The 56,156-nt window shown below is 73.6% G+C and carries 51 protein-coding genes, 1 tRNA gene and 1 pseudogene (1 of these 53 running past the window's edge); 27 read left to right on the forward strand and 26 right to left on the reverse strand.

The window, feature by feature from the left end; all coding sequences use genetic code 11:
• Positions 1-157: 157 nt before the first annotated feature.
• The gene (locus AB0Q99_RS29595; protein ID WP_363576644.1) at positions 158-949 is read right to left on the reverse strand and encodes a VOC family protein; all 792 of its coding nucleotides are present in this window, start codon (positions 947-949) and stop codon (positions 158-160) included.
• Positions 950-1,157: 208 nt separating this feature from the next.
• Between AB0Q99_RS29595 and AB0Q99_RS29600 the strand changes: the two genes are divergently transcribed.
• The 3 genes from AB0Q99_RS29600 to AB0Q99_RS29610 all read left to right on the forward strand — a co-directional run bounded on the left by AB0Q99_RS29600 (position 1,158) and on the right by AB0Q99_RS29610 (position 6,196).
• A complete protein-coding gene (locus AB0Q99_RS29600) occupies positions 1,158-3,389 on the forward strand; it encodes an ATP-dependent RecD-like DNA helicase (RefSeq protein ID WP_363576645.1) in 2,232 nt (743 codons plus the stop codon).
• Positions 3,390-3,614: 225 nt separating this feature from the next.
• Positions 3,615-4,904 (forward strand): citrate synthase, encoded by a 1,290-nt coding sequence (locus AB0Q99_RS29605; RefSeq protein ID WP_363576646.1) that lies wholly within the window; start codon positions 3,615-3,617, stop codon positions 4,902-4,904.
• 572 nt (positions 4,905-5,476) lie between these two features.
• Entirely contained in the window at positions 5,477-6,196 is a 720-nt protein-coding gene (locus tag AB0Q99_RS29610) for an SDR family oxidoreductase (protein WP_363576647.1), read from the forward strand.
• A 76-nt stretch (positions 6,197-6,272) separates the two neighbouring features.
• Here AB0Q99_RS29610 and AB0Q99_RS29615 read toward each other — a convergent pair whose 3' ends face one another.
• The 4 genes from AB0Q99_RS29615 to dhaK all read right to left on the reverse strand — a co-directional run bounded on the left by AB0Q99_RS29615 (position 6,273) and on the right by dhaK (position 11,210).
• On the reverse strand, positions 6,273-8,546 hold the full coding sequence (locus AB0Q99_RS29615) for a heavy metal translocating P-type ATPase (protein WP_363576648.1): 2,274 nt from the start codon (positions 8,544-8,546) through the stop codon (positions 6,273-6,275).
• Between the two features lie 67 nt (positions 8,547-8,613).
• A complete protein-coding gene (locus AB0Q99_RS29620) occupies positions 8,614-8,832 on the reverse strand; it encodes a cation transporter (RefSeq protein ID WP_363576649.1) in 219 nt (72 codons plus the stop codon).
• Positions 8,833-9,488: 656 nt separating this feature from the next.
• A complete protein-coding gene (gene dhaL / locus AB0Q99_RS29625; RefSeq protein WP_363576650.1) occupies positions 9,489-10,202 on the reverse strand; it encodes a dihydroxyacetone kinase subunit DhaL in 714 nt (237 codons plus the stop codon).
• Positions 10,203-10,214: 12 nt separating this feature from the next.
• Positions 10,215-11,210, reverse strand: coding sequence for a dihydroxyacetone kinase subunit DhaK (gene dhaK / locus AB0Q99_RS29630; RefSeq protein WP_363576651.1), 996 nt, complete (start codon positions 11,208-11,210; stop codon positions 10,215-10,217).
• Positions 11,211-11,430: 220 nt separating this feature from the next.
• Between dhaK and dhaM the strand changes: the two genes are divergently transcribed.
• The gene (gene dhaM, locus AB0Q99_RS29635; RefSeq protein ID WP_363576652.1) at positions 11,431-11,823 is read left to right on the forward strand and encodes a dihydroxyacetone kinase phosphoryl donor subunit DhaM; all 393 of its coding nucleotides are present in this window, start codon (positions 11,431-11,433) and stop codon (positions 11,821-11,823) included.
• A gap of 28 nt (positions 11,824-11,851) precedes the next feature.
• Here dhaM and AB0Q99_RS29640 read toward each other — a convergent pair whose 3' ends face one another.
• Positions 11,852-13,564 (reverse strand): bifunctional 3'-5' exonuclease/DNA polymerase, encoded by a 1,713-nt coding sequence (locus AB0Q99_RS29640; RefSeq protein WP_363576653.1) that lies wholly within the window; start codon positions 13,562-13,564, stop codon positions 11,852-11,854.
• A gap of 154 nt (positions 13,565-13,718) precedes the next feature.
• Here AB0Q99_RS29640 and AB0Q99_RS29645 point away from each other — a divergent pair, with 154 nt between their 5' ends.
• Positions 13,719-15,743 carry a M3 family metallopeptidase gene (locus tag AB0Q99_RS29645; protein WP_363576654.1) on the forward strand — a complete coding sequence of 675 codons (2,025 nt, stop codon included), beginning with the start codon at positions 13,719-13,721 and terminating at the stop codon, positions 15,741-15,743.
• Positions 15,744-15,810: 67 nt separating this feature from the next.
• Here the strand turns inward: AB0Q99_RS29645 and AB0Q99_RS29650 are convergent, their stop codons facing one another.
• The gene (locus AB0Q99_RS29650; RefSeq protein WP_363576655.1) at positions 15,811-17,295 is read right to left on the reverse strand and encodes a cellulase family glycosylhydrolase; all 1,485 of its coding nucleotides are present in this window, start codon (positions 17,293-17,295) and stop codon (positions 15,811-15,813) included.
• 127 nt (positions 17,296-17,422) lie between these two features.
• Positions 17,423-18,049 (reverse strand): TetR family transcriptional regulator, encoded by a 627-nt coding sequence (locus AB0Q99_RS29655; protein WP_363576656.1) that lies wholly within the window; start codon positions 18,047-18,049, stop codon positions 17,423-17,425.
• Positions 18,050-18,193: 144 nt separating this feature from the next.
• On the opposite strand from AB0Q99_RS29655, the gene AB0Q99_RS29660 reads away from it, so the two are divergent.
• Positions 18,194-19,420: an acyl-CoA dehydrogenase family protein gene (locus tag AB0Q99_RS29660; protein WP_363576657.1), complete on the forward strand. Its 1,227-nt coding sequence runs from the start codon at positions 18,194-18,196 to the stop codon at positions 19,418-19,420.
• Between the two features lie 109 nt (positions 19,421-19,529).
• Here AB0Q99_RS29660 and AB0Q99_RS29665 read toward each other — a convergent pair whose 3' ends face one another.
• Both AB0Q99_RS29665 and AB0Q99_RS29670 read right to left on the reverse strand, forming a co-directional pair.
• A complete protein-coding gene (locus AB0Q99_RS29665) occupies positions 19,530-20,339 on the reverse strand; it encodes an enoyl-CoA hydratase/isomerase family protein (protein ID WP_363576658.1) in 810 nt (269 codons plus the stop codon).
• 132 nt (positions 20,340-20,471) lie between these two features.
• On the reverse strand, positions 20,472-21,020 hold the full coding sequence (locus AB0Q99_RS29670; protein ID WP_363576659.1) for a GNAT family protein: 549 nt from the start codon (positions 21,018-21,020) through the stop codon (positions 20,472-20,474).
• A 77-nt stretch (positions 21,021-21,097) separates the two neighbouring features.
• On the opposite strand from AB0Q99_RS29670, the gene AB0Q99_RS29675 reads away from it, so the two are divergent.
• Positions 21,098-21,718 (forward strand): TetR/AcrR family transcriptional regulator, encoded by a 621-nt coding sequence (locus AB0Q99_RS29675; RefSeq protein WP_363576660.1) that lies wholly within the window; start codon positions 21,098-21,100, stop codon positions 21,716-21,718.
• 295 nt (positions 21,719-22,013) lie between these two features.
• Here AB0Q99_RS29675 and AB0Q99_RS29680 read toward each other — a convergent pair.
• Positions 22,014-22,089: transfer RNA gene (locus AB0Q99_RS29680), tRNA-Arg, on the reverse strand.
• Between the two features lie 651 nt (positions 22,090-22,740).
• On the opposite strand from AB0Q99_RS29680, the gene AB0Q99_RS29685 reads away from it, so the two are divergent.
• The 5 genes from AB0Q99_RS29685 to AB0Q99_RS29705 all read left to right on the forward strand — a co-directional run bounded on the left by AB0Q99_RS29685 (position 22,741) and on the right by AB0Q99_RS29705 (position 28,520).
• Positions 22,741-23,361, forward strand: a complete 621-nt coding sequence (locus AB0Q99_RS29685) for a single-stranded DNA-binding protein (RefSeq protein WP_363576696.1) — start codon at positions 22,741-22,743, stop codon at positions 23,359-23,361.
• A gap of 354 nt (positions 23,362-23,715) precedes the next feature.
• The gene (locus AB0Q99_RS29690) at positions 23,716-25,155 is read left to right on the forward strand and encodes a Cys-Gln thioester bond-forming surface protein (RefSeq protein WP_363576661.1); all 1,440 of its coding nucleotides are present in this window, start codon (positions 23,716-23,718) and stop codon (positions 25,153-25,155) included.
• Positions 25,156-25,487: 332 nt separating this feature from the next.
• Positions 25,488-27,152 carry an energy-dependent translational throttle protein EttA gene (gene ettA, locus AB0Q99_RS29695; RefSeq protein ID WP_363576662.1) on the forward strand — a complete coding sequence of 555 codons (1,665 nt, stop codon included), beginning with the start codon at positions 25,488-25,490 and terminating at the stop codon, positions 27,150-27,152.
• Positions 27,153-27,280: 128 nt separating this feature from the next.
• Positions 27,281-27,775, forward strand: a complete 495-nt coding sequence (locus tag AB0Q99_RS29700) for a thioesterase family protein (RefSeq protein ID WP_363576663.1) — start codon at positions 27,281-27,283, stop codon at positions 27,773-27,775.
• A 52-nt stretch (positions 27,776-27,827) separates the two neighbouring features.
• Positions 27,828-28,520, forward strand: a complete 693-nt coding sequence (locus tag AB0Q99_RS29705) for a hypothetical protein (RefSeq protein ID WP_363576664.1) — start codon at positions 27,828-27,830, stop codon at positions 28,518-28,520.
• Positions 28,521-28,572: 52 nt separating this feature from the next.
• Here the strand turns inward: AB0Q99_RS29705 and AB0Q99_RS29710 are convergent, their stop codons facing one another.
• From AB0Q99_RS29710 to AB0Q99_RS29755, 10 genes are all read right to left on the reverse strand, one after another.
• Complete coding sequence (locus AB0Q99_RS29710) at positions 28,573-28,977, reverse strand: globin (RefSeq protein ID WP_363576665.1); 405 nt, start codon at positions 28,975-28,977, stop codon at positions 28,573-28,575.
• Positions 28,978-29,107: 130 nt separating this feature from the next.
• Positions 29,108-30,256, reverse strand: a complete 1,149-nt coding sequence (locus tag AB0Q99_RS29715; protein ID WP_363576666.1) for an ABC transporter permease — start codon at positions 30,254-30,256, stop codon at positions 29,108-29,110.
• Positions 30,253-31,170: an ABC transporter ATP-binding protein gene (locus tag AB0Q99_RS29720; RefSeq protein ID WP_363576667.1), complete on the reverse strand. Its 918-nt coding sequence runs from the start codon at positions 31,168-31,170 to the stop codon at positions 30,253-30,255. Before AB0Q99_RS29720 ends, AB0Q99_RS29715 begins: the two co-directional genes overlap by 4 nt.
• 157 nt (positions 31,171-31,327) lie before the next feature.
• Positions 31,328-32,491, reverse strand: a complete 1,164-nt coding sequence (locus AB0Q99_RS29725) for an FHA domain-containing protein (protein ID WP_363576668.1) — start codon at positions 32,489-32,491, stop codon at positions 31,328-31,330.
• Positions 32,492-32,564: 73 nt separating this feature from the next.
• Positions 32,565-33,929, reverse strand: a complete 1,365-nt coding sequence (locus AB0Q99_RS29730; RefSeq protein ID WP_363576669.1) for a VWA domain-containing protein — start codon at positions 33,927-33,929, stop codon at positions 32,565-32,567.
• Positions 33,930-34,077: 148 nt separating this feature from the next.
• A complete protein-coding gene (locus AB0Q99_RS29735; RefSeq protein WP_363576670.1) occupies positions 34,078-35,355 on the reverse strand; it encodes a PP2C family serine/threonine-protein phosphatase in 1,278 nt (425 codons plus the stop codon).
• 3 nt (positions 35,356-35,358) lie between these two features.
• Positions 35,359-37,956 (reverse strand): tetratricopeptide repeat protein, encoded by a 2,598-nt coding sequence (locus AB0Q99_RS29740; RefSeq protein WP_363576671.1) that lies wholly within the window; start codon positions 37,954-37,956, stop codon positions 35,359-35,361.
• Between the two features lie 5 nt (positions 37,957-37,961).
• Entirely contained in the window at positions 37,962-39,329 is a 1,368-nt protein-coding gene (locus AB0Q99_RS29745) for a hypothetical protein (protein WP_363576672.1), read from the reverse strand.
• 267 nt (positions 39,330-39,596) lie between these two features.
• Positions 39,597-40,568 (reverse strand): glutamate ABC transporter substrate-binding protein, encoded by a 972-nt coding sequence (locus tag AB0Q99_RS29750; RefSeq protein WP_363576673.1) that lies wholly within the window; start codon positions 40,566-40,568, stop codon positions 39,597-39,599.
• Between the two features lie 22 nt (positions 40,569-40,590).
• Positions 40,591-41,982 carry a hypothetical protein gene (locus AB0Q99_RS29755; protein WP_363576674.1) on the reverse strand — a complete coding sequence of 464 codons (1,392 nt, stop codon included), beginning with the start codon at positions 41,980-41,982 and terminating at the stop codon, positions 40,591-40,593.
• 522 nt (positions 41,983-42,504) lie between these two features.
• Here AB0Q99_RS29755 and AB0Q99_RS29760 point away from each other — a divergent pair.
• Entirely contained in the window at positions 42,505-43,080 is a 576-nt protein-coding gene (locus AB0Q99_RS29760; RefSeq protein WP_363576675.1) for a nucleosidase, read from the forward strand.
• Positions 43,081-43,184: 104 nt separating this feature from the next.
• Positions 43,185-43,730, forward strand: coding sequence for a DinB family protein (locus AB0Q99_RS29765; protein ID WP_363576676.1), 546 nt, complete (start codon positions 43,185-43,187; stop codon positions 43,728-43,730).
• 169 nt (positions 43,731-43,899) lie between these two features.
• On the opposite strand, the gene AB0Q99_RS29770 is transcribed toward AB0Q99_RS29765, so the two are convergent.
• Positions 43,900-44,496: a cysteine hydrolase family protein gene (locus tag AB0Q99_RS29770; RefSeq protein WP_363576677.1), complete on the reverse strand. Its 597-nt coding sequence runs from the start codon at positions 44,494-44,496 to the stop codon at positions 43,900-43,902.
• 84 nt (positions 44,497-44,580) lie between these two features.
• Between AB0Q99_RS29770 and AB0Q99_RS29775 the strand changes: the two genes are divergently transcribed.
• From AB0Q99_RS29775 to AB0Q99_RS29815, 9 genes and pseudogenes are all read left to right on the forward strand, one after another.
• Entirely contained in the window at positions 44,581-45,543 is a 963-nt protein-coding gene (locus AB0Q99_RS29775) for a helix-turn-helix domain-containing protein (RefSeq protein ID WP_363576678.1), read from the forward strand.
• A gap of 572 nt (positions 45,544-46,115) precedes the next feature.
• The gene (locus AB0Q99_RS29780; protein ID WP_363576679.1) at positions 46,116-46,550 is read left to right on the forward strand and encodes an Hsp20/alpha crystallin family protein; all 435 of its coding nucleotides are present in this window, start codon (positions 46,116-46,118) and stop codon (positions 46,548-46,550) included.
• Positions 46,551-46,680: 130 nt separating this feature from the next.
• Positions 46,681-46,974, forward strand: coding sequence for an STAS domain-containing protein (locus AB0Q99_RS29785; protein WP_363576680.1), 294 nt, complete (start codon positions 46,681-46,683; stop codon positions 46,972-46,974).
• A 13-nt stretch (positions 46,975-46,987) separates the two neighbouring features.
• Positions 46,988-47,116: pseudogene (locus tag AB0Q99_RS29790) on the forward strand (DUF2267 domain-containing protein); the annotation flags it as partial.
• Between the two features lie 49 nt (positions 47,117-47,165).
• On the forward strand, positions 47,166-47,564 hold the full coding sequence (locus tag AB0Q99_RS29795; RefSeq protein WP_363576681.1) for a DUF2267 domain-containing protein: 399 nt from the start codon (positions 47,166-47,168) through the stop codon (positions 47,562-47,564).
• Positions 47,565-47,685: 121 nt separating this feature from the next.
• Entirely contained in the window at positions 47,686-47,886 is a 201-nt protein-coding gene (locus AB0Q99_RS29800; RefSeq protein WP_363576682.1) for a CsbD family protein, read from the forward strand.
• 20 nt (positions 47,887-47,906) lie between these two features.
• Positions 47,907-48,077 (forward strand): hypothetical protein, encoded by a 171-nt coding sequence (locus tag AB0Q99_RS29805; RefSeq protein ID WP_363576683.1) that lies wholly within the window; start codon positions 47,907-47,909, stop codon positions 48,075-48,077.
• A 325-nt stretch (positions 48,078-48,402) separates the two neighbouring features.
• A complete protein-coding gene (locus tag AB0Q99_RS29810) occupies positions 48,403-48,867 on the forward strand; it encodes a TetR-like C-terminal domain-containing protein (protein WP_363576684.1) in 465 nt (154 codons plus the stop codon).
• A gap of 87 nt (positions 48,868-48,954) precedes the next feature.
• Positions 48,955-49,110, forward strand: coding sequence for a hypothetical protein (locus tag AB0Q99_RS29815; protein ID WP_363576685.1), 156 nt, complete (start codon positions 48,955-48,957; stop codon positions 49,108-49,110).
• A gap of 251 nt (positions 49,111-49,361) precedes the next feature.
• On the opposite strand, the gene AB0Q99_RS29820 is transcribed toward AB0Q99_RS29815, so the two are convergent.
• Both AB0Q99_RS29820 and AB0Q99_RS29825 read right to left on the reverse strand, forming a co-directional pair.
• Complete coding sequence (locus AB0Q99_RS29820) at positions 49,362-49,724, reverse strand: hypothetical protein (RefSeq protein WP_363576686.1); 363 nt, start codon at positions 49,722-49,724, stop codon at positions 49,362-49,364.
• Positions 49,725-49,904: 180 nt separating this feature from the next.
• Positions 49,905-50,132: a hypothetical protein gene (locus AB0Q99_RS29825; RefSeq protein WP_363576687.1), complete on the reverse strand. Its 228-nt coding sequence runs from the start codon at positions 50,130-50,132 to the stop codon at positions 49,905-49,907.
• A 483-nt stretch (positions 50,133-50,615) separates the two neighbouring features.
• Between AB0Q99_RS29825 and AB0Q99_RS29830 the strand changes: the two genes are divergently transcribed.
• The 3 genes from AB0Q99_RS29830 to AB0Q99_RS29840 all read left to right on the forward strand — a co-directional run bounded on the left by AB0Q99_RS29830 (position 50,616) and on the right by AB0Q99_RS29840 (position 53,255).
• Positions 50,616-50,819: a cold-shock protein gene (locus tag AB0Q99_RS29830; RefSeq protein WP_030918248.1), complete on the forward strand. Its 204-nt coding sequence runs from the start codon at positions 50,616-50,618 to the stop codon at positions 50,817-50,819.
• A 366-nt stretch (positions 50,820-51,185) separates the two neighbouring features.
• Positions 51,186-52,736, forward strand: coding sequence for a DEAD/DEAH box helicase (locus tag AB0Q99_RS29835; protein ID WP_363576688.1), 1,551 nt, complete (start codon positions 51,186-51,188; stop codon positions 52,734-52,736).
• Between the two features lie 138 nt (positions 52,737-52,874).
• Entirely contained in the window at positions 52,875-53,255 is a 381-nt protein-coding gene (locus AB0Q99_RS29840) for a CBS domain-containing protein (RefSeq protein WP_363576689.1), read from the forward strand.
• Positions 53,256-54,058: 803 nt separating this feature from the next.
• Here the strand turns inward: AB0Q99_RS29840 and AB0Q99_RS29845 are convergent.
• Positions 54,059-54,340 (reverse strand): MerR family transcriptional regulator, encoded by a 282-nt coding sequence (locus tag AB0Q99_RS29845; RefSeq protein WP_363576697.1) that lies wholly within the window; start codon positions 54,338-54,340, stop codon positions 54,059-54,061.
• A gap of 897 nt (positions 54,341-55,237) precedes the next feature.
• Here AB0Q99_RS29845 and AB0Q99_RS29850 point away from each other — a divergent pair.
• Positions 55,238-55,594 carry a PRC-barrel domain-containing protein gene (locus AB0Q99_RS29850; RefSeq protein ID WP_363576690.1) on the forward strand — a complete coding sequence of 119 codons (357 nt, stop codon included), beginning with the start codon at positions 55,238-55,240 and terminating at the stop codon, positions 55,592-55,594.
• Between the two features lie 77 nt (positions 55,595-55,671).
• On the opposite strand, the gene AB0Q99_RS29855 is transcribed toward AB0Q99_RS29850, so the two are convergent.
• Positions 55,672-56,156, reverse strand: the 3' portion of a protein-coding gene (locus AB0Q99_RS29855; RefSeq protein ID WP_363576691.1) for a type III effector protein. 202 nt of this gene lie beyond the right edge of the window; only the last 485 of its 687 coding nucleotides appear in the window; its start codon lies beyond the right edge, outside the window — the gene reads right to left on this strand; the stop codon is at positions 55,672-55,674.

The raw sequence follows: 56,156 nt of genomic DNA on the forward strand, positions 1-56,156 counted from the left end.
GCTAAGCCTTACAGCGCCGATGGTACTGCAGGGGGGACCCTGTGGGAGAGTAGGACGCCGCCGAACAATTCTTGAGAAGAACCCCCATCCGGATTTCGGATGGGGGTTCTTCGCGTTTCCGGGAAAAACGGGCGAACGGGATGGGGGTGAACCGGTGTCACTCTCCGGGCCCGGCGCTGGTGATGACGGCGAAGACCGCGCCGTGCGGGTCGGCCAGCTGGGCGAGGCGGCCGACGCCGTGGACGTCCGTGGCCGGGAGGCGGACGGTCGCGCCGAGGGTGCCGGCGATGGCGAGGCTGGCGTCCGCGTTGGGGACCTCGAAGTAGGGGAGCCAGTGCGAGGCGGTGCCGGCGGCGGTCTGCTCGGGGCTGAGCTGCACGATGCCGCCGTGGGCGTCGTCAGTGCCGCCGCCCGCCGGGGTGAGGACGGTGTAGAGCGAGTTCCCGACCGGGACGTCCTGCTCCTGCCAGCCGAAGACGGTGCGGTAGAAGGACTTGGCGAGTTCGGCGTCGACGCTGTGGCACTCGGCCCAGCAGAGGCTGCCTTCCTGGTCGACGAGGTCCAGGCCGCGGGTGTCGTGCGCCTGCCAGACGGCGAAGTCGGCGCCGGTGGGGTCGGTGTAGCCGGCCATCCGGCCCGAGGTGAAGACGTCGAAGGGGGTGAACCGGACGCGGCCGCCGGCCTCTTCGACCAGTTCGGTGGTGCGGTCGGCGTCGAGGGTGGCGAAGTAGAGGGTCCAGCCGGGCAGGGAGCCCTCCTCGGCGAGCGGGCCGAGGGCGGCGACGGTCCGGCCGTCGAGCTGGAAGAAGCCGTATCCGCCCGTCTCGGGGCCGGTCGAGTCGAAGGTCCAGCCGAACAGTGCGGTGTAGAAGTCCACGGAGGCCCGGGTGTCGGGGCTGCTCAGGTCGAGCCAGTCCGGGGAGCCGGGGTGGTAGGCGGTGTTGAGCATGTCGGCACTGCTCCTCGGACGGGGCCGGCCCGGGCGGGCGCGGTCGACGGTCCCCCTGCCTCCCTCCTCACAGCCTGGCACCTCGGCGGGGGCGCTGCACGGCAGGCTGCGGGCCCGGGTCCCGGAGGTGCGGGGCTGTGGGCTTGTCGGGGCCGGGCGGTACGGTGCGTAGCGGAATGATCCACCCGTACCGGTCGAAGGGGGCCCGGTGAGCAAGCAAGCGCCGTCGGGGCAGCAGCCGCTCCAGCTCGCGCAGGTCGAGGGCGTGTTGGAGCGGATCACCTACGCCAACGAGGAGACGGGCTACACAGTGGCCCGGGTGGACACCGGCCGGGGCGGGAACGACCTGCTGACCGTGGTGGGCGCGCTGCTGGGGGCGCAGGTCGGGGAGTCGCTGCGGTTGCACGGGCGGTGGGGCTCGCACCCGCAGTACGGGCGGCAGTTCACGGTGGAGAACTACACGACGGTGCTGCCGGCCACGATCCAGGGCATCCAGCGGTACCTGGGCTCGGGGCTGATCAAGGGCATCGGGCCGCGGTTCGCCGAGCGGATCGTGGAACGGTTCGGGGTGGACACCCTGGAGGTGATCGAGAGCGAGCCGGGCCGGCTGATCGAGGTGCCGGGGCTGGGGCCCAAGCGCACCAAGAAGATCGCGGCGGCCTGGGAGGAGCAGAAGGCCATCAAGGAGGTGATGGTCTTCCTCCAGGGGGTCGGGGTGTCGACCTCGCTGGCTGTGCGAATCTACAAACAGTACGGCGACGCTTCGATCGGGGTGGTGAAGAACGAGCCGTACCGGCTGGCCGGGGACGTCTGGGGCATCGGCTTCCTGACGGCGGACCGGATCGCCCAGGCGGTGGGGATCCCGCACGACAGTCCGGAGCGGGTGAAGGCCGGGCTGCAGTACGCCTTGTCGCAGAGCACCGACCAGGGGCACTGCTTCCTGCCGGAGGAGCGGCTGATCGCGGACGGCGTGAAGCTGCTGCAGGTGGACGTCGGGCTGGTGATCGACTGCCTGGCGGAGCTGGTGGCGACGGAGGGGGTGGTGCGCGAGCAGGTGCCGGGGGAGGGCGGCGAGCCGATCACCGCGGTGTACCTGGTGCCCTTCCACCGGGCGGAGATCTCGCTGACCAACCAGCTGCTGCGGCTGCTGCGTTCGGACGCGGACCGGATGCCCTGGTTCGCCGGGGTGGACTGGCGGGTGGCGCTGGACTGGCTGGCGAAGCGGACCGGGGCGGAGCTGGCGCCCGAGCAGGAGCAGTCGGTGCGGCTGGCACTGACCGAGCGGGTCGCGGTGCTGACGGGCGGTCCGGGCTGCGGCAAGTCGTTCACGGTGAAGTCGATCGTGACGCTGGCGCTGGCGAAGCGGGCCAAGGTGCTGCTGGCGGCGCCGACCGGCCGGGCGGCGAAGCGGCTGTCGGAGCTGACCGGGGTGGAGGCGTCCACGGTGCACCGGCTGCTGGAGCTGAAGCCGGGCGGGGACGCCGCGTACGACAGGGACCGGCCGCTGGACGCGGACCTGGTGGTGGTCGACGAGGCCTCGATGCTGGACCTGATCCTGGCGAACAAGCTGGTCAAGGCCGTGCCGCCGGGGGCGCACCTGCTGTTCGTGGGGGACGTGGACCAGCTGCCCTCGGTGGGTGCCGGGGAGGTGTTGCGGGACCTGCTGGCGGCCGGCGGGCCGATCCCGTCGGTGCGGCTGACCAGGATCTTCCGGCAGGCCCAGCAGTCGGGCGTGGTGACCAACGCGCACCGGATCAACGAGGGCAAGCCGCCCTTGACGGAGGGTCTGGCGGACTTCTTCCTGTTCGCGGAGGACGACGCGGAGCTGGCGGCCGGGCTCACGGTGGACGTGGTGGCGCGCCGGATCCCGCAGAAGTTCGGCTTCGACCCGCGCCGGGACGTCCAGGTGCTGGCCCCGATGCACCGCGGCCCGGCGGGCGCGGGGAACCTGAACACCCTGTTGCAGGGGGCGGTGACGCCGGCCCGGGAGGGTCTGGCCGAGCGCCGTTTCGGCGGCCGCACGTTCAGGGTGGGGGACAAGGTCACGCAGATCCGCAACAACTACGACAAGGGGCGGAACGGGGTCTTCAACGGCACAGTGGGAGTGGTGACCGCCCTCAGTGTGGACGACCAGCGGCTGACGGTGCTGACCGACGAGGACGAGGAGGTGGCCTACGACTTCGACGAACTGGACGAGCTGGCGCACGCGTACGCGGTGACGATCCACCGCTCGCAGGGGAGCGAGTACCCGGTGGTGGTGATTCCGGTCACCATGTCCGCTTGGACGATGCTCCAGCGGAACCTGCTCTACACCGCTGTGACCAGGGCACGGAAACTCGTGGTGCTGGTCGGGTCACGGAAGGCGATCGCGCAGGCCGTACGGGCCGTCAGCGCAGGTCGGAGGCATACCGCGCTCGATCACCGACTGGCTACTGGATGATTATCCAACAGGATGGTTGCCTCTAATGTTCTCTTGACGTGAAGAGATTTACGGCAGAGCCTAGGGTGGTGCCGATCTTGTCCGGTTCGTACCGGCTGCGGCGGCAGGTTTTGTAGGGGCGGGCCCTTTCGGGCCACCCCGGGTGCGCGACTGTCCTCCGGATGGGGGATGGTAGAGACAGTCAGGGCACCTTGGAAGAGGATTCATTTCGTCGGTGAGGAAGACGTGAGCGACAACTCGGTAGTACTGCGGTACCAGGACGGCGAGTACGAGTACCCCGTCGTCGAGAGCACTGCGGGCAACGCCGGCTTCGACATCTCGAAGCTGCTCCCGCAGACCGGCCTGGTCACCCTGGACAACGGCTTCGGTAACACCGCCGCGTACAAGTCCGCGATCACCTTCGTGGACGGCGACAACGGCATCCTGCGGTACCGCGGCTACCCGATCGAGCAGCTCGCCTCGCAGGGCGGCTTCATCGAGACCGCGTACCTCCTGATCAACGGTGAGCTGCCGAACGCGGACCAGCTGGCCGAGTTCAACCGCGAGATCACCCAGCACACCCTGCTGCACGAGGACGTCAAGCGCTTCTTCCAGGGCTTCCCGCGGGACGCCCACCCGATGGCGATGCTGTCCTCGGTCGTCGGCGCGCTGTCCACGTTCTACCCGGAGAGCCACAACCCGTTCGACGCGGCCCAGCGCCACCTGTCGACGGTCCGTCTGCTCGCCAAGCTGCCGACGATCGCCGCGTACGCGTACAAGAAGGCGATGGGCCAGCCCTTCGTCTACCCGCGCAACGACCTGAGCTACGTCGAGAACTTCCTGCGGATGACCTTCGCCGTCCCCGCCGAGGACTACGAGCTCAACCCGGTCATCGTCAACGCCCTGGACAAGCTGCTCATCCTGCACGCGGACCACGAGCAGAACTGCTCGACCTCCACCGTGCGCCTGGTCGGCTCCAGCCACGCCAACCTGTTCGCCTCGATCTCGGCCGGCATCTCGGCGCTGTGGGGCCCGCTGCACGGCGGCGCCAACCAGGCCGTGCTGGAGATGCTGGAGAGCATCCAGAAGGACGGCGGCGACGTCGACGCCTTCATCACGAAGGTGAAGAACAAGGAAGCCGGCGTCAAGCTGATGGGCTTCGGCCACCGGGTCTACAAGGCGTTCGACCCGCGCGCCGCCCAGGTCAAGCTGCTCGCGCACGAGGTCCTCGGCCAGCTCGGCAAGAGCGACGAGCTGCTGGACATCGCGCTCAAGCTGGAGGAGCACGCCCTCAAGGACGACTTCTTCGTCTCGCGCAAGCTGTACCCGAACGTGGACTTCTACACCGGCCTGATCTACCGCGCCATGGGCTTCCCGACCAGCATGTTCACCGTGCTGTTCGCCCTCGGCCGGCTGCCCGGGTGGATCGCCCACTGGCACGAGATGATCAACGACCCGACCAGCCGGATCGGCCGCCCGCGCCAGATCTACACCGGCACCGCGATCCGCGACTACGTCCCGCTCGACGGGCGCTGACGACGCGCGACGACGCCGACGCCGGGCACCGACCCGGACGGAAGCTGAAAGGGGCCCGGCCGCTGTTCGAGCGGCCGGGCCCCTTCGCGTCCCCGCACCGCACCCCCGGAGGGGTCCGCGCGGAGACGGAACCGTACGACGCACGACTCCGGGGTCGGCCGCAGCCGGGGACGGCCGCTCAAAGCGTCCCAGGCCCGCCAGAACCCCGGCGTCGTGCGCGAAGGCCGTCAGGACGACGACCGTTCCCGGGGCCCGCCGGAGCCCCGTCGGCGGCAGCCGATGGAAGCGCGGGGACACGATGCCGTTCAGCGTGCCCTCGCCCGTCGGAAAAACTGCCGCACTACCAACCTAAGACGTATCAGGGTGCGAGAAGTTACGCCCGGGGGGTGTGAGCTGCCTCTCGCCACGCTCCGTGTGCGCGTCGTACCCCGCCCATACCACACCTTCTCTCGCGCCGGACGTCACCCTCCCCGCAGTCACGGCAACCGAGCGTGATAGGAATCGTGGCATTCCGGTACGGACCGTCGCGCACACTCGCAGCGCGACGGCGGAACTGGGGAGGGAGTGCGCAGATGGCCAGGAACGTCGTCGTCACCGGCGGTGGCACGGGAATCGGGTACGAAGTCGCGCGGCGGTTCGCCGGGGCGGACGACCGCGTGGTGATCGTCGGCCGCCGCCGGGAGGTCCTGGAGAAGGCCGCGGCCGACCTCGGGCCGAACGTCACCCCGCTGGTGTGCGACCTCGCCGACCCGGACGCCGTGGAGGCCGCGCTGCGCCGACTGCCCGAGCGGATCGACGTCCTGGTCAACAACGCCGGCAGCCGGGAGACCGTCATCGGCGGCGGGCCGCACGCGTTGCTGGCCCGCTGGCGCGGCGACTTCGAGCGCAACGTGCTGACCGTGGTGCTGCTCACCGAGTCGGTCCGCGACCGGCTCCCCCCGGGCTCCGGCCGGGTGGTCACCATCAGCTCCATCGCCGCCCTGCGCGGGGCCGGCTCCTACGGTGCGGCGAAGGCCTCGCTGCACGCCTGGAACAACTTCCTGGCCGCCCAGTTGGGCACCTCCGGGATCACGGCCAACATCGTCGCGCCGGGGACGGTCAGCGGCACCGAGTTCTTCGGGCCGCGGCTGGACGAGGCCGAGGTCGCCCGGCGGGCGGCCCGCACCCTGCTCGGCCGGATCGGGGAGACCGGCGAGGTCGCGGCGGCGGTGCACTTCCTCGCCTCGCCCGAGGCCGGGTTCATCACCGGCGAGATCCTGCACTGCAACGGCGGCGAGCTGCTGGGACGTTGACGTACGGCGAGGGCCCGGACCGAGGCCGCGGCCTCGGTCCGGGCCCTCGCGGTTCCCAGCGCCGTTTCCCAGGGCTTCAGGCGGGTGCGAAGCGGCGCAGCCGCAGGCTGTTGGTGACCACGAAGACCGAGGAGAAGGCCATCGCGGCCCCGGCGATCATCGGGTTCAGCAGTCCGGCGGCGGCCAGCGGGATCGCCGCCACGTTGTAGCCGAAGGCCCAGCACAGGTTGCCCCGGATGGTGCCGAGGGTGCGGCGGGAGAGCCGGATGGCGTCGGCCGCCGAGCGCAGGTCGCCGCTGACCAGGGTGAGGTCGCCGGCCTCGATCGCGGCGTCGGTGCCGGTGCCCATCGCCAGGCCCAGGTCGGCCTGGGCGAGCGCGGCGGCGTCGTTGACGCCGTCGCCGACCATCGCCACGACCCTGCCCTCGGCCTGCAGCCGTCTGACGGTCTCGACCTTCTCCTCGGGGAGCACCCCGGCGATCACGTCCCGGGCGGGGATGCCGACCTCGGCCGCGACCGCCTCGGCGACCGGCCGGTTGTCCCCGGTCAGCAGCACCGGCCGCAGGCCCAGGTCGCGCAGCTTGCCGATCGCCTCGGCGCTGGTCGGCCTGACCGCGTCGGCGACCTCCAGGACCGCCCGCGCCTCGCCGTCCCAGCCGACCGCGATCGCGGTGCGGCCGGCCGCCTCGGCGACGGCCTCCGCGCGGGCCAGGGAAGGTGGCAGGCGCAGCGCCCGGTCGGCGAGCAGGGCGGCCCGCCCGACGACCACGGTGCGGCCCGCCACGACGCCCTCCACGCCCCGGCCGGCGACGCTGCGGAAGCCCTCGACCGGCGGCAGCTCGCCCGTCCGTGCGACGGCCGCGGCCGCGACGGCGGCGGCGACCGGGTGCTCGGAGGCGTGTTCGACGGCGCCGGCCAGGCGCAGCGCCTCGGCCTCGTCGACACCCTCGGCGGTGTGCACGGCGAGCAGGGTCATCCGGCCGGTGGTGACGGTGCCGGTCTTGTCCAGGACGACGGTGTCCACCGTGCGGGTGGTCTCCAGGACCTCCGGGCCCTTGATCAGGATCCCGAGTTGGGCGCCCCGGCCGGTGCCGACCAGCAGGGCGGTCGGGGTGGCCAGGCCGAGCGCGCACGGGCAGGCGATGATCAGGACGGCGACGGCGGCGGTGAAGGCCTCGGTGGGGCTGTCGGTGGCCAGCAGCCAGCCGACCAGGGTGGCCAGGGCGATCAGGATCACCACGGGGACGAAGACGGCGGAGATCCGGTCGGCCAGCCGCTGGGCGGCGGCCTTGCCGTTCTGGGCCTCCTCGACCAGCCCGGCCATCCGGGCCAGCCGGGTGTCCGCGCCGACCCGGGTGGCCTCGACCACCAGACGCCCGCCGGCGTTGACGGTCGCGCCGGTGACGTCGTCGCCGACGGCGACCTCGACCGGGACGGACTCGCCGGTGAGCATCGAGGCGTCCACGGCGGAGCTGCCCTCGACCACCACGCCGTCGGTGGCGATCTTCTCGCCGGGGCGGACCACGAAGCGCGTGCCGACGGTCAGCCGGTCCACCGGCAGGCGTACCTCGCGGCCGTCCCGCAGGACCGCGACGTCCTTCGCGCCGAGGTCGAGCAGGGCGCGCAGCGCGGCCCCGGCCCGGCGCTTGGCGCGGGCCTCCAGGTGGCGGCCGAGCAGGATCAGCACGGTGACGGCGGCGGCGGTCTCCAGGTACAGGGTGGAGGAGGCGTCCGTGTCGCCGACCGAGAGCGAGAAGTCGTGGTGCATGCCGGGCATGCCGGCGTGGCCCCAGAACAGCGCCCAGAACGACCAGCCGAAGGCGGCCAGGGTGCCGAGCGAGACCAGGGTGTCCATGGTGGCGGCGCCGTGCTTGAGGTTGGTCCAGGCGGCGCGGTGGAACGGCAGGCCGCCGTACACCACGACCGGGCCGGTGAGCGCGAAGGCCAGCCACTGCCAGTTGGCGAACTGGAGGGCCGGGACCATCGACAGCAGGACCACCGGGAGGCCGAGGACGGCGCTGTTCAGCAGCCGGTCGAGCAGCGGGTCGGCGGCGGGCTCCTCGGGCGCGGCGCCGGCGGGGCCGGCCGGTTCGGGGGCGGCGGGCGCCGGGGGCGGGGGGAGTTCGGCGGTGTAGCCGGTGCGTTCGACCGTGGCGATCAGCTCCGCCACCGTGACCCCGGGGCCGTAGTCGACCCGGGCCCTCTCGGTGGCGAAGTTGACGGTCGCCTCGACGCCGTCCAGCCGGTTGAGCTTCTTCTCGATCCGGGCCGCGCAGGAGGCGCAGGTCATCCCGCCGATCGACAGCTCGACCCGGTCCCGGGCCTCGACGTCCGGGGCGGACGTGCTCATGCGGATCAGCTCCTTGCTGGGGGCGTGCGGCGGGGCCGCTGGTCCGGCCCCGCCGTACCTCGGCGGTTCAGGCGCTGCGGCCGACCAGCTCGTAGCCGGCTTCGTCGACGGCGGCGCGGACCTGCTCCTCGTCCAACGGCGCGGCCGAGGAGACCGTCACGGTCCCGGCCTTGGCGTCGGCGGCGACCTCGGTGACACCGGCCAGGGCGGAGAGCTCCTCGCTGATCGCCTTCTCGCAGTGACCGCAGCTCATGCCGGACACGGTGTAGGTGATGGTGGTGGACATCGGGGGCCTCCGGGGGCTGGACGGCCCGGGCGTCGGCCCGGGATCGGACGCTGTCAACGGAGCCTGTCGACGGACTCTGCCGACGGCCCTGCCGACACCGTACCCCTCTGGGGTATCAGCCGGATCCGTGGGGTGCGGCACACCGGCGGGCGCGTCCCGGCCGTCGAACGTGGGCGCCCGGGGTCGGCGCGGTGGTCGGCGTGGTGGCCGGGAGGGGGTGGGCCGATGAGTGCGCGTCGTGATCGTCCCTACGCCCGGGGTGGTGGAGCTGCTGCAGTTCGAGCACGTGCCGCCGGTCCGGGTCGACGGCGAGGGGCGGGCGCACGTGCTGGAATCGCCGGACCCGTGGGTGCCGCTCGGCCTCGGCCGGCTGGCCGCGGGGGAACCGGCCGGCCGGGGGGCAGCCGTTCGGGCCGGACGACGTGCTGGTGCTCCGCTCGGACGGGGTGATCGAGGCGCGGCACCGGACGAGCGAGGAGTTCTACCCGCTGGCGGAGCGGGTGGGGGCGCTGGTGCGGACGGACGGCTGAGCGGCGGGACCGTCGGTTCCCCGCCGCTCCCCGCGACCGGTCGGGTCGTGGGGAGCAGGGGAGCAGGGGAGCAGGGGAGCAGGGGGGGGCAGCGGACGGGCGGTGCGTCCGGGCCGTGGGCGGGGCTCAGCCGGCGGTGGTGTCGGCGGTGGTGTCGGCGAGGGTGCGGAAGATGAGGGCGGTGGAGGTGGCGCCGGGGTCCTGGTGGCCGATGCTGCGTTCGCCGAGGTAGGAGGCGCGGCCCTTGCGGGCCTGGAGCGGGACGGTGTCGCGGGCGCCCTGTTCGGCGGCGTCGGCGGCCGCGGCCGCGGCTCCGGGGAGGGCGGCTCCGCCGGCGGCCGCGGCCCGGAAGGCGGCGACCGCCGGGGTCCAGGCGTCCACGATGGTCTTGTCGCCCGGTGCGGCCTTGCCCAGCAGGCGGATGGCGTCCAGCCCGGCGGAGAGCGCCTCGGCGACGGCGGCCGGGCCGGCGGGCTCGGGCAGGGCGGCGCCGATGGCGCGGAAGGCCTTGCCGTAGAGCGGGCCGGAGGCGCCGCCGACCTTGGAGATCAGCGTGGTGCCGGTCTTGGAGAGGACGGCGCCGGGGCCGAGCGGCCGGAGGCCGTCCAGCGCGGTGCGCACGGCCGTGAAGCCGCGCCGCAGGTTGCTGCCGTGGTCGCCGTCGCCGATCGCGGAGTCCAACTCGGTGAGCCGGGACTCCTCCTTCTCGACGGCCGCGGCGAGCGCGCGGATCCAGGCCTCGGCCAGCCGGGGGCCGAACAGTGCCGGGTCGGCCGACGCGGGGTCGGGCGAGGCCGGGTCGGACCGGGGAGCGTCGGACGGCGGGGTGTCGGGGTCCATGGTGAGTCCTCCTCAGGCCTGCTTGAGGGCGGGGGTGTCGACCGGGGCGTCCCAGAGGTCCAGCAGTTCGGCGTCGGCCTTGGTGAGGGTGAGCGAGAAGCCCGCCATGTCGAGGCTGGTGACGTAGTTGCCGACCAGGCTGCGGGCCACCGTGATGCCGTGCTCGGCGAGCCGGGCGGCGACCTCGCCGTAGACCACGTACAGCTCCAGCAGCGGGGTGGCGCCCAGGCCGTTGAGCAGGGCGATCACCTCGTCGCCCGCGGTCAGGTGGTGGTCGGTCAGGATGGTCTCGACCACCTCGGTGGCCAGCTCACGGGCCGGGCGGAGCTTCTCCCGGCGGCGGCCGGGCTCGCCGTGGATGCCGACGCCGACCTCGATCTCGTCCTCGGGCAGGTCGAAGCCGGGCCTGCCGGCGGCCGGGACGGTGGCGGCGGTGAGCGCGATCGCGAAGGAGCGGGAGGCGGCGTTGACCCGCTCGCCCAGCGCGACCACCTCGTCCAGCGGGGCGCCGCGCTCGGCCAGCGCGCCGGCGGTCTTCTCGACCAGGACGGTCGCGCCGGTGCCCCGGCGCCCGGCCGTCCAGGTGGAGTCCTCGACCGCGACGTCGTCGTTGACCAGGACCGTGCGGACCTCCAGACCCTCCTCGGCGGCGAGTTCGGCGGCGAGCTCGAAGTTCATCACGTCGCCGGTGTAGTTCTTCACGACGAAGACGACGCCGGCACCGTTCTCCACGGCCTGGGCGGCGGCCAGCATCTGGTCCGGGACGGGCGAGGTGAACACCTCGCCGGGGCAGGCGGCGTCGAGCATGCCGGGGCCGACGAAGCCGCCGTGCAGCGGCTCGTGGCCGGAGCCGCCGCCGGAGATCAGCGCGACCTTGGGCCCGGCCGGGCGGACGGCCCGGGAGATCACCCGGTTCGGGATGTCCACCGTCAGCTCCGGGTGGGCGGCGGCGACTCCGGCCAGGGCGTCCTCCAGGACGCTCTCCGGGGTGTTGATCAGCTTCTTCAACGCTCTTCGCTCCCTTGGTGACCTCGGTGACCCCGGTGACCCCGGTGGCCTCGGTGATCTCGGTGGGGGACACCACGGCCGCGGACGCCGGGCGGGCCGGTCGCGCGGGGCCGGCCCGGACCCGACGCTACGCCAGACGGGGGTGGTGGGCACGGGGTGCGACACGCGCGATTCCGGTCACTCTCCCGGAGTAGTGGGACCGGGCCGTAGGGTCGTCGGCATGAGCGGAAACGTGGGCATCGTCCTGGTCTCGCACAGCGCCCGGCTCGCGGAGGGGCTGCGCGAGCTGCTCGGCGAACTCGCCCCGGACGGCGTGCGGGTGGTGGTCGCGGGCGGGACGGAGGACGGCGGGCTCGGCACCAGCTACGAGCTGATCGCCGGGGCGATCGCGCAGGCGGACGACGGGGCGGGCGTGGTCGTGCTGCCGGACCTCGGCAGCTCGGTGCTCACCGCCGTCACGGTGCTGGAGGACGAGCCGCGGCCGGGCGTGCGGCTGGTGGACGCGCCGTTCGTGGAGGGCGCGGTGGCCGCCGCCGTCACCGCCTCGACCGGGGCGGGGCTGGCCGAGGTGGTCGCGGCGGCCGAGGACGCGCGGGGCTTCCGGAAGCTGTAGACGCGCGGGGGTCCGGAAGCCGTACGGGTCACTTGGCGTCGGCGTAGCAGTCCACCACCGCCGTGGTGAGCGGGAACCGCACCGGGGTGTCGCCGAACACCAGCCGGCGGGCCTCGTCGGCGGCCTCGGCGACGGCGGCGGCCACCGCGTCGGCGAGGTTGGCCGGGGTGTGCACCACCACCTCGTCGTGCTGGAAGAACACCAGGTGCGGGCGGTCCGCCGGGCCGGCCGCCGGGAGTTCGGCCAGCCGCCGGCGCAACGCCGCGAGCAGGGCGAGGGCCCAGTCGGCGGCGCTGGCCTGGATGACGAAGTTGCGGGTGAAGCGGCCGCGGGCGCGGGCCGTGCGGCCGCCGGCCTCGCCCGCCGTGTCGGCCTCGGTGAGGTCGAGGAAGTCGGCGGTGGCCGGCGGGCAGACCCGGCCGAGCCGGGAGGCGACCACGCCGCCGTCCTCGCCGGTGCGGGCGGCGGCCTCGACGTAGGCCATCGCGGCCGGGTAGCGCCGGCGCAGGGTGTTCAGCAGCGGGCCGATGTCGCCGCTGGTCTGCCCGTACATGGCGCCGAGCAGGCCGAGCTTGGCCTTCTCCCGGTCGCCGTGGAAGGCGGTGGCGGCGAGCGCCTCGTACAGGTCGCCGCCGGCCGCGGTGCGGGCCAGCCCGGCGTCCTGGGAGAGCGCGGCGAGCACCCGGGGCTCCAACTGGGCGGCGTCGGCGACCACCAGCAGCCAGCCCGGGTCGGCGACCACGGCCCGGCGCAGGATGCGCGGGATCTGCAGGGCGCCGCCGCCGCGGCTGGCCCAGCGGCCGGAGACCACGCCGCCGACGACGTACTCGGGCCGGAAGCGGCCGCCGCGGGCCCAGGCGTCCTGCCAGGCCCAGCCGTGCGCGACGTGGATCCGGGCCAGCTCCTTGTAGCGGACGAGCAGGTCGGCGGCCGGGTGGTCGATGCCCTTGAGCTCCCAGGAGCGGGTGGTGCCCAGCTGGATGCCCGCGTCGGCGAAGGCGCGCAGCACCTGGGTGTGCGAGTCGGGGTTGAACGGCTTGGCGCCGAGCGACCGCTGGAGTTCGGTGGCGAGCTCGGCGAGCAGCCGGGGCTGGGTGCCGGGGACGGTGGGGCGGGGGCCGAGCAGCTCGGTCAGCAGCCGGTCGTGGACGTCGGCGCGCCAGGGCAGGCCGTCGTACGCCATCTCGGCCGCCACCAGGGCGCCGGCCGACTCGGCGGCGACGAGCAGCCGGAACCGCTGCCGGGCGGCCGGGTCGGCGATCGCGGCGATCCGGCGCTGCTGCTCGGCGTGCACGGCGACCACGGCGGCCAGCGGGTCGGCGCCGGGCGGCAGTTGCAGCCGGTCGGGGGCGAACAGGGTGTCCTGGCCGTCGTCGGCGTCGGCCGGGCCGGGCTCGGGCAGGTCCGCCGGGACGGGCAGGCCGCGCAGCCGGGCCCAGGCGGCGCCGAGCGAGCGCGGCGCGCCGTACCGGCCCTCGTGCGTCAGCAGCAGCGCCTCGACCAGCCGCAGGTCGTGGCAGCGGGCGAGCCGGTCGGGCAGGCGGGCCAGCAGCGGGGCGTAGCCGGAGTCGGCGGCGGCCCAGACCCAGCGCGGGTGCCCGGCCGCCTCCCGGGCGGCGACCGCGGTGGCGAGGTCGCGGACGGCCTCGGGCGGGCCGAGCGGGGCGCCGGCGTCGTCCAGCGGCTGGATCCGGCCGCCGGGGCCGTGCGGGTCGGGCGCGAGGGCCGTCCTGGGTGCCACGGGGGCTGCTCCTCTCCGGCGCGCGGTCGGGCGTGCGGGTACGGGCACGGATGTGCGGGCTTGCGGGTGTCCTGCGCCGACGTTAGCGGGTGGCTACGACAACGGCTGGAGGGCCGTATGGGCAGGGTGGGTGACACCGCGTATGGTCGGCGAGATGACCGACAATCCGTTCTTCCGGCCCAGCCCGCTGGACTACGAGCTGCCCCCCTTCGCGGAGATCCGGGAGGAGCACTACCTGCCCGCCTACCGGCGTGGGACGGCCGAGCAGCTGGCCGAGATCGCGGCGATCACCGCCGACCGGAACCCGCCGACCTTCGAGAACACCCTGGTGGCCCTGGAGCGTTCCGGGGAGCTGCTGCGGCGGGTGGACGCGGTGTTCCGCAACCAGTCCTCCTCGGACACCAGCGACCGGCTGGACGAGGTGGAGGCCGAGGTCAGCCCGCTGCTCGCGGCCCACCACGACGCGATCCACCTGGACCGCGCGCTGTTCGCCCGGGTCGAGGCGCTGCACGGGACCCGCGCCGAGCTCGGTCTGGACCCGGAGTCGCTGCGGCTGTTGGAGCGCCGCTACACGGGCTTCGTGCGCTCAGGCGCCCGGCTGGGCGAGGCCGAGCAGGCCCGGCTGCGCGAGCTGAACGCCGAACTCGCCGCGCTGGGCACCACGTTCCAGCAGAACGTGAACGCCGCGAACCGCGCCGCCGCGCTGGTCCTGGACTCCGCCGAGGAGCTGGCCGGGCTGTCCGAGGGCGCGATCGCGGGGGCGGCGGAGAACGCCCGGGTGCTCGGTCACGAGGGCAAGTACGTGCTGAGCCTGAAGAACACCTCCACCCAGCCCGAGCTGTCCCAGCTCACCGACCGCTCGGTGCGCGAGCGGTTGCTCGCCGCCTCGCTCGGCCGGGGCATCGCGGAGAACGGTCCGATCGCGATCCGGATGGCGGGGCTGCGCGCCGAGCGGGCCGAGCTGCTGGGGCACCCGAGCCACGCCGCGTACGTGGTGGCGGACGAGACGGCCAGCACGGTCGAGGCGGTCTCCGCCCTGCTGGCCCGCCTGGTCGGGCCGGCCGTGGCCAACGCCCGGCGGGAGGCCGCCGAGCTGGCCGCGGCGGCGGCCGCGGACGGGATCGCGGAGATCGCCGCGCACGACTGGGCGTACTACTCGGAGAAGGTCCGGCAGAACTCCTTCCAGGTGGACGCGGCCGTGCTGCGCCCGTACTTCGAACTGGAGCGGGTGCTGCGCGACGGTGTCTTCTTCGCGGCGAACCTGGCCTACGGGCTGAGCTTCACCGAGCGGCCGGACCTGACGGCCCACCACCCGGACGCGCGGGTATTCGAGGTGTTCGAGGAGGACGGCACCGCGCTGGGCCTGTTCATCGGCGACTTCCACGCCCGGGCGTCCAAGCGCGGTGGCGCCTGGATGGACTCGCTGGTCGTCCAGTCCGGGCTGACCGGGCAGCGGCCGGTGGTGCTGAACAACCTCAACATCCCGCGCCCGGCGCCCGGCGAGCCGGTGCTGATGTCCTGGGACGAGGTGCGCACGCTCTTCCACGAGTTCGGGCACGCGCTGCACGGGCTGTTCTCGGACGTGCGGTACCCGCTGTTCTCGGGCACCTCGGTGCCGCGGGACTTCGTGGAGTTCCCGTCGCAGGTCAACGAGGCGTGGATGGTCCGGCCGGAGGTGCTGGCCAACTACGCGCGCCACCACGAGACCGGGGAGCCGCCGGCGGCCGGGCTGGTCGAGCGGATGACGGCGGCCGAGGGCTTCGGGCAGGGCTTCCGGACGGTGGAGTACCTGGCGGCCACGCTGCTGGACTGGGCCTGGCACACCGTGCCGAGGGGCGAGGAGATCGCGGACGCCGAGGAGTTCGAGGCGCGGGCGCTCGCGGCGGCCGGGATCGCGGTGGACGCCGTCCCGCCGCGCTACCGGACGGCGTACTTCCAGCACGTCTTCGCCGGCGGCTACAGCGCGGCGTACTACGCCTACATCTGGTCGGAGGTGCTGGACGCCGACACGGTGCAGTGGTTCGAGGGCAACGGGCGGCCGGTGCGGGAGAGCGGCGAGCTGTTCCGGCGGGAGCTGCTGGCGCGCGGGTTCAACCGGGACCCGCTGGAGTCCTTCCGCGCGGTGGTCGGCCGGGCGCCGGAGACCGGGCCGTTGCTGGCCCGCCGGGGGCTGCGGTAGTCGCCGGTGACCGCCCGGGGCCGTCCGGGGCCGCCGTCGCGGGCCGGTGAGCCCGCGCGGCGGGGGGTCAGCGCGTCGTGAGGGTGACCGTCACGGGGGTGCCCGGGCGGGCGTGCGGGAGCCGGATCCGGACGGTTCCCGGCCGTCCGGCCGCGGGCTGCTCGACCTCGACGCGGGCGCCGGCTGGGGAGACCGCGAGGTCCGCGCCGTGCGGGAACGCGGCGGGCGGCAGGACGAGTTCGCTCTCGTGCCCGGTGCCGTCGGCGGTCCAGCGGACGGTGCTGCCGGCGGCACCGCCGTCGGTGCGCACGCCGCTGCCGGCCACGGCGGCCGGGTACGGGCCGAAGGCGGGCTCGTCGCCGGGGGCGGGGTGTCCGGCCGGGTCGAGTGCGCAGTAGCCGCCGGTGCCCCGGCACCAGTACCACATCGTCCAGCCCTCGGCGAAGCCGTCCAGCGCGGCGACCTGCCGGCGGACCAGCTCGCGGTTGCCCGGCGTGCGGGAGTTCGGCGGTCCCCACTCGCCGACCAGGACGGGCAGGCGGTGGGCGGCCGGGTAGCCGGTGATCGCGGCGGTGTACTGCTCGACGAAGCCGTCGGACGGGTCCCAGTCGGCGCCGTTCTCGACGGCGGTGTCGTAGAAGTGCGGCGCGTAGCCGAGCCGCGGTGCGCCGGGGCGCGGGTCGGTGAAGCCGGGCAACCGCGTCGGCACGCCCTGGCCGACCAGGACCGTCGGCTCCACGAACAGCCAGGCGCGGGTGTCGGCCCGGCGCACGGCGGTGATCAGACGGCGGTACAGGTCGGCGAGCCGGCCCTGCTCCAGGGCGGCGGAGGCGGCGGCCAGCACCGCCGGGTCGCTCGGGTCGCCGTCCACCGGGCCGAACGGCTCGTTGAACAGGTCGTAGCCCAACAGCGAGCGGTGGCCGCGCAGTTCGCCGGCCAGCCGGGTGTAGAAGTCGGCCTGCCAGGCGCGCAGGTCGGGGTCGTCGTAGAGGTGGCGGAAGGCGGCCTGGACGGCGGGCTGGAAGTAGCCGGCGAACCAGTCGGCCGGGTCCGGGGTGAAGGGCAGGCCGTCGTCCCGGGTGGCCCAGACCGGGATGCCGTTGGTGCCGCCGCCGAACGCGGGCCCGTAGACGTCCTGGTGGAAGTCGACCAGGACGAGCAGGCCCAGGCGGTCGGCCCGGTCGAGGAGTTGCCGCAGGCGGTGCAGCTCGGCGGGGTCGAGGCGGCCGCGCCGGGGCTCCAGCCTGGTCCAGGAGACCGGCAGCCGGACCAGCGTGAAGCCCTGGGCGGCGATGGCGTCCAGGTCGGCGGCGGTGGCCTCGGCGTACTTGTCGAGGTTGAAGCCGCGCAGCTGGAGCCGGCGGCCCCGGGCGTCGGTGAGGGCGGTGCGGCCGTCCGGGGTGGTGGCCGTGCCGGTGGGGAAGCGGTCCCGGTGGTGTCCGCCGTCGGCCGGGGCCGGGGTGCCCGGGGCCGGGGCGCCGTGGGCCGGGGCGGCGGTCAGGACGGCGGTGGCGGCGAGCAGCAGGGCAACGGCGGTGCGGCGCAGGCGCATCGGGGACCTCGCACGGCGGGGGACGGGGGGCCCGATGATGCCCGGGGTGCCGCCCGCCGCACAAGGGTCGTGCGCGGAAGGGGAGTTCGGCCGAAGGGATCGGTCCGCGGCGGCCCGGTCGGGCGGGTCAGTCCGCGGCGGGCTCGGTCGGCGCGGTCGGGAGGACGGCGGTCGGCAGGTCCGCGGCGGCGGCCAGCCGCCCCCAGAGCAGGTCGGCCAGCGCCTGCACCATCCGGGTGCGCGAGCAGGGTTTGGTCTCCAGCCACCAGTCCCCGGCGGCCAGCACCATGCCGGTGATGCCCCGGCCCCAGGCCTCGGCGAGCAGGTCGCGGTCGGCGCCGAGGTCGACCTGGCTCTGCACGGCCCGGGTGATCTCCTCGGCGATCTGCCGGAGCGCGGGGGCGAGCGCGTTGCCGGCGCCGCTCGGGTCGCCCGGCGCGGGGTGGGTGAGCAGCCGGTAGACCTGGGGGCGGGCCTCGATCCCGGCGAGGTAGGTGTCCAGCACGTGCTCGACCCGGTCGCGGCGCTCCAGCGGTTCGGCGAGGGCGGCCCGGACGGCGGCCAGCAGACCGCCGGTGTGGCGCTCGGTGAGGGCCCTGATCAGGCCGTTCCGGTCGCCGAAGTGCCGGTAGAGGATCGGCTTGGTGATGCCGGCCTCGGCGGCGATGGCGTTCATGCTGGCGCTCGGCCCCTCGCGCTGGATGACCCGGTCGGCGGCGTTGAGCAGTTGCTCGCGGCGGGGCTCTCGGGACATGCGCTGCTCCTCGGAGTCGGGGGTCGGCTCGGCGTCGGCACCGGCACGGGCGTTGACACCGGTTACCAATCAGTAGCAGACTCCGACGATGTTACCCGAGGTAACACCCCGGCCGGTCGCACCCGTCTTTGGAGGCAAGCACCCATGAGCAGCACGTTCTCGCTGGACCCGGGCGCGGACCAGCTCGCCGTACGCGACTGGCTGCACGGCTTCGCCGCCGACGTGATGCGCCCGGCCGCGGCCGAGTGGGACGAGCGCGAGGAGACCCCCTGGCCGATCATCCAGGAGGCCGCCGAACTGGGCATCTACTCCCTGGACTTCTACGCCCAGCAGTACTTCGACCCCTCCGGCGTCGGCATCCCGATCGCGATGGAGGAGCTGTTCTGGGGCGACGCGGGCATCGGGCTGTCCATCGTCGGCACCACGCTGGCCGCCGTCGCGGTGCTGGCCAACGGCACCGACGAGCAGATCGGCACCTGGACCCCGCAGATGTTCGGCACCCCGGACGACCTCAAGGTGGCCGCCTTCTGCTCCTCCGAGCCGGACGCCGGCTCCGACGTCTCCGCGCTGCGCACCCGCGCCGTGTACGACGAGGCCAAGGACGAGTGGGTGCTCAACGGCACCAAGACCTGGGCCACCAACGGCGGGATCGCCGCCGTCCACGTCGTGGTCGCCACCGTCGACCCGGAGCTCGGCGCCAAGGGGCAGGCCTCCTTCGTCGTCCCGCCGGGCACGCCGGGGCTGAGCCAGGGCCAGAAGTTCAAGAAGCACGGCATCCGGGCCTCGCACACCGCCGAGGTGGTGCTGGACGGCGTCCGGGTGCCCGGCGGCTGCCTGCTCGGCGGCAAGGAGAAGCTGGACGAGCGGCTGGCCCGGGCCCGCGAGGGCGTCAAGCGCCCGGGCGGCAGGGGCAACGCGGCGATGGCCACCTTCGAGGCCTCCCGTCCGGCCGTCGGCGCGCAGGCGATCGGCATCGCCCGCGCCGCGTACGAGGTGGCGCTGGACTACGCGAGGACGCGCGAGCAGTTCGGCCGCCCGATCATCGACAACCAGGGCGTGGCCTTCCAGCTCGCCGACATGAGGACCCGGATCGACGCGGCCCGGCTGCTGGTGTGGCGGGCGTCCTGGATGGCGGCCACCCGGCAGCCGTTCACCGCCGCCGAGGGCTCGATGTCCAAGCTGTACGCGGGCGAGACCGCCAAGTACGTCACCGCGCAGGCGATGCAGATCCTCGGCGGCAACGGCTTCACCCGGGAGTACCCGGTGGAGCGGATGCACCGGGACAGCGCGATCTACTCGATCTTCGAGGGGACCAGTGAGATCCAGCGCCTGGTGATAGCCCGGGCGATCTCGGGGGTGCCGATCCGCTGAGCGGTGCGCCGGCCGTTCCGCGCCGAATCCGTGGGGGCTCGGCGCGGAACGGTTTCCCGCTGCTTCCCGCTGCGCACCGCATGGTGGGGCCGGGGCGTGGCCTGAAGGCTCAGAAGCGCGCCGGGCGGCCCTCCAGGAAGGCGGCGAGGCCCTCGTGGACGTCCGGGGCCTCGCGGGAGCGGCGCTCCCAGGGAGCCAGTGCCTCGGCCGCCCGCTCGGGCGGGACGGCGAGGGCGGCCTTCACCGCGCCGATGGTCTGCGGCGAGCGGTGGGTCAGCAGGCGGGCGAAGTCCAGCGCGGCGGCGTCCAGTTCGGCGTCCGGCAGGACGCGTTCGGCGAGGCCCAACGGCAGGGCGTCCCGGCCCGGCACCAACTCGCCGGAGAACAGCAGGTACTTGGCGCGGGCCGGGCCGACCAGCCGGGCCAGCCGCAGGGCCGGCACCGCCGGGTAGACCACGCCGAGCTTGGCCGGGGTGATGCCCAGGCGGGCGTCCTCGGCGACGAAGCGCAGGTCGCACGCGACGGCCAGCTGGCAGCCGCCGCCGACACAGGCGCCGTGCACCACCGCGATCGTCGGGTGCGGGAAGGCCGCCAGCGCCTCCTCGGCGGCGACGTTGACCGCGTGGTAGGCGTCCGCGTGCTTCGGCTCGCCGTACACCTCGGCGAGTTCGCCGATGTCCGCGCCCGCGCTGAAGGTGTTGCCGGCGCCGGTCAGCAGCAGGGCGCGCACGCCCGGGTGGCCGGCGAGCCGCTCCAGCACCCCGGGCAGGGCCTCCCAGATCGCCAGGGTCACCGCGTTGCGGCGGTGCGGGCGGGCGAACTCCAGCACGGCGACGCCGTCCTCGCCGACGTACGCGTTGAGGCCCTCCGCCTCGGCGGGCAGGGCGGAGCGGTCCCGCGTGAGCAGCGGCTGGTCCATGCGCACCTCCGGTCGGTTGGTGCGCCCACTCTCTCAGGCGGCGCCGGCGCGGTGGTCCCGGAGCCCCCGCTCGACCGGGGCGCGGGCACGGCAGAGCCGCGGCGGGCGCGGCGGCCCGAGTGCCGGCGGCGGTCAGGCCTGGGCGGACCACTCGTGGGCCAGGATCGCCCAGATCTCCTTGTCGAGGCGGACCCCGTTGTGCAGGTACCACTCGCGCAGCACGCCGTCCCGCTTCATGCCGACCCGCTCGGCGACGGCACGGCTGCGGGCGTTGACCGAGGTGCACCACCACTCGGCCCGGTGCAGGCCGCGGGTGACGAAGGCGTAGTCGAGCAGGTGCCGGACGGCGGCGGTGATCAGCCCGCCGCCCTCCCCGGCCGGTTCGGTCCAGGCGCCGATCTCGCAGACGCCGGACGCGCTGTCGAAGCCGACGAACATCACGCCGCCGACCAGGGTGCCGTCCCGCCAGATGCCGAAGATCCGCTTCCGGTCGGCGGCCTGGCCGTCGGCGTAGCGCTGCAGGGTGGCGCGGGCCGAGTCGAGGTCGGTGGAGAAGGTGGCCCACGGGATCCACGGATCGGTGTGGGCGCGGGCCCGGTCGATGTGGGCCAGGAACTCCGGGGCCTGCCAGGGCTCCAGCGGGCGCAGTTCGGCGTGGTCGGTGAGCTGTACGGCAAACACGGGCGGGCCTTTCGCAGGGGGTGCGCGGGCTGGTCGGCATCATTCATAACAAACGTTTGGTATGTACGATAGCCCCCATGACACCGGCCCGTGGAGACCATGACGCCCGCCGCTCGGACGTGTCCGAGGGGGTGTGGCGGGTGCTCTCCGCCCGGGGCTTCGAGGGGCTGACGCTGCGCGCGGTGGCCGCCGAACTGGGTGCCTCCACCGGACTGCTGACGCACTACTTCCCGAACAAGCGGGCGCTGCTGAGGCACGCCTTGGAGGAGCTGGACCGGCGCTCGGGCGAACGGCCCCGCCGCACCGCGCCCGCCGACGGCAGCCCGCCGCCGCCCGCCGGGCTGCCCCGGCTGCGGGCGGCGCTGCTGGACGTGCTGCCGCTGGACGCGGACGCCGCGGCCGGCAACCGGATCTGGGTCGGCTCCTGGGACCACGCCCTGGCCGATCCGGAGCTGGCGGACGCGCACGCGGGCCGCTACGCCCGCTCGCGGGTGGCGCTCACCGAGCTCGTCGCGGACGCCCAGCGGCTCGGGGAGCTCCCGGCGCAGGCCGATCCGGCCGAGGTCGCCGCCGGGGCGCAGGCCTTCGTGCTCGGACTGGTGGTGCAGGCGCTGTTCGCCCCGGCCGAGTTCCCGCCCGGGCGGCAGATCGCGCTGCTGGACGCCCATCTGGCCGGGCTGGCGGGGCGAGCGGGCTGACCGGTGGGTCGGCCGGTGGGCCGACCGGCCGCCGGAGGGCTGCCGGAATGCTCCCGGGTGCGGGGGATTCGCCCGGGATTTCCGCCGTTCGCGGTGCCTGGCGGGACCGTCCGGGGCCGGGCGATTCCCGCCGCGTGAATCCCGGAGTCGACGGCAAAGGGCCGGGCGCGTTTTTCGCAGCGGGCATGACACGCATTGTCACGGGTTATGCGCGGTGGGTGTCCGACATTACCGGGCGGACCGGTCCGGCTACGCATGGTCGCGAATGGCGCGGCGGCCTGCGGGAATTGCGGGGTGGTGCCCCCAGCAGGATTCGAACCTGCGACCTACCGCTTAGAAGGCGGGTGCTCTATCCGCTGAGCTATGGGGGCGGGACGGGCGACGCCCGTGTGGGCGTGACCGTGGCCGGGATCGGGCGACGAGCGCCGGGGCGCGCGTTGTCCGCCCCGTACCTGAGGGTGGGGGTGGGGGTCGGTGGGCCCTGGCCCTGTCGGGGACAGGATAAGGGTGTCCAGTTCCTCGGCCGAGTGTGACGACGCCGTCGTTGGTGTGTCGGTTCGGTGGAGCGGTCCGATAATCGCAGGTGGAGGCCGTGTGTGCAGCGGTCTGGGAGACTTCGACGCCGGACGTTGTGCAGTCGTTACGGGGCTGCCTCCTCACCCGTTATGGATTCGACACGGAGAATGTGCCGCCGTCGGCGTGGGTGGGGGCGGTAATCGCGGCCTTGCCGGTCGGATGACGTGCGCGGACGGTCCCCGGGGGGTGTTCCGGCGCGCCCCGGTCGGGCGTCGATCAGCGGGTTTGTTGTCATGGCCGCGAAGAGGTGGGGTGGGAGCCGGGGTGGAAGTGCCCCCCCGAGGGCTGAAATTCACCCCTGCGAGTGACAACCGTTCCGCAGGGCCGAGTTATCCACAGGATTTGGGAAGTCACTGGCCCGAATTTCTCCTGCGGTGCACGCTCAAGGCGCACCGGTCGATTCCGTACGGTGCGTCGGCGAGAACGGAGAGTGCGCTGTGAGCGAGATGCAGGTGACGGTGCTCGGCAATGTCGCGACGGAGGTGAGCTACGGGGAAACCGCCGGCGGGGTGCCGATGGCCACCTTCCGGCTCGGCTGCACCGAGCGGCGGTACGACCGGCAGCGCGAGTGCTGGGTGGACGGCGGGACGCAGTGGGTGACGGTGACGGCCTGGCGGGCGCTGGCGGTGAACCTGATCGGCTCGCTGTCCAAGGGCGATCCGGTGCTGGTGAGCGGCCGGCTGCGGGTGCGGGAGTGGGCGGACGGGGAGGTGAAGCGCAGCCGGGCCGAGATCGACGCCCGATCGGTCGGACACGATCTCACCCGTGGTACCTCGGCGTTCCGTTGGGCGACCGGGGTGCGCGGGCAGCCGGCGGGCGGCGCGCGGGCGGTCGGGGCGGAGGTCGGGGCGGCCGCGGGGGACGAGGTGGTGCCGGAGTGGATCGTGAGCGCACTGGAGGCGCGCAGGGCCGCCGCGGCGGCCTCGGTCGCCCCGGCGGGGGTGCCGGCGGTCGCCCCGGCGCCCGGTCCGCGGGCGTTGCCGCCGGGTCCGCGGTCGGTGACGGACGGCCAGGAGGAGGTGTCCGAGGGGGAACGGGGAGGTGTCGGTACGGCTGCGCCGAACTGACCGGTCGGCGACCTTCTCTGTCGACAAATATGTTGATCGAGAAGGTTGGTGTGCCCGCACGCGCAATCCCGACCGGATAACGAAAAGTGGGTGGTGATTTTCTGGTCGTCCGTCAGCTTGTGTGGAACCTGGGAGGATTGATAACGATCCAGATACGGAATCGTCCTGATTTCGCATGGGGGTTTCGGGGCCTCTGGGGGTCAATAGGATTCGTCTGGTTCATACCCGCAGCAGTGCCACAGGGGGCACGCGCGGCACGGCAAGTCGGCGGGCTGCCCTTCGGCGCGGCCCGACCCGGAGGGATCCCAGATGTTCAAGAGGCAGGGGCGGAGTCTGTCCCGGATAAGCGCTGTCATGCTCACGGCCAGCATGGCGCTGGGTGGAGGCCTGTTCGCGGCCGGTGCGGCGGTCGCGGCGGACACCCCGGGTTCGGGTGTGACCGCCGTGGTGCAGCCCACGATGCTCGGCGAGAAGATCGACGTCGATGGCGACACGGTCGACGGCGGCCTGTTCACCCTCAAGACCGCCGACGGCGAGCTGCAGACCTACTGCATCGACTTCGGCTTCCCGGTCGACATTCGGAAGAAGATCCAGTACCAGGAGTCCGACTGGGCCTCCAGCTCCCTCGGCGACAAGAACAAGGTCGAGGCCGCCGCCAAGATCCGCTGGATCCTGGAGAACTCGTACCCCCAGGTCAAGGACCTCACGGCGCTCGCCAAGGCCGCCGGTGCGGGCAACCTGACCCCCGAGGACGCCGCCGCGGGCACCCAGGCCGCGATCTGGAAGTACTCGGACAACAAGAACGCCACGCCGCGCAGCGCCGACGCCACGAAGCTGCGCGACTACCTGACCGGCGCCGCCAACAAGGGCATCGCCGCCGAGCCCAAGCCCTCGCTGAGCCTCAGCCCGGACTCGGTCTCCGGCAAGTCCGGCGCCAAGCTCGGCCCGTTCACCCTCAACTCCAGCGCCTCCGAAGTGAAGCTGGCCGTCAGCGGCGACGCCGCCGACAAGGTCAAGCTGCTGGACAAGGACAACAAGCCGGTCGGCGGCTCGCTGGCCGGTCCGATCGCCAAGGACACCCAGCTGTTCCTGGACGTGCCGGCCGGCACCCCGGACGGCTCGGTGACGGTGAACGCCAGCGCCTCCACCGTGGTCTCCAGCGGCCGGGTCTTCCTCAGCAAGGGTTACACCCGTGAGGACCACAGCCAGACCATGATCCTGGCCGGCTCCACCAAGCTCAACGTCGCGGACGCCGCCAAGGCCACCTGGAAGCAGGGCAAGGGCGCGCTGATCGACAGCACCGCCAAGGTCGAGTGCGCCAACAACGGCGTGCGCGTCTCCGTCACCAACGGTGGCGACGAGGCCGGCACCGTCACGGTCGGCAAGCAGCAGGTGACCGTCCAGCCGGGCAAGACCGAGAGCGTGATCGTCCAGGTCGCCGAGAAGACCGGTTACGACATCACCGTCACCGGCCCGAACGGCTACAGCCGCGAGTTCAAGGGCGTCCTGGACTGCAAGACCGGCACCGGTACCCCGACCTCCGGCCCGACCACCCCGGCCCCGACCGGCAGCGGCAGCCCGACCGGCACCCCGTCCGGCACCCCGAGCACCGGCGCCGGCCACCCGTCCCCGGCGCCCACCAGCACCGCCCCGGGCACCGGTGGCCTGGCCCAGACCGGTGCCAATGACTCGACCCCGATCCTCGCCGCCGTCGCCGGTGGCCTGGTCGTGGCCGGTGGCGCCGCCGTCTTCGTCCTGCGCCGCCGCGGCCGCCACGGCCGCACCACCGCCTGACCCGGCTCCGCCGGCCCCGGGGGCACTGACCTCCTGAGGCCCTGACGCAGAGCCCGGCCCGGCCCCCCGCGATCACTGCGGGGGGCCGGGCTTCCGCGTTTCCCGGGGCGTTCCGTGGTTCCCCGGGGCGAGCTCCCGTGTTTTCCGTGGCCGGGCACCGGTGGGCGGGGCGGGTCGGCCGGTCAGCGGCCGGTGGAGTGCGGGAGGGCTCGTGCGGGCGGGACCGGGGATACCCCCGAGGGGCACCCCGGCGGTTCGGGGCCCGCGGCCGGGTGCGGCACAATGGAAGGCTGCAAGCCGAATTACTCCCGACGACGCCGGAGCGATCTCACGTGGCGGAATACATCTACACGATGCGCAAGGTGCGCAAGGCTCACGGAGACAAGGTCATCCTTGACGACGTGACGCTCAGCTTCCTCCCCGGAGCGAAGATCGGCGTCGTGGGCCCCAACGGCGCCGGTAAGTCCACCGTGCTGAAGATGATGGCCGGCCTGGAGCACCCCTCCAACGGCGACGCCTTCCTCTCGCCCGGCTTCACCGTCGGCATGCTGCTCCAGGAGCCGCCGCTGGACGAGTCCAAGACGGTCCTGGAGAACGTCCAGGACGGCGTCAAGGAGATCAAGGGCAAGCTCGACCGCTTCAACGAGATCGCCGAGCTGATGGCGACCGACTACTCGGACGCGCTGCTGGACGAGATGGGCAAGCTCCAGGAGGAGCTGGACCACGCCGAGGCCTGGGACCTGGACGCCCAGCTGGAGCAGGCCATGGACGCCCTGGGCTGCCCGCCCGGCGACTGGGCCGTCACCAAGCTCTCCGGCGGCGAGAAGCGCCGCGTGGCGCTCTGCAAGCTGCTGCTGGAGTCCCCCGACCTGCTGCTGCTCGACGAGCCCACCAACCACCTGGACGCCGAGTCGGTGAACTGGCTGGAGCAGCACCTCGCCAAGTACAAGGGCACCGTCGTCGCCGTCACCCACGACCGGTACTTCCTGGACAACGTGGCCGGCTGGATCCTGGAGCTCGACCGCGGCCGCGCGATCGGCTACGAGGGCAACTACTCCACCTACCTGGAGACCAAGCAGTCCCGTCTCAAGGTCGAGGGGCAGAAGGACGCCAAGCGCGCCAAGCGCCTCAAGGAAGAGCTGGAGTGGGTCCGCTCCAACGCCAAGGGCCGCCAGGCGAAGTCCAAGGCCCGCCTGGCCCGCTACGAGGAGATGGCGGCCGAGGCCGACAAGATGCGGAAGCTGGACTTCGAGGAGATCCAGATCCCGCCGGGCCCGCGCCTGGGCAGCGTCGTCATCGAGGTCGAGAACCTCAACAAGGCCTTCGGTGAGAAGGTCCTGATCGACGACCTCAGCTTCACCCTGCCGCGCAACGGCATCGTCGGCATCATCGGCCCGAACGGCGCCGGCAAGACCACCCTGTTCAAGATGCTCCAGGACCTGGAGACCCCGGACAGCGGCACGGTCAAGGTCGGCGAGACCGTCAAGATCAGCTACGTCGACCAGACCCGCTCCAACATCGACCCGAAGAAGACCCTCTGGGAGGTCGTCTCCGACGGTCTGGACTGGATCAACGTCGGCCAGGTCGAGATGCCGTCCCGCGCCTACGTGTCGGCCTTCGGCTTCAAGGGCCCGGACCAGCAGAAGCCGGCCGGCGTGCTCTCCGGCGGTGAGCGCAACCGGCTGAACCTGGCGCTCACCCTCAAGCAGGGCGGCAACCTGCTGCTCCTCGACGAGCCCACCAACGACCTCGACGTCGAGACGCTCTCCTCGCTGGAGAACGCCCTGCTGGAGTTCCCCGGCTGCGCCGTGGTCATCTCCCACGACCGTTGGTTCCTGGACCGGGTGGCCACCCACATCCTCGCCTACGAGGGCGAGAGCAAGTGGTTCTGGTTCGAGGGCAACTTCGAGTCCTACGAGAAGAACAAGATCGAGCGGCTCGGCGCCGACGCCGCCCGTCCGCACCGGGCCACGTACAAGAAGCTGACCCGAGGCTGACACCCAGCTGTCACGACGGCCCGGCAGACTGCCCTCCGGGGCGGCCTGCCGGGCCGCGGCCCGTCGCCACCGTCCGTCGCCCGCGAGGCGACGGCGGCGGCGGACCACCGGAACCGAGGAGAACACCCGTGGCTCGCCACATCTACGCCTGCCCGCTGCGCTGGTCCGACATGGACGCCTTCGGGCACGTCAACAACGTGGTCTTCCTGCGCTACCTGGAGGAGGCCCGGATCGACTTCATGTTCACCCAGGCCGCCGCGGCCGGTGCGGGGGAGTTCGCGGGCGGTTCGGTGGTGGCGCGCCACGAGATCGACTACAAGCGCCCGCTGGTGCACCGGCCGGAGCCGGTCACCATCGAGACCTGGGTGACGAAGATCGGCGGCGCCTCGCTGACCGTCTCCTACGAGATCAAGGACGTCGCCGAGGACGGCACCGAGACCGTGTACGTCCGGGCGTCCACCGTGGTCGTCCCCTACGACCTGGCCGAGGGCCGGCCGCGCCGGATCTCGCCCGTGGAGCGGGAGTTCCTCGGCCGCTTCCTGGACGGGGCCGACGCCGAGGCGAAGGCCGGCAGCGCGAAGACCGCCGCCGTGCCCGCTGCCGCCGTTCCCGCAGCGGTCTGACCGCCGGCTGACCCCCGTCCGAACGCCACGTGATGATGAGAGCTGAACCGCGTTGACCGTCACCGCCCGTCTCGCCCTGACCGACGCCGGGGAGGCCGCCGACCTCTCGGCCTTCCTGCTGCGCCTGCTGCGCTTCGACAAGGCGGCGGCCGTCCGCCTGCAGGCGGTGGGGCCGGGCGCCGAGGACGGCGTGCTGGCGGTCTTCGGGCGACTGCCGTTGGGCGGTTCGGGCGCGCTGGCGATCCGTACCGCGCGGCTGGGCGGCCTCGACGAGCCGGTGGACCTGACCGTCTCGGCGGGCCAACTGCTGGACGGTGTGGACGGCGAGCGGGGCAGCGTCGCGCTGCCCGCACCGGTGACCGGCCCGGCCTGGGCCGGACTGCTGCCGCCGCGCACCGGCTGGCGGCCCGCCGGGGCCCCGCCGGTGGCCGAGGTGTACCCCGAACTCATGGCCGGGGTGCGGGAGTTCCGCGAGCGCAGCGAGGCCGTGCCAGCGCACCACCGGACCCGTACGGTGCTGGACGCGCTGGCCGACGAGATCTGGTCCCGTCCGGTGTCCGCGCTGCCGGAGCTGCCGCTACGGGCGGTGCACGCCGCGTACGTGATGGGCTTCCTGAAGCCCGGGGCCCCGCTCTCCGCGCACCGGGCGGGCGGCTGGCTGCGGCTGAGCGCCCCAGCGGGCTCGGTGGCGGTGCGCACCGTGGCCGCGCCGGGCGCGGGGCTCGGGCTCAGCCCGGTCGGATAGCGCGGCCCGATCAGGCGGCCCGCACCGGCCCGCCGCCGACCGGCGGCCCCGCTCAGCCCTCGGTGTTGATCATCGAGGCGGCGGCGTACGTCAGGTAGTCCAGCAACTGCCGCTCGTGGTCGGCCGTCAGCTCCAGACTCGCGACGGCCGCCCCCATGTGCCTCAGCCAGGCGTCGTGGGCCGCGCGGTCGACCTTGAACGGCGCGTGCCGCATCCGCAGCCGGGGGTGGCCGCGCCGCTCGCCGTAGGTGCGCGGGCCGCCCCAGTACTGCATCAGGAACAGCGCCATCCGCTCCTCGGCCGGGCCGAGGTCGTCCTCCGGGTACATCGGCCGCAGCAGTTCGTCCTCGGCGATGCCCTCGTAGAAACGGTGGGCCAGACGTCGGAAGGTCGGCTCACCGCCGACCTGGTCGTAGAAGGTCTCCTCGCTCAACGTGCCCCGCCGGATCTCTCTCACCCGACCATGGTCGCAGACGCCGACGGGGTCGTACACCAGGACCAAAGGCGCGGGTCCGGAGGCGTACGACCCCATCGGGGTCAGCCGTCGGCGGGCGAGGGCCGCCGGGGAACGGTCAGGCGGGGAACGGTCAGGCGTCCTCCCACTTGAACAGCTTCCAGGCGATGCCGGTCAGCACCGCCGCGAAGAGCAGCAGGCCGCCCATGGTCGGCAGGGCGTCCATCACGCCGCCGCCGCGGGTCAGCACCGACTGGGCGGAGTTGACCAGGTAGTGCAGCGGCATGACCTTGGAGACGGTCTGCAGCCAGCCCGGAGCGCCGTCCAGCGGGAAGAACGAGCCGGACAGGAAGGACATCGGCAGCACGATGACCTGGGAGATGCCGTTGGCGGCCTCCTCGGTCTTGGCGACCGAGCCGGCCAGCAGGCCGATCGACATGAAGGCGAGCGTCGCGCAGGCCACCAGCGGGATGATCAGCCACCAGTCGCCGGTGAGCTTGAGCCCGAAGAAGCTGGTGGCCACGACCAGGAAGACGGCGCTCTGCAGGAGCGCGGTCAGCAGTGAGACCACGATCCGGGAACTGACGACCGTGCCCGCGTTGATCGGGGCCAGCCGCAGCCGGCGCAGCACCTTGGTCTTGCGCCAGTTGACCAGCGTCAGCGCGGCGCCGAACACCGCGCCGGTGGCGATGGCCCAGCCGAGCAGGCCGGGGGTGAGGAACTGGATCGGCTTGAGCGACTTGTCCTCGACCTGCCGGGCGTCCAGCACGTAGGCCGGGGGCTGGCCGGTGGCGGCCTGGTTGGCGCTCTGGACCACCGAGTCGAGGATGCCCTGGAGCGCGCCGGCGCGGACGGTGTCGGCGGCGCTGTAGCGAAGTTCGACCTTGCCGTCCGGGCCCTGCGTGATCATCGCGTCGTAGTCGCCCTTGCGGACCTTCTCCAGGGTGGCCGACTCGTCGTCGGTCCTGGTGATGGTGAGGACGTCGGTCAGCGCCGTCCGGGCCTGGCCCTGCATCGAGTCGAACAGCTTCACCGCGCCGACCTGCGCCACCTTGGCGTGCGGGCTGCCGGAGCCCTTGGACACGGTGCCGAAGAAGACCAGGAACACCAGCGGGAAGAGCAGGATGAAGAAGGTCGCGGTGCGGTCGCGCTTCATGCCGAGCAGCATCGCGCGGGACAGGCTCCAGAACGCGCTGACCCGTTCCCGCTCGCCGGCGGCGGCGCCGGCCGGACCGCCCCGCTGGGCGGGGACCTTCGGCTCGGCGGGGGTGGTGGCGGTCATGCGCGGAACTCCCGTCCGGTCAGCTGGAGGAAGACGTCCTCCAGGGTGGCGCCGCGCACTTCGAGGCCGCGCAGTGCGTTCTGCTCGGCCAGGACGCTGAGCACCGGGGCCGGAAGGCGGGTGGAGACGGAGAGCGAGACGGTGTCGTCCTCCAGGGTGGCGATGTCGGCGCCGGCCGCGGTCAGCAGCTCGCGGGCGCGGTCGACCGGCAGCTGGCCGGAGGCCACGCTGATCCGGACGGTGTCGTCGATCTCGCGGATCAGCGCCGCCGGGGCGCCGGTGTGCAGGATCTTCCCGTGGTCCATGATCGAGACCCGGTCGCAGAGCACCTCGGCCTCGTCCAGGTAGTGCGTGGTGAGCACGACCGTGCGGCCCTCGGCGTTGATGTCGCGCAGGAGGTCCCAGAGGTTGCGCCGGGCCTGCGGGTCCAGACCGGTGGTGGGCTCGTCCAGGAAGACGAGCTCCGGGTCGTGGGCCAGCGCGCAGGCGATCGACAGGCGCTGGGCCTGGCCGCCGGACATCTGGTCAGTCAGCGTCCCGGCCTTGTCGGCCAGGCCGACCCGCTCCAGCATCGCGTCGGCCCGCCTGGGGCCCACCCCGTAGAACGACGCGAAGGTGCGGATGGTCTCCCGGGCCGTCAGTTTCCGGAAGAAGGCGGAGGCCTGGAACTGCACGCCGATTCGCGGCAGCAGTTTCGGATTGCGCGGCCAGGGAGCCATCCCCAGCAGCTCGATCCGGCCCTCGTCCGGTTTCCGGACGCCCTCCAGGATCTCCATGGTGGTGGTCTTCCCGGCGCCGTTGGGGCCCAGGATCCCGTAGAACTCGCCGGCCTCGACGGTGAGGGACACCCCGTCGACGGCCTGCACATCCCCGTACCGCTGACGGATGCCGTCGGCGGATATAGCTGCAGTCATGGGCCCTGAGAATAGGGGTCCCGGGGTGTCCTGTGCACACCGCGGGGGCGGGATTTGCAGATCCTTTGAGGAGCCGGGGAGAAAGGCCGGGCCGGGCGAAATGTCGAATTCCGCCCGGCCCGGCCGGAGTTGTTGCTGACGCGCGCTCAGGGGGGCGTCAGGCGCGGTGCACCGTGATGGTCGTCCAGGCGCCGATGTGGATCCGGTCGCCGTCGTTCAGCGGCACCGCGGTGTGCGGGGAGACCGGGTCCGCGCCGCCGTTCATGGTGGTGCCGTTGGTCGAGTCCTGGTCCACCAGCACCCAGCTGCCGTCCGCCTGTTCGGCGAGCAGCGCGTGCTGGTGCGAGGCACCCGGGTCCTCCGGGGGCACCGACAGGTCGATCTCCGGCACGGTGCCCCGGTGCTGGCTGCGCCGGCCGATCCGCAGCTGGCCGCGGCCGGTCAGCGGGATCCGGCGCTCGGGGCAGTACGGCGGGAAGAACAGGCCGGCCGCCTCGGGGCCGCTGCGGGCCATCATGTCGGTGAAGTAGTCCCGGTCGGCCGCGACCACGGCGATCCAGGTGGTGCGCACCGGCTCGGCCGGGGCGGCCTCCTGCTGGGGCTGCTGCGGCTGCGGCGGGGCGAGGTGGAAGGAGGTGCCGAAGTCGCCGCCGCGGTTGTTCGGGCCGGGGCCGGCCGGCTGGGCGTACACCGGACCGGAGTCCTCGCGGAACGTGCCCTCGGGGAACGCGCCCTCCGGTGTGGGCCCCTCCTGGCCGAAGGCGGGCGGGTAGCCGTAGGTGTGCGGCTGCGCCGGGGCCTGCGGCTGCTGCGGGGCACCGCCGTACGCCGCCGGGATGTTCAGCGGGGGCGGCTGGGCCGGGCCGGGCGCGGGCGCGCCGGCGGCCGGGGCCTGGCGGCGCGACGGCGTGGCGAGCTCGTAGTCGTAGCCGCAGTCCTCGCAGAACCGGCCGGTCTGCGGGCTGCGGCAGATCGGGCAGACGGTCAGGCCCTCGGTGAGGCCCTGCGCCGCCGGGTGGCCGGCGGGCGGGTAGCCGCCGGGCGGCGGGAAGGCGCCCGGCGGGGGAGTCGGACCCGGGTGCGGGAAGGGCGCGGGCGGCGGCGGGGGCATCGGCGGCGCACCGAAGGGCGCCCCGCCGTGCTCCGGGTGCCCGGCGGGTGCGCCGGGCGAGGGGTCGCCGCCGGGCGTCCCCGGGTAGCCCCCGTGAGCGCCATGGGCACCGGGTGCGCCGGGGTTCGGGGCCGGCGGCGTCATCGGGAAGCCGCAGAAGTCGCACCAGTCCTCGGCCTGCGACTCGTGGCCCCTCGGGCAGATCGGCATCAGGTCCCCCTCGTTTCGGGCCGGCTGGGTGCGGCGTCGCGCCGGGGTGCCGGTCCGGTCACGTCTTCAGCGGTCACTTCTTCACACGTACCGTCTTGGTGGACCGGGTCTCGAGGGTCATCGAGTCGGCCTCGCTCACGTTCTTACGGAACCGAACCGTACCCTCCTTCGGGTCCACCACGTCCACCACCTTCTGCAGCAGCTTGTACGTGCCCTCGTTCCCGGTCGCGTGCGCGATCCGGACGGCGGCGCCCAGCTTGGCGGTGGCGGTGTCGACGTCCCCGGCGCGGTGGGCCTCCAGGCCCTCCTGGATGGAGGAGGCCAGCTCGGCCTGCCCGGTGTAGTGGGCGACCTGCGGGCTGATCCGGGTGGAGGAGGCCAGGTCGTCGGTCCAGACCGCCTTGACCAGGCCCTGGCTGAGCACCTCGGGGGTGCCGCCGCCGACCTGCGGCAGCACCAGGCTGATCCGGGCGGCGAGCATCTCGCTGCCGATCGCGGCGGCCGGGACCTGGACGCAGACGTGGTAGTCGCGGCTCTCGTCGCCCCAGGAGCCGGTGGGGTAGTCGCCGGCCCGGGGCCCGGCCTCGGTCCGGCGGGCGGTCAGGTCCTCGACCGCGGGGGCGACCTGCTTGACGAACTTCACGGTGGCGTTGGCCGGGGTCCAGACCCGCAGCGCGACGTCGGCGACCTGCTTGCCCATCGCCCCGGTCATCATCGAGCGGAAGTCCTCGGCCAGGCCGGAGGGCTCGGCGACGATGTCGACGGTGCCGAGCAGCGCCGAGGAGATGGTGCGCAGTTCGTCGACCCGCCAGTCGGTGCCCACGCCCCGGCAGTCCGCGGTGAAGTGGCCGGTGACCCGCTCGACGGTACGGGCCAGGTCCTCCGCCGACTCGTGCTCGTTGTTGCCGTCGGTGAGCAGGATGGTGTGCCGGATGGCGATGTCGCGGCGGGTCAGGAAGAGCTTGTCGGCCTTGGTCAGCCAGGTGCCCATCGCGGTGCCGCCGGCCGCGGTCAGGCGGCGCAGCGACTCCTTGGCCCGCTCGCGGGTGGTGGCGGAGGCGGTGGCGAGGGTGCCGTCGCCGGGGTAGATGTCGCGGGCCTCGTGGGTGCCGGCGACCACGGCGAAGGCGGTGCCGTCGCGCAGCGCGTCGATGGCCGCGGCGGTGGCCTCGCGGGCCCCGTTGATCTTGGTCTTGGGGTAGTCCATCGACCCCGAGCAGTCCACCAGGATCACCACGGCGGCGGCCGCCTCGGCCCCGGTGCCGGTCCCGGCCGGGCCGGCGTCGGTGATCCCGAGCGGGCGGCCGCCGGAGGTGCCGCCGCCGGTCGAGGTGACGGTGACGATGGCGTTGACCTCGCGGGCGCCGTCGGCCAGGTACTCGTTCTGGAAGATCTCCACGTCGAACCTGGGCAGGTTCGGCTTCGCCAGTGTTGCCATGGGGCGGTCGGCTCCCGTCGGGTGAGGGGGTGGATGCGATCAGGACGGTGGGGCGGTCCGCCGGTGGGCCGGCGGACCGTGGTGCCGCGGTGTCGCGCTGTCGTGGCGCCGTGCTGTCGGGCGGACGGCGGGTCAGGAGGACGGCGGGTCAGGCCGTCGGCGGCTGCGGCGGCTGCGGAGGGACGGGCGGTGCGGCGGGCGGTGCCGGCGGGAGCGGCGGGGCCGGGGGCAGCGGGGCGGCGGGGGAACCGATCACCGGGAGGTCCGGCAGGGTCGGGTCGTGGTCCTCGTCGTCCTCCGGGGCCGGGTGCGCGGCCCGTCCCGGCACCGGCAGGTCCAGCGCCGTGGGGCTCCGCTCGGTCTCCTCGACCGGCACGGCGGGCGGGTCGATCGGCAGCACCGCGACGGTGATGTTGTCGTGGCCGCCGGCGGCGACCGCGAACTTCACCAGGGTCCGGGCCGTCGCGAGCGGCTCGGTGCGGGCGTCCGGGCGGACGTAGTGGGCCAGGTCGGTGGCCGCCTCGGCGTAGTTCCACAGTCCGTCGGTGCAGATCAGCACCACTCCGGGGACGTGCGGGGTGAAGTCGAGGGTGTGCGGTACGACCTCCTCGGCGTCGGCGCCGAGCCAGCCGGTGATCGCGTGCGCGCGGGGGTCGGCGTAGGCCTCGGCCTCGCTCATCAGCCCGGCCTCGACCATCCGGGCCGCCCAGGAGTCGTCCTGGGTGAGCCGGAAGGGCTCGGCGGCGGCGCGGTCGTCCGGGATCCAGTACGCCCGGGTGTCGCCGACCCACCCGATGGTGACCCGGCTGCCCGCCGCTATCGCGCTGACGAAGGTGCAGGCGGGCGCGTTGAGGTCGGGCCGGACCGGGCCGGAGCCGCCGGTGGCCAGGTCGGCGACGGCCTTGGCGGCGTCGGCGACGGCCGCGCGCATCGCCTCGTTCGGGTCCCGGCCGGCCTCCAGCGAGGTCAGCAGCGACTCGGAGGCGGCGTCGACGGCGGTCGCCGAGGCCTCGTCCGGACGGTCGGAGGAGGAGACGCCGTCGCACACCACGGCGACCACGACCGGCCCGCCGCCGGGCAGCGAGCTCGCGGCGACGGTGAAGCTGTCCTCGTTGCGGTGGTGGCGCACGCCGCGGTCGCTGACCCCGGCGACGCCCGCGAGCGCCTTCTCCATGTGGTCGCGCGGGCGCGGCTGGGCCTGGCCGCAGCCCTCGCAGTAGCCGTCCGCGGCGACCTGCGGCTGCCCGCAGTGCACGCAGACCGGCCCGCGCTGCTGGGGCACGGCCTCACCCCGGGCGGTGGCCCAGCCGGTGGGCATCGCGCCCGGGGCGGCCCGGCCGTTCCGACCGGCCCCGCAGGAGCCGCAGTAGGCGTCCTCCGGGTCCATCGGCTCGGAACAGCTCGGGCACTCGGTCTGCTGCGGCATCGGCTACACCCACGTCCTGGGACGGGCTCGGTTGGCCCGCTCCACCATCTCGATCCTGGTCTCCGCCCGGTCGGCCAACCGGGCGAGTACCCGGTAGGACTGCTCCAGGGCGAAGCGCAGTTCCCGCTCCTGCGCGGGACGTCCCAGCAGGACCAGGTCGGCGGCCTTCGCCACCCCGGCCGACCCGGCGCCGAGCCAGCCGAGGGCCGTGCCGAGCACCTCGACCGAGAGCTCCTCGCGGCGGCGGTCGTCCAGCCGCAGTGCGGTCAGCTGCGCGGAGCTCGCGCCGAGGTCGGCGGCCAGTTCGTCGGTGGCGGGGCGCTCGCGCAGCCGGGCCCGGACGGCGGCGATCCGGGCGGCGGTGTACTGGCTGGAGGTGGCCGGGACGGACTCCAGGACGCGGACCGCGCCGGGTCGGTCGTCCTCGGCCAGCCGGACCCGGGCCAGCCCGAAGGCGGCGCTCAGGTAGGCCTGGTCGGTGGCCCACACCAGCCGGTAGAACTCGGCCGCGTCACCGGCGTCGCCGAGCAGTTCGGCGCAGATGGCGAGGGCCAGCTTGGGCGCGGCCTCGCCGGGGAAGGCGTCGTAGACCGCGTCGAAGGCCTCGGCGCCGGCCCGCAGGGCCGCGATCCGCCCGCCCGCCTCCGGGTGCTCGGGGTCCGAGTCACCGGAGGGCTCCTGGGCGGCCCCGACCAGGGCGGCCAGGCCGCGGTACCAGACCACCCGCCAGTCGTCCGGCTGGTCCCGCTCCAGTTCGTCGAGGCGGGTCTCGGCCTCGCGGTGGCGGCCGAGTTCGAGCAGGGCGCGCAGTTCGCGCAGCCGGCTCTCCACCGAGACGGCCGGTGCGCCGGCCAGGGCGACGAGCGCCTCCTCGGGGTCGGGCGAGAGCAGGGTGGCGAGGAAGCCGGCATTGGGGTCGCCCGGGTCCACCCGGGGGATGGGCAGGGCGAGGGCGGCGCCGGCCGGGTCCAGGCCGGCCACCCGGAGCTGCCCGGCCTGCTCGGTGGGCAGCACCAACTCGGTGTCCACGACGCGCAGTTCGGGGCCGAAGAGGGTGGAGAGCGCCGGGTAGGGGCGGTCGTTCTGGAGGGCCAGGATCTCCCGCAGCACGCCGGTCAGCTGATCGGCCATCTCCTCGGCGGAGGCGAAGCGGCGGGCCGGGTCCGGGTCGGTGGCGCGCACCAGCAGGCGGTAGTACGACTCGTACCGGGCGAAGGCCTCGACGTCCTCCGGGCCGGGCAGCGAGTCGCGGTGGGTGCCGCTGTACCCCTGGAAGTCGAAGGTGAGCACCGCGAGGGTGCGGGCCACGGTGTACAGGTCGGAGGCGGGGGAGGGGCCCTCGGTGGCGATCTCCGGGGCCTGGTAGCCGATGGTGCCGTAGATCGGGCCGTCGTCGTCGAGGCGGCGGACGGCGCCCATGTCGATGATCTTGAGCGTGTCGCCGCTCTGGATCGCGTTGTCGATCTTGAAGTCGCAGTACACCAGGCCCCGGCCGTGCAGGTAGCCCAGGGCGGGCAGCGCCTCCAGCGCGTACGCGATCGCCTGCTCGACCGGCAGCGGCTCGCGCCGGCCGTCCGGGGTGCGGCGCTCGTTGGCGATGTCCTTGAGCGACTTGCCGCCGACGTACTCCATGACGATGTAGCCGTCGGTGGCGCCGGTGCGCAGGTCCGGGTGCTCGGCGAAGTTGATGATCCGGACGATGTTCGGGTGGTCCACCTCGGCCAGGAAGCGCCGTTCGGCGACGGCCGCGGCCAGCGCGTCCTCGTCCCCGGTGTCCAGCAGGCCCTTGAGGACCACCCACTTGTCGTCGAGCCGCCGGTCCACCGCCAGGTAGATCCAGCCGAGCCCGCCGTGCGCCAGGCAGCCCACCACCTCGTACTGCCCGCCGACCAGGTCGCCCCGGCGCAGCTTGGGGGTGAACGAGTACGGCGTGCCGCACTTGGTGCAGAAGCCGTCCGGGCGGCCCGGGTGGCCGTTCTTCTCCCGGCCCACCGGGGCCTCGCACTTGGAGCAGAACCGCTTGCGCTCGGGCACCTCCGGGTTGTCCAGCACCGCCCGGGCCGGGTCGGCCGTCTCGACGGTCGGCACGGTGACCAGGCCGGCGCCCAGCCGGTTGCGGGTGCCCGCGCTGGTGCTGCCCCGGGTCGAGCGCACCGAGACCGAGCGGCTGCTGCCGGTGCGGGTCGAGCGGTGCGAACGGGAGCGGCCGGACATCGAGCGGGCCGAGCCGGTGCGGGCCGACATCGAGCGGACCGAGCCGCTGCGGCCGGAGTCCGGGGCGGAGGCCCGGGCGGACGGGACGTACGGCTGGGTGACGCCGGTGTCGGGGCCGGGCGGGGTGAGGCCGCACTCGTCGCAGTAGCCGTCCGGGTCGATGGTGCCGGAGCAGTCGCGCGGGCAGGCCGACCCGGGGCCGGCGGCACCGGCCCCCGCCGGTGTGCCCGCCTCCGCCCCCGCCTTCGCCCCCGCCGCTCCCGTCGTGGGTGCCCCGGTCGTCGCGGTGGTCCCGCCTTCCGGGGCCAGTCCGCACTCGTCGCAGTAGCCGTCGGCGTCGATCCGGCCGCCGCCTGAGCAGTCCGACCGTGCGCACGTCTCGCCCATCTACCTCAGCCCCCCTGAACCTGTCCGTCGACCGGCGGCCGGCCGGCCGCCTCCTGAGCCTGCGCGGTCCCGGCCTCGGTCTGGGCCGGCCGCAGCGACTGCTGGAACCGGGCCACCGCGGCGGCCGCCGCCCGCAGGTCGCACGGCGCGCTCCACAGCAGCCAGCGCGCCTTCTCGTACCGCTCGATCACTTCCGGGTCCTCGGAGACCCGCAGCCGTGCCGCCATCGCCTTGTAGGCGTCCAGCCGGCCGCGCAGCTCGGCCCGGACGGCCAGCGGCTGGGTCACCTCGGTGAGCGACTGCCGGGCCCGGGCCAACTCCTTGGCGGCGGCGTCCTCCAGCGCGTCCAGCAGCGGCGCCAGTCGGCCCCACTGTCCGGCCTGGCGCAGGTCCAGCGCCGCGACGATCCGCTCGCGCAGCGCCGAGGCCGGGCCGGGCACCGCCGGGACGTCGCTGGACGCTATCTTCGCCAGCACCTCGCCGCGCGCCCGGCGGGCCTCGGCCAGGGTGGCGTCGGCCCGCTGGAGCAGGTCGCCGACGCCCTGCAGCCGCTCCTCGGCCTCGTCGCGCAGCCGCAGCAGGTCCTCCAGCTCCAGCCGGACGCCGTCCAGCGCCCGCCCGGCCCGGTCGAACCGCTCGGTGTCCACCACCCCGGCGGGGCCGGCGAAGGCCGATCCCTCCGGGACCGTGCCGCGCTGGGCGGGCACCCGGGCCGGGCGCCACAGCGCCAGCGGGTCCCCGTGCACCTCGGTGCGCAGCTCGGTGAGGTCCTTCTCGATCGCCGACAGGTCGTCGCCCAACGGGTGGGCGCCCGCCCGTACGCCGAGCGAGCCGGCCAGCGTCCGCACCCGGTTCAGCTCGGCGAGCAGCAGGTCGATCCGGGCCGGCAGCGCCGACCAGACCGCGTCGGCGGCGCTGACCACCTCCAGCACGGTCCCGTACCAGGAGTTCATCCGCGCCATCAGCGCGTCCAGGCTGATCCGCTCGACCAGCTTGGCGGGCGCGCCGAGCAACTGCGGACCGTCCGGCACCGCGCCGCCCGGGACGGTCACCGCGTCGCCGGTCAACAGCTCGCTCAGCTCGGCGAGTTCGGGCCCGCCGGGCTTGGCCTTGCGGGCCCGGACGGCGCGCGCCGAGGCCAGCGCCTCGGAGTAGCGGTCGAACAGTGCCCAGAGCAGCGGCAGGCCCTTCCCGGCGACCGACCAGCGCTCCAGGGTGCGCCCGGCCAGCTCGGCGCCGTCCAGCAGCCGCAGACCCGGGTGGTCCTGCAGGGCGAGCAGCGCCGACTCGACCGCGTCCCGCTCCGCGCCGAGGCGCGCCAGCGCGCGGTCCACCTCCTCCCGGCTCAGTACCGGGCCAGCCGATGCCGCCACCGCGGTGTCCTTCCTTCCTCGCGTGCGATCCCGACGTGCGTGACGTGCGATCCCACGACAACCCCCGTGTCCACCACGGGTCTCCCCGCGGTGATCGTCCCGAACCATAGCCGGTGACCGTTCGGGCGGAACGGGCGCGGGGCGTCAAGACCGTGTCAACGCCCCGGGCCGGTCCGCCCCGCCGCTCGTTCCCGTGTTCGTCCGTGCGCCTCCCACTGCGGTTGGCACTGCGTCCGCCGGCCGGCTGCGCCGTGCGCTGCGCGCCGCTCAGTGCGTGCCGGGCCAGTAGTGGTCGGCCTCGTTGAGCATGTACGGCTTGAGCCAGTGTTCGTACGAACGGGTCCAGTCGCCGCGTGCGTAGTAGTCGGCCAGCACCTGGTTGACCCGGGCGGTCAGGTCGGGGCTCTCCTTCAGCATGGCGACGCCGATGACCTCCGGCTGCGCCTCGCCGTCCACGATCCGGACGGTCTGGTCCTGGGCGGCCTGACCGGCCGCCAGGCCGTTGTCGGTCATGACGGCGTCCGCCTTGCCGAGCTGCAGCAGCACCAGGCAGTCCAGCTGGTTCCCCACGGTGACGACCTGTCCGGCGGTCTTCATGCCGGTGACCACGGTCTGGGCCGTCGAGCCGTCGGCGACGCAGACCGTCCGCCCCTTGACCGCCTCGTCGATGGTCTTCGCCGGGGAGGCCTTGGGCACCAGGACGCGCTGGGTGATGTTGAAGTACGGCTTGGAGAAGGCGACGTCCTCCATCCGCTTGCAGTTGATCGTCATGGTGCGGACGATCAGGTCGACCCGGCCCTTCTTGATGGCGTCGATCCGGTCGGCGGTCGCGACCGGCTTGAGCACCACCTTGTCCGGGTCGCCGATGACGGCGGCGCCGATCGCCCGGGCCAGGTCGATGTCGAAGCCCTCGATCTGGCCGGTGTTCGGGTTGCGGGCGCCCCAGCGGTAGCTGTTCTGGTCGACGCCGATCACCAGGCTGCGCTTGGCCTTGATGGCCTTCACGGCCGGGCCGTCCTCGGTGCTCGGCGGCACGCTCTTGGTGACGTCGCAGGTGTCGGCCGCGCCCGTCTCCTGCTGCGCCGCCCGCTGCGCGGCGTCCCCGGCGGTCGCGGTGGTCCCGGTCGTCGCGGTGGTCGGTGCGGCGCCGACCGGGCCGCCCCCGGCGAGCACCACGGCGCCGGCCGCCAGCAGCGCCAGGGCGCCGAAGGGCCTGGTCCGTACGGTTCTGGTGCGCATCTGTCCGTTTCCCCCTTACCGGTTACCGGTACTCGGCCAGTCGTCGGCCCAGGCCCCGCAGCGCGGCGGCCGCGGCCACCAGACCGAGCAGCGCGGCCGCGACGGCGGCGGTGCGCAGGTCCCCGCCGGTGCCCTCGGCGGACTGCTCGAACCGGCCCTGCTCGATGTCGGCGGCCCGGGCGAGCGCCCGGTCGGTGGCGTTGAAGGCGGCGTCGGCGGTGGGCGCGTCGGCGGCGGCCGACACGGTCGCGTCCAGGGCGCCCTGGTAGTCGGCGTTGTCGACCTCCAGCTTCCGGGCCGCGTCGTGCTTCTGGTGCCAGTCGTCGAACTGCCGCACCGCGTCCCGCACGTCCTGCTCGGCGGCCGCGGGCGCGAGCCGGACGGCCTCCGGGAGCGAGCCGGTGCGCCGCTCCAGCAGGTCGCCCTTGACCGCGGCCCCGTCCAGGTGCTCGGTGGCCTTGGTCCACTGGTCGGCGTACTTGGTGGTGGAGCCGCGGGCGACCAGGTGCAGGTTCTCCGCCAGCCGGGCGGTCAGCACGTCCACCCGGGCGTAGTTGAGCGCCCGCAGCGGGGACGCGCCCTCGCTGTCGCTGCGCTTGAGCGCCGCGCTGGTGGTCAGCCCGGTGACGGTCAGCCACAGCGCCCCGGCCAGCACGGCGGCGGTGGCGCCCAGCAGCCCGATGTTGAACACCCGGTTGGTGCGGCGGAACAGCGTCAGCTGCACCCAGCCCAGCGCCGCCAGGGTGATCACCGCCAGGCCGTACGCCCCCCACGGCACCGACTTGGCCTCGGCGTAGTCCTTCGCCAGTTCGTCGTTCTCGGTGGCGGCCAGTTCGGCGGCGGCCGGCAGCAGGACGGTCTGCATCTGCTCGGAGGCGTGCCGCAGGTAGGCGCCGCCGAGCGGGATGCCCTGCCGGTTGTCGGCCCGGGCGGTCTCCACCAGGCCTGCGTACAACGGGAGTTGCTGGTTCAGTCGGGCGAGCGAGTCCTGCCCGGGAGAGGTCGAGGTGGTCCGGGCGGCGGCCTGGGCGACCAGCTTGGCGGCCGTGGCGAGGTCCTGCTCGTAGCGGTCCCGGACGGCCTTCGGCTCGGCGCCGGCCAGCAGGAAGCCGGTCGCGGCCGTGGTGGCGGCGTCGGCCAGGTTGCGGTGGATCTCGGCGGCGTCCCGGCTGAGCGGCTGGCTGTACGAGACCACCCGGTCGGCGGCCTGTGCCCTGGTCTCCAACTGCCAGGCGGTGAGCGCGCCGAACGCCACGGTGGCCACCGTGAGCACCACCCCGGCCAGCCGCAACCGGCCGGGCGCCGTCCGGGTGGCCTGCGCGAGCCGGGCGCGGACGCCGGTGGCGGCGACCGCCCCGGGGCGCCGGGCCGGAGCGCCGCCGGGCCCGGGCGCCGGGGCGCCGCCGGGTCTCACGAGTACCGGTGTCCCGGTCGCGGCCGGTGCCCCCGGTGCCGGTGCTCCCGGCGGCCGGCCGGGCCGGGCCGGGACCGCGGCGCCCGGTGCGCCGCTGCCTACTGGTGTCGCCACCCGCCTCATCCTCCCCTGGGGCCGGACCCGTTCCCCGGGGCCCGGCCGATGGCAGCAGTATGGCCGCGACTCCCCCCGGCCACACCCGACTTGCGCCGATCTTGAGAATGTCGTGCACGGTTCCCGCACGCCCTCGTACGGTTCGTACGCGCCGCCCGGGCCGCGCGTACGCCGCGCGTACGCCGTTCCTGCGCCGCTCGTCCCCGCTCGTTCGTCGCCCGTCCGCTGCCCGTCCGCCGCTGTGGTGCCGTCCGGGTCGTGGTCCGTGGCGTCACCCGTACGAGAGGTGGCGAACCGTCCGACGCGCTCCGCACCCCGCGCGGTTCCCCCGATCGGGCGGAGCGCGGGGGTCCGTTCGTGGGCGCGCGCTCCCGGGTGCGGCACCCCCGCGCTCCGTACGATGAGCACATGCGCCTGCTTGGAACGATCTCGCCCGACCGCCCGCTGCTCGTCGTCGCCGTCCGCGAGGAAGCCGCCCACCTGGACGATCGGCTGCCCGTGCTGCTCACCGGGATGGGGAAGGTCAACGCCGCCGCCGCGCTGGCCGCCGTCCTCGCCCAGGGCGAGAAGCCCTCCGAGGTGATCAACCTGGGCACGGCCGGCGCGCTGCGCCCCGGCTGGGAGGGCACCCACCACGTGGTCCAGGTGATCCAGCACGACCTGGACACCGCCGCCCTGCAGGCGCTCACCGGGCGGCAGTACGGCGCGCCGCTGGTGATCGGCAAGGGCGACGGACCGGTCCTGGCCACCGGCGACCTGTTCGTCTCGGACCCGGCCGCCCGCGACCGGCTCGCCGAGCACGCCGACCTGGTCGACATGGAGGGCTACGCCGTCGCCACCGTCGCGCACCGGGCCGGGGTGCCGGTGCGGCTGGTCAAGCACGTCAGCGACGAGGCCGGGGAGGGTGCCGGTCACAGCTGGCGGGAGTCGGTGGACGACTGCGCCCGGCACCTCGCCGGCTGGGTGACCGCGCAGGGGTGGTGACGGGAGCCGGTGACGGTGGGCACCGGCGGAGGCCGGTGACCGAGGCTGGTGACGGAGGCTCAAACCCGGTGTCCCGGAGCAGGGGTGATGGCTAGGGTGGCGCGGTGACCGAGAACACCGAGAACACCGAGAACGCCGCGCCCGTCGCGCCGAGCAAGCTCACCGACACCCGCCCGCCGAGCACCGACGCGGACGAGCCGACCACCCTGCTGGCCTTCCTCGACTACCTGCGCGGGGCGGTGATCGCCAAGGTCGACGGGCTTTCCGACGAGGACGCCCGGCGCCCCGGGGTGGCCTCCGGCACCAGCCTGCTGTGGCTGGTGCGGCACCTGGCCGTGGTCGAGCACAACTGGTTCGAGTGGGCCTACCAGGGCGCGGGCGACAAGCCGCGCCAGTCGGACGAGGTCCCGCTGGACGGCGCGACCGTGGCCGCCGAGGTCGCCGCGTACCGGGACGCGATCGCCCGGTCCAACGCGGTGGCCGCGGCCGCCCCGGACCTCGACCGGCCGGGCGTGCGCTCGCTGCGACCCGACGTCGCCCAGGGGCCGTCGCTGCGGTGGGTGCTGGTCCACATGATCGAGGAGACCGGGCGGCACGCCGGTCACGCGGACATCATCCGCGAGCAACTGGACGGCGCGGTCGGGCGCTGACGGCGGCCGCCCTGGCCGCGGCCGCCGCCGCGCTCGGCCTCGAAGTCCCCACCGAGGCCGAGGCGTTGGCGCGGCTGCGGGAGGTCGCGGTCGGCCTCGGGGCGTCGTACGTGCTGCTCAACGCCGAGGAGGGCACCGCGTACGAGCCGCTGCTCGGGGCCTGAGGTGCTCAGGCCTTGGTCGCTTCGAGCACCGTCTCGGTGGTCACCACCTTGGCGAACCGCATCGCGTGCAGCACCGTGCTGGTGGCGCGGGCGAGTTCGGCGGCGGTGAGGGTGGTGCCGTCGGGGCCGGTCATGTCGAAGGCGTGCATGGCGTCGGTCGGGAAGATCGCGTCGTAGCCGAGGTTGCCGGCCATCCGGGCGGTGGTCTCGTTGCACACGTTGGTGATGATCCCGGTGACCACCAGCTGGCGGGCGCCGCGCGCCTGGAGCCAGGCGTGCAGGTCCGGGGCGCCGTAGAAGGCGCTGTTGACGGTCTTGGTGACGTGCAGGTCCGGGGTGATCCCGGCGACGAAGTCCTTCAGCTCGTACCCCGGCGTGCCCTTGACCAGCGGCCCACCGCCGGAGGCGTGCTGCACGGTGACGATCGGGCGGCCGGTGGCCTGCCAGGCGGCGATCAGTTCGGCCATCCGCTGCTCGGCCTGCGGGTTGTCGCGGGGGCCCCAGAACTCGTGGTCCTCGAAGCCCTTCTGGACGTCGATGAGCAGCAGGACCGCGTCGGGGTCGAGGGTGAGCGGGGCGTCGAAGGCGTCGGTGTTCGTCATGCGTCCATCGTGCTCGCCCGGGTGGCGGGGCCGTGATGGGCAGGGACGCCACCCATCGATGGATTCCTGCCATAGGTTGGTGCCATGCGAACCGTGGGTTGTCTGATCTTCGACGGTGTCCGGGCCTTCGACTACGCGGTGATCGGCGAGGTGTGGGCGAACCGCGCCACCACCCGCCCCGGGCTGCCCGCCTTCGACCTGCGGGTCTGCGGCCCGGAGGGCACCCGGGTGCGGCTCGGAGGCGGACTGGAACGGGTCCCCGACCACGGGCTGGCGGCGCTCGCCGACTGCGACCTGGTCGTCGTCCCGGGCGTCGAGGACCCGGGCGCCGACCGCGACCCCGCCGTCCTCGCCGCCCTGCGGGCCGTCCGCGCCCGGGGCGTCCCGATCGCCTCGCTCTGCGCGGGCGCCTTCGTCCTCGCCGAGGCCGGCCTGCTGGACGGCCGCGAGGCCACCACCCACTGGGCCGTCGCCTCCGAACTCGCGCGCCGCTTCCCGGCGGTGACGGTCCGCCCCGAGGTGCTCTTCACCGGCGGCGAGGGCCTGTGGACCTCGGCCGGCGTCGCGGCGGGCATCGACCTCTGCCTCCACCTGGTCCGCACCGCCCACGGCCAGCGGGCCGCCGCCACCGTCGCCCGCGCCATGGTCACCGCCCCCTTCCGGGCCGGCGGCCAGGCCCAGTTCATCCCCACCCCGGTCCCGGCCCCCGCCGCCGACGACCCGCTCGCCCGCGTCCGCGCCGAGATCCTGGCCTCGCTCGACACCCCCTGGACCGTCCCCCGGATGGCCGCCGCCGCCCTGATGTCCGAACGCACCTTCGCCCGCCACTTCACCGCCACCACCGGCACCACCCCGACCCGCTGGCTCCTCGACCAGCGCGTCCTCACCGCCCAGCGCCTCCTGGAGGAGACCGACCTCCCCGTCGACACCGTCGCCACCCGCTGCGGCTTCGGCTCGGCCGTCTCCCTCCGCCCGGTCTTCACCGCCCGGGTCGGCGTGGCACCCCGCGAATACCGCCGGGCCTTCCGAGGCCGGGAGGAGGGCTAGGGAGCACCCGTCGCGGAGGGCGCGGGAAAGGGCGATTCGGACGGAGGAACCAGGCAGGGGGTGCGGACGGCGAGGGACATCCGGTCATGCCCCTTGGTGCTGTCGACGTCCACGACGTACCGGCTGCTGGGGTGCCGGGCGGAGAAGGCGGCGATGGGCTGGGCGGCGGGGTTGCCGGCGGGGATCTTCCGACACTCGGTGACCGTGAGCCCTTCGCCGGTGAGCGGGTCTCGAGCCCATGCCGCCCGTGCACATGGCATCGCCGAGCCCCTCAGGGCGCAGTCCCGGTCGGAGGGGGCATCGGAGAACGAGGCGGAGGCGGCAGCCGAAGGACGGCAGGCGACCCCGTGCTCACCGGAGAGGACGAACTCGACACCGCCGCACCTGGCGGACTCCTCCGTGCCGCCGCCCGGGCCTGCGGCGGCCGCCTGGACCTCGACCTGAGCCGCGTGTGCTTCCCGGACGGCGTCATCCTCTGGATGGCTCGGAAACTTGTCACCGGATGGATGACGTGTTAGAACGGATTCAGGTGAAGCGCACTGGCAACCCTTAGCCGCTGGAGGTGTTTCGCGATGCTGATGCGCACTGACCCGTTCCGCGAGCTGGACCGCCTGACCCAGCAGTTCCTGGGCACGAACGGCACCTGGTCGCGTCCGGCCCCGATGCCGCTGGACGCCTGCCGCGTGGGCGACGAGTACGTGATCTCCTTCGACCTGCCCGGGGTGGACCCGCAGGCGATCGACATCGACGTCGAGCGGAACATGCTGACCGTCAAGGCCGAACGCCGCCCGCGCCACGAAGGCGAGGACGTGAAGTGGGAGCTGTCCGAGCGCCCGCTCGGCGTGTTCTCCCGCCAGGTCATGCTCTCCGACACCCTCGATCCCGAGGGAATCAGCGCCGACTACGACGCCGGGGTGCTGACGCTGAAGATCCCGGTCGCCGAGAAGGCCAAGCCCCGCAAGATCGCGATCAGCCACCACGGCGAGCGCAAGCAGATCCAGGCCTGACCCCACGCAAGCCGGGCTGTCCCGCGCGGCTTCCCCCGTGCCGCGCGGGACAGCCCACCGCCGGGCCCCACCCGAACCCGTCCCCGAGCACGCCGAGCGTTGTGCAGGCCGACCTGACACCGAGAGCGCCATGCACACCCTTCACACGGCAGCCGCCCTGGTGACCGCCCGCGGTGACCTCGACCTCTGTACCGCCCCCGAACTGCGCCGGCGCCTCAGCGCCGCACTCCGGGCCTATCGGGAGGTGGTGCTCGACCTGGCCGGCGTGGAGTTCATGGACTGTTCGGGCCTGGGAGCGCTCGTGCACGCCCAGAACCAGGCCGACCGCCTCGGCGCGCGCCTGATCCTGCGCGGGGCCGGCCCCCGGGTACTGCGTCTGCTCAAGCTCACCGGCCTGAACCGGCGGCTGATCGTCGAAGCCTGACGGCGGGCGCCACATCGGCGCCGTGCTGTCCACAGCCGCCGACGTCGCGGGCGACGACCTCGTGGAGCGCGTCCTGTTCCAGCTGCCGCCGCCCGGCTACGACGTCCTCTTCGGCCGGCCCCAGCCCGGCCGGCGGCCCTGACCCACGCGTGCCGCCCCGAAGCGGCCTGCACGTACGGAAGGCACTCGACATGACCTGGCACCACCTCGTCCAGCGGGTCCGCGACCTCGGGCGCTATGACGGCGACCGGGAAGCCGAACACGTCCTCGACGCCGTCCTCGGCCTGCTCGGCTCCCAGCTCACCGGCGACGAACGCTGCGACATGGCCGCCGCCCTGCCCGAACGCGCCCGCGCCGTGCTCGTCGCCCCGATCCCCCTGACCGAACCGGTCACCGCCCCCGCCTTCGTCGAAGCCGTCGCCCGCAACCTGAACACCACCCTCGCCGTCGCCCGCTGGGACGCCTCCTGCGTCCTTGCCGCACTCACCGATCTCGCCGGCGAGGAGCTCACCGACCGCCTCCTCGCCTGCCTCCCCCGCGGCTACGCGCTCCTGTTCGGCCGCGCCGACCTCGCCCCTGCCGCCGCCTGACCCGCACCGGCCAGGACGACCGGAGATCCGTACCGCGCGCATGAACGGGTAAATATCGGTAAAAAGGTGACGAACGAGTGGTGCTGATGCGCTGCCGGTGGACGACTGGAGGAGCCGATGAGTGACCTTTCGCCACAAGGCGCAGGAACTGGCCGGCAAGGCGAAGGGGAAGGCCGGCGAACTCACCGGTGACGAGGAACTCGAGGGCGAGGGCCAGGCCGACCAGGTGGAGTCGAAGGTCAAGCAGGCCGCGGACGACGTCGAGGACGCAGCACAGGCCGCGGCCGACCGGGCAAAGGGCGCCCTGAAGCGCAACGACTGACGAAGGAAGGGAGCACCGTCATGGCCGTGTTCCTGGTCATTCTGCTCATCGCCGTGGTGTTCGGCTTTGTCGGCGCCTTGGTGAAAGGCCTGCTGTGGCTGCTCGTGATCGGCGCCGTGCTGTTCGTCGCCGCCCTGGTGCTCGGGGGCGTGCGCCTGGGCCGCGGGCGGAGCTCACGCAGATTGCGCTGAGCCCGGGCTGACCCGTGACGGCACCAGAGCACGGGCCCCGCTGCGACGGCCGTGCGGTCGGTGGGGGCGGACCGTAGCGTCGAAGAGGGGCGGACATCACGTCTCCGTCCAGGTAACGCGCGGACGTGGGCGGCACCGGCGACTATGCGGTCTCCGCGGAGTTCTACGACCTCCTGCAGGCCGCGACCGACCGCCGTCCGGCCGAGCGGCGCTTCACCGGAGCCGCCGGTCGTGCCCCCTCCTGCCCCGCGGCGGGCGGCGTGAGCTCGGCGTCCGTGGGAGCTGTAGCAGGTGTCGCCCTTGTGGACGTCGGGGTCGTACTCGGGTGTGCGCCCGCTTCGCGGCGGGCGTCCCGGGACGCGGCCTACGCGCCGTCGCCCGCGACTACCGCAGGATCGCGCTCGCCCACCCCAACGTCGTACCGCTCCTGGTCACCCGCCCTCTTGCCACCCCGCTCGTCCTGCGCCCCCGCGGCACCCTGCGCCCCCTCGAAGCCGTCCTCACCCTGCTCACCCGAGCCGGCTTCACCGGAGCCGACGCCCTGCACATCTACCGCGCCCTCTTCGGACTCCTCCACGGCCACGTCCTCAACGAACTCCAGGAACTCGTCGACAACCCCGACGAGACCGACGACCTCTTGAGGCTCGGCCTGCACCGGCTACCGATCACCGAATTCCCCCTCCTGCGCAGCCTCGCCACCACCCTCGCCACCTACGGCGGCGCCGCCGAACTCGAAACCGGCCTCGACATCCTCACCGGCCTCACCGCCACACTCGCCCCGATCCCGTAACACCTACCCAAACGGAAGGGCACAGCAATTCCCCCGCATCAGCGGAGAACCACACCAACGGGGCACAGGAATCAACCGGAGCTCATCGTGATCATCCTCGGAGTCATCCTCCTCATCATCGGACTCGTCACCGCCTGGCCCTTCCTGTGGACCATCGGCATCGTCCTGGCACTCATCGGCGTCAGCCTGTGGGTCATGGGCGCAGTCGGCCACGAGGTCGCCGGCCACCGCCACTACTGGTAGGCCGCAGAACACCGCATCATCCGGCTGCAGGGCGGAATCATCGATTACCTTCAACGCCCGCACGCCGACACCGCCGCCGACCCAGTCGGCGGCGGTGACACGTGCGCGAGGTCGTCTCCTCGGCCTGGGCCGCCCGTGGATCCGCCCCGACACCCGGGCCGGCGGTCACTACACCCCGCTCAGGGCTCAGCGACTCGTGCTGCGGGGAGGCAAGTCACCGAGCCGGGCGGCCACGTGGCCTGCCGTGGCGATCAGGAGTCGGAGTAGCTGAGGTCCCCGACCGTCCAGCTGCTGACGTCCTTGATGGCGATGCGGTACATGCCGCCGGTGTGGGGCAGCCCGAAGTCGCCCTGCAGGATCTTCGCCCGGTGGAGATGCAGATGGGTGGGCCGTGCGGGCGAGCCGTCGGCGGGCGGGGCGAAGAGAGTGGCGAAGGGCTTCAGGTGTTCCGAGGCCTGGAGGACCTCGGCCACCCGCTCCAGCCACAGGGTCACCGGCGCGAGCCTGCCGGTGATCACGGCTCCGGGGACCACTACGGTCAGGGACATCTGGTTGCTGCGCTCGGACTCGACCATCGCCGCGATGTCGACGAGCAGCCCGTCGGGGTTCGACATGTCCCACAGAATATGCCACCGCCTCCGCGGGGCCCACGGGCCTGGGCAGCGGGCAGCGACGGGTGCTCGTCGGCCCCGTCAGGGCGCGCGGCCCCGGCCGTCGAGCCGGCCAGGGGTGCACCGCAGGGCCCGCTCCATGCGCGGGCGCCGGACTCGGCGGAGAACCGCGTGCGTCCGGTGTCAGAGTTTGAACATCGTGGCGTAGGGCTGGGTGATGCGTTCCTGTCGCGATCCGAAGTCGACGAGTACCGCGATGTCACTGTCGCCTTCGACGCCGATGGCCCGGCCGAGGCCGTACGTGTCGTGGGTGACGCGGTCACCGACGGCGAAGTGCTTGCGCGGTGCTTCGATCCGGGCCTTGAAGGGGCTGGTGGGCAGGACACGGCGGGCTGCTGAAGATTTCGTCATTTCCTGCAGTATGGCTCGAAAACCGCGGGAGCGCGCCTTCCTCGCACACTCGATCTCGGAGTGCCTCCGGATGGTGCCGGTGGGCGCGGTGCGTCGCTTTCGTGGGTCTGCCGCGCCGAGGGGCGGGCTCGGCGCCTGCGCGATTCACCCTCCCGGGGAGAGTGAACAGTCGGTGCCCAAGGGGGCGCATGGCAGGCCCAACTGGGCTGCCATGCGGTCACGTTGACAGTCCCGTGGCCTCGCGCCCTGGCGCCTCCGGGAAGGGGCCCCGCAGAACCGGGGGTGGAATTTCCGCCCGTGGCAGGCCTTGGCCTGCTAGAGTCGTTTCAGTTGCAGTAGTGGTTCCCATGAACTTTGTGTGCGCCTGCTGATGTTTCGCAGGCGCCTTTTTGTTTCCCGGCTCTTCCCCGGGTGGGTGCTCATCGCGGCGACTCGGATTCCGCGCTGTGCGGGTTCCGGACAGCCCCTTGAAGGAGATTTTTTATGGCTAATGGCACTGTGAAGTGGTTCAACGCGGAAAAGGGCTTCGGCTTCATCGAGCAGGAGGGCGGCGGTCCGGACGTGTTCGCCCACTACTCGAACATCAACGCCAACGGCTTCCGTGAGCTGCTCGAGGGCCAGAAGGTCGAGTTCGACGTCACGCAGGGCCAGAAGGGCCCGCAGGCCGAGAACATTCGCCCGCTGTAGTTCCCGCCACGGCACCCGCCTGGTAGCGAGGGGCCCGCACCGCGTACACGATGCCCGGTGCGGGCCCCTCGGCATTGCGCCACCACGCACATCCCCGGCCGTTCAGGCCCCCTGGCTCCGCCACCGGCGGCCATCCCCACGCGAGACGCACAGCGCCGCGTCCGGATCGCCGCCCTGCCGTGACAGCTCACGGTTCGAGGTTCTCCGCTCCCGCCCTCCGCGGTGAGCGCCGACCTGAGGTGACGTGCCGCACGGTTTCACCGTCCACGCCCCGCACTCCACACTTTCGGCCCGTTCCCTGCGGCCTCCTGCCGGCGCCTCGCGCTGCGGAGTCGCCTCGCGACGTGCCGCCCAGGAAGGTCTCCCATGAAGCGCTCCAGCCGCTCCTCGTACCAGAACGTCAACTCCCGTTCCTCGGCCTCCTCCCGATCCGCCGGCCCCGCCTACGGCTCCCGCTCGGGCGGCAGCTCCTTCTACGGCGACCGGCCGACCGGCGGTCGTAGCGCCCGCCAGGGTTCCACCGCGCAGGGCGAGTTCGCGATGCCGGTGAGCACCACCCCCGCCCTGCCGGCCGTCGAGTCCTTCGGCGAACTGGACATGCCCGCGGCCCTGTTGAAGACGCTGACCCGCCAGGGCGTCACCTCGCCGTTCCCCATCCAGGCCGCGACGCTCCCGAACTCGCTGGCCGGCCGCGACGTTCTCGGACGAGGCCGCACCGGCTCCGGCAAGACCATCGCGTTCGGCCTCGCCGTGCTGGCCCGCACCGCCGGACGGCGCGCCGAACCCCGCCGCCCGCTGGCCCTGGTCCTGGTCCCCACCCGCGAGCTCGCCCAGCAGGTCACCGATGCCCTCACCCCGTTCGCCCACGCGGTGCGGCTGCGGATGGCGGCCGTGGTGGGCGGGATGTCGATCGGACGCCAGGCCCAGGCGCTCAACCGTGGGGCGGAGGTCGTCGTGGCCACCCCCGGCCGGCTGAAGGACCTGATCCAACGCGGCGACTGCCAGCTCGACGGCGTCGGCGTCACGGTGCTCGACGAGGCCGACCAGATGGCCGACATGGGCTTCCTGCCGCAGGTCACCGAACTCCTCGACCAGGTCGCCGAAGGAGGCCAGACGATGCTGTTCTCCGCCACCCTGGACCGCAACGTCGACCGCCTGGTCCGCCGTTTTCTCAAGGACCCGGTCACCCACTCGGTGGACCCGTCCGCCGGGGCGGTCAGCACGATGGAGCACCACGTGCTGCACGTGCAGAACCACGACAAGAACGCCACGATCGCCCACATCGCCTCCCGTGACGGCGGGGTCATCATGTTCACCGACACCCGGGACCGCGCCGACACGCTGGTGGAGGACCTGCTCGCCAACGGCGTGAAGGCCGCGGCCCTGCACGGCGGCAAGTCCCAGCCCCAGCGCACCCGCACCCTGGAGCAGTTCCGCACCGGCCAGGTGACCGCGCTGATCGCGACCAACGTCGCCGCCCGCGGCATCCACGTCGACGGGCTCGACCTGGTCGTCAACCTGGACCCGCCGAGCGACCACAAGGACTACCTCCACCGCGGCGGGCGCACGGCCCGGGCCGGCGAGTCCGGCACCGTCGTGACCCTCGTCCTGCCCAGCCAGCGCCGCCAGATGGCCCGCATGATGGCCACCGCCGCCATCACCCCGGTCACCACGCGCGTCAGCGCCGGCGACGAGGACCTGACCCGCATCACCGGCGCCCGCGTCCCCACCGGCGTGCCCGTCGTCATCGCCGACCCCGTCGTCGAACGCCCCCGCCGCAGCGCGTCCGCGAAGCGCGGACGCCGCGGACGCCCCGCCTCCACCGGCGGCGACACCCGCGCCACCGCAGCGAGCCGCGACACCCAGGGCCCCTCCGGCCGCCGCCGGGCACCCCGACGCGTCGCCCTCGCCGCCTAGCAAGCAGACGTGGGCCCGGACCGCCGCCCGCTCGGTCCGGGCCCGCCTCCGGCGGCCCCCCGGCAGACCCCGTCGACCGTCCCGCCGCCAGTACCCGACCACCGCCGGCCCCGGCGGAAACGACACCACGGAGCCCCCATGGCCCTCACCCTCGAACGCCCCGCGACCACCACCACGGTCCGCGACCTCATGACCCACCCCGAGCTCCAGATCAGCGACGACGTCATGCTCGACATGGCGATCCACATCCTGCACGGCTCCGGCGCCGACCACCTCCTGGTCCGCGACGACGACGGCCGCTGCGCCGGGCTGCTGACCCGCCTGCACCTCGCCCCGTTCCAGACCCGCACCCGGTCCACCGAGCGCACCCCGGTCCGCGACATCGCCTTCGACCGCGCCCCGTTCGCCACCGCCGACATGCCCGCCGCCACCGCAGCCTCCGCCATGCGCGCCCGAGGCCTGGCCGTGTGGCCGGTCGTCGACCCCGACGGCCACGCCATCGGCCTGCTCGGCCTCTAGACCAGCCCGTCGGCCCGGGCACACCGACAGCCGCCGCATCCGCCTGGGAAGACTTCGCCTCCCCTTTCGGCCCGTGCCTCGCCGCCATGACCCTCCTCCAGACCGTGGACGCGCCGGGACGACCGGGCGGCACAGGATCCTGGAATCCCCTCTGCGCGGAAGCGGGTTCCGCGGGGGCGGGGCTCACCCGCGGCACCTGGTCGAGGCTTGGTGGGGGTGCAGCAGGACTGCGACCGGCGGGGGCGAGTTCAGCACGTGGGGTTCCGTGCCCGTTTCGCGGGCCTTCAGGTGGGCGCGGACGAGGGCGTCGAGGCCGCCGGGGTCGAAGAACACGACCCGGAACACGTCGACCACCGACTCCGGCCGGACGGAAGGGACGTCCAGGGGCTGTCCACGGCGGCCGGCAGCGGGCCGGTCTCCCGGTCGCGCTCGCCCACCGGGTCGGGAATCAGGCCGCCCATTCCCGCTCACAGACGGATTCGGTGTCCCGCCCGCTGCCAACGCTCGCGCGACGCGGGAGTCGCGAACGGGCCGTCGGGGGCTGTCGGCCCAGGGGGTGGGAGGGTGGGCCAGGCCCGTTCACGAGGGGAGTCCGGTCCGGGCCCACCTGGGGCACGCGTCATGCCCCGGGCGGAACCGTGGTGAACAAACGCCCTGTGTGACTCCACCAGGACGCAGAGCCGTGGCCCCGGGCGGCCCGGGGCCGCCCGGCGATCGGTGGCCGGAGCTGCTCGCTCGCGGGGCGGCCTGCGGTGAGCACCTGCCGCTCACGGCAGGCCGGTCTCGTCGGCCTGGCGGGCGGGTCAGGTGTCCGCGGTGGGCTCCTGCTGGTGTTGGGTGCGGCGGAGTTGTTCGTTGAGGCGTAGGGCTTCTTCGAGTTGGTCTTCGAGGATGACGATGCGGCAGGCGGCTTCGATGGGGGTGCCCTGGTCGACGAGGTCGCGGGCGCGCATGGCGATCCGTAGCTGGTAGCGGGAGTAGCGGCGGTGGCCGCCGTCGGAGCGTAGCGGGGTGATGAGGCGGTGTTCGCCGAGGGCCCGGAGGAAGCCGGGGGTGGTTCCGGTCATCTCGGCGGCGCGGCCCATGGTGTAGGCGGGGTAGTCGTCGTCGTCGAGCTTGTCGGGTGTGTCGGGGCTGGCCGTTGTCGTCACTGCACCTCTCTGGTTCTCGGGGAGAACGCGTCGAGGGGCCCCGGGGCCGTGTCGGCTCCGGGGCCCCGAAGGGGGAACAACACCATCTACCGGCCTGGGCCGGTCCTTCTACTTCCGCACTGCCCCGGGGGAGGGGTGTGCGGGGATCGCGTATGCGTGACCGGAAACCACCGTCCTTGCGTTGGGGTCCGCGGTGTCCGCCCGGACGAGTGTTCACGGGCCGGGCGATCCTGATGGCGCTTGCGCCCTCCGTTCATCCTCTGTACTGAACTGTCACTTTCGTACTGCTGGTACTGCACTCACTGAACTGCGTACTGCTGATCGGTGGCCCTGACGGCCCACCCGGTCCGGCAGTCAGCCCCGTCGCCGCCCTGCACCTGCCTGGCTTCGGAACTCCACTGCCGCACCGAACTGCGAACTTCTGTCCAACAACCCCGGCCAGTTCGTGTCTGGCCGGTATCGCCGACTGCTGTCTACGAGAGAAACGTTAGGCCCACCCGCGAGCAATGTCTACTCCGGCGCGCATAGATTTTGCGGTGCCCGCGAGCGAGGTCCTGTCCCGCTGTGTGGCGGCGGCAACCCCCCGAGCCGCCGCCGCGCGCCCGACGTACCCAGCGAGACCACGCCGGGAGGCGGGAATGGAAGAACCGGTGCCGGCAGCACCGGAGACGGCCCGGGACGGGCAGGCGGACCTGGTCGAGGCGATCACCGTGTGTTCGGGCTCGGCCCGACCAGGCGAAGCAAGCCGCCCGGCGCGGGTGCTTACTGTCCGGACGACACGGCGGATCGCCGCGCTTACCGTTGGAAGGTGCCGGCGAAGGGAGAGCCGTGATGATCAGGGCAGAAGACATCCGTGAGTGGCGTACCCATGACGTCGTCGACCCTGACGGCCACAAGATCGGGACGCTGGAGGCGGTCTACGTCGACACCAGCACCGATGAGCCGGCCATGGCCACGGTCCAGATCGGACTTCCCACCCGCCACCGCCTGGTCTTCGTCCCTCTCGACGGGGCCTCGGTCGGCCCCGGGTACGTGAAAGTGGCCTACGCCAAGGCGCTGGTCAAGGACTGCCCTGCGATCGGTACCGACGACGTCCTGCCCGCCGAGGACGAGGAGGCCGTCTTCCGGCACTACGGCCTCCCCTATCAGCAGGGCGTCGCGGGAGAGCGTCAGCTCGCCCGTCGCTGAACCGGTCCGTCCCCAGAGGGGGCATGTGCTGGTCCTGTTCCTCCTGTGCTGTCGTCATGGCGGTCGCCCGGGGGTGCTCACGGGCCGGCCGGGGGCGTGCGGCGCTGCCGTCCGCTGTCGGCGCGCAGCTGTTCGGTCCGGGCGGTGAGCTCATCGAGGCGGTCGGCGATCGTCGGGTGGCCCGCCTCCAGGAAAGGCCGGGTCTCGGCGAGCGGGGCGAGCAGGTGGGCGGGGTCGCTGGTGCCGAGCGCTTCCAGCAGGCGTTCTATGGCGGGGGCCGCCGAGGTGGTGAGGCCGTCCAGGGCGCCGATCTGTCCGGCGAGGCGGCGCAGGTCGGCGGCGTTGTCGCGGGCCCAGGTGGTCACCGCGCGGTCGGCGGCGCGCTGGTCGCGGGTGGCCTGGACGCGCTGCTCGCCGGTGCTGCCCGCCTCGGTGCCGGCCTCGGCGTCGGGGCGCATGCGCAGGTAGCGGCGCTCGGCGGCCTGGCGGCTCTGGACGCCCATCGGTTCGGCGAGGTCGGCCCAGGTGGCCCCGGCGCCGCGGGCGGTCTCGATCAGCCCGG

Origin of the sequence: Kitasatospora sp. NPDC086791, assembly GCF_040685975.1 — a bacterium.
Classification (GTDB): Bacteria; Actinomycetota; Actinomycetes; order Streptomycetales; family Streptomycetaceae; genus Kitasatospora.

Coding starts and splice junctions, on each gene's coding strand:
- AB0Q99_RS29595 (WP_363576644.1), bottom strand. CDS start 949: ATGCTCAACACCGCCTACCACCCCGGCTCCCCGGACTGGCTCGACCTG.
- AB0Q99_RS29610 (WP_363576647.1), top strand. CDS start 5,477: ATGGCCAGGAACGTCGTCGTCACCGGCGGTGGCACGGGAATCGGGTAC.
- AB0Q99_RS29615 (WP_363576648.1), bottom strand. CDS start 8,546: ATGAGCACGTCCGCCCCGGACGTCGAGGCCCGGGACCGGGTCGAGCTG.
- AB0Q99_RS29620 (WP_363576649.1), bottom strand. CDS start 8,832: ATGTCCACCACCATCACCTACACCGTGTCCGGCATGAGCTGCGGTCAC.
- dhaL (WP_363576650.1), bottom strand. CDS start 10,202: ATGGACCCCGACACCCCGCCGTCCGACGCTCCCCGGTCCGACCCGGCC.
- dhaM (WP_363576652.1), top strand. CDS start 11,431: ATGAGCGGAAACGTGGGCATCGTCCTGGTCTCGCACAGCGCCCGGCTC.
- AB0Q99_RS29645 (WP_363576654.1), top strand. CDS start 13,719: ATGACCGACAATCCGTTCTTCCGGCCCAGCCCGCTGGACTACGAGCTG.
- AB0Q99_RS29650 (WP_363576655.1), bottom strand. CDS start 17,295: ATGCGCCTGCGCCGCACCGCCGTTGCCCTGCTGCTCGCCGCCACCGCC.
- AB0Q99_RS29655 (WP_363576656.1), bottom strand. CDS start 18,049: ATGTCCCGAGAGCCCCGCCGCGAGCAACTGCTCAACGCCGCCGACCGG.
- AB0Q99_RS29660 (WP_363576657.1), top strand. CDS start 18,194: ATGAGCAGCACGTTCTCGCTGGACCCGGGCGCGGACCAGCTCGCCGTA.
- AB0Q99_RS29665 (WP_363576658.1), bottom strand. CDS start 20,339: ATGGACCAGCCGCTGCTCACGCGGGACCGCTCCGCCCTGCCCGCCGAG.
- AB0Q99_RS29675 (WP_363576660.1), top strand. CDS start 21,098: ATGACACCGGCCCGTGGAGACCATGACGCCCGCCGCTCGGACGTGTCC.
- AB0Q99_RS29685 (WP_363576696.1), top strand. CDS start 22,741: ATGCAGGTGACGGTGCTCGGCAATGTCGCGACGGAGGTGAGCTACGGG.
- AB0Q99_RS29690 (WP_363576661.1), top strand. CDS start 23,716: ATGCTCACGGCCAGCATGGCGCTGGGTGGAGGCCTGTTCGCGGCCGGT.
- AB0Q99_RS29715 (WP_363576666.1), bottom strand. CDS start 30,256: ATGACCGCCACCACCCCCGCCGAGCCGAAGGTCCCCGCCCAGCGGGGC.
- AB0Q99_RS29720 (WP_363576667.1), bottom strand. CDS start 31,170: ATGACTGCAGCTATATCCGCCGACGGCATCCGTCAGCGGTACGGGGAT.
- AB0Q99_RS29725 (WP_363576668.1), bottom strand. CDS start 32,491: ATGCCGATCTGCCCGAGGGGCCACGAGTCGCAGGCCGAGGACTGGTGC.
- AB0Q99_RS29730 (WP_363576669.1), bottom strand. CDS start 33,929: ATGGCAACACTGGCGAAGCCGAACCTGCCCAGGTTCGACGTGGAGATC.
- AB0Q99_RS29735 (WP_363576670.1), bottom strand. CDS start 35,355: ATGCCGCAGCAGACCGAGTGCCCGAGCTGTTCCGAGCCGATGGACCCG.
- AB0Q99_RS29740 (WP_363576671.1), bottom strand. CDS start 37,956: ATGGGCGAGACGTGCGCACGGTCGGACTGCTCAGGCGGCGGCCGGATC.
- AB0Q99_RS29750 (WP_363576673.1), bottom strand. CDS start 40,568: ATGCGCACCAGAACCGTACGGACCAGGCCCTTCGGCGCCCTGGCGCTG.
- AB0Q99_RS29760 (WP_363576675.1), top strand. CDS start 42,505: ATGCGCCTGCTTGGAACGATCTCGCCCGACCGCCCGCTGCTCGTCGTC.
- AB0Q99_RS29770 (WP_363576677.1), bottom strand. CDS start 44,496: ATGACGAACACCGACGCCTTCGACGCCCCGCTCACCCTCGACCCCGAC.
- AB0Q99_RS29775 (WP_363576678.1), top strand. CDS start 44,581: ATGCGAACCGTGGGTTGTCTGATCTTCGACGGTGTCCGGGCCTTCGAC.
- AB0Q99_RS29780 (WP_363576679.1), top strand. CDS start 46,116: ATGCTGATGCGCACTGACCCGTTCCGCGAGCTGGACCGCCTGACCCAG.
- AB0Q99_RS29785 (WP_363576680.1), top strand. CDS start 46,681: ATGCACACCCTTCACACGGCAGCCGCCCTGGTGACCGCCCGCGGTGAC.
- AB0Q99_RS29795 (WP_363576681.1), top strand. CDS start 47,166: ATGACCTGGCACCACCTCGTCCAGCGGGTCCGCGACCTCGGGCGCTAT.
- AB0Q99_RS29805 (WP_363576683.1), top strand. CDS start 47,907: ATGGCCGTGTTCCTGGTCATTCTGCTCATCGCCGTGGTGTTCGGCTTT.
- AB0Q99_RS29820 (WP_363576686.1), bottom strand. CDS start 49,724: ATGTCGAACCCCGACGGGCTGCTCGTCGACATCGCGGCGATGGTCGAG.
- AB0Q99_RS29825 (WP_363576687.1), bottom strand. CDS start 50,132: ATGACGAAATCTTCAGCAGCCCGCCGTGTCCTGCCCACCAGCCCCTTC.
- AB0Q99_RS29830 (WP_030918248.1), top strand. CDS start 50,616: ATGGCTAATGGCACTGTGAAGTGGTTCAACGCGGAAAAGGGCTTCGGC.
- AB0Q99_RS29835 (WP_363576688.1), top strand. CDS start 51,186: ATGAAGCGCTCCAGCCGCTCCTCGTACCAGAACGTCAACTCCCGTTCC.
- AB0Q99_RS29840 (WP_363576689.1), top strand. CDS start 52,875: ATGGCCCTCACCCTCGAACGCCCCGCGACCACCACCACGGTCCGCGAC.
- AB0Q99_RS29845 (WP_363576697.1), bottom strand. CDS start 54,340: ATGGGCCGCGCCGCCGAGATGACCGGAACCACCCCCGGCTTCCTCCGG.
- AB0Q99_RS29850 (WP_363576690.1), top strand. CDS start 55,238: ATGATCAGGGCAGAAGACATCCGTGAGTGGCGTACCCATGACGTCGTC.